The 49,489-nt window shown below is 61.3% G+C and carries 58 protein-coding genes (1 of these 58 only partly in view); 33 read left to right on the top strand and 25 right to left on the bottom strand.

The annotated features are described in order from the left end of the window. Positions 1 to 198: 198 nt before the first annotated feature. Positions 199 to 561 carry a nucleotidyl transferase AbiEii/AbiGii toxin family protein gene (locus E0E00_RS03820; RefSeq protein ID WP_130811241.1) on the top strand — a complete coding sequence of 121 codons (363 nt, stop codon included), beginning with the start codon at positions 199 to 201 and terminating at the stop codon, positions 559 to 561. Between the two features lie 354 nt (positions 562 to 915). Here E0E00_RS03820 and E0E00_RS03815 read toward each other — a convergent pair whose 3' ends face one another. Further along, the gene (locus tag E0E00_RS03815; RefSeq protein ID WP_130811240.1) at positions 916 to 1,665 is read right to left on the bottom strand and encodes a class I SAM-dependent methyltransferase; all 750 of its coding nucleotides are present in this window, start codon (positions 1,663 to 1,665) and stop codon (positions 916 to 918) included. 453 nt (positions 1,666 to 2,118) lie between these two features. Beyond that, complete coding sequence (locus E0E00_RS03810; RefSeq protein WP_130811239.1) at positions 2,119 to 2,655, bottom strand: helix-turn-helix transcriptional regulator; 537 nt, start codon at positions 2,653 to 2,655, stop codon at positions 2,119 to 2,121. A 416-nt stretch (positions 2,656 to 3,071) separates the two neighbouring features. On the opposite strand from E0E00_RS03810, the gene E0E00_RS03805 reads away from it, so the two are divergent. Together E0E00_RS03805 and E0E00_RS03800 are read left to right on the top strand one after the other, a co-directional pair. After that, positions 3,072 to 3,902, top strand: coding sequence for a hypothetical protein (locus E0E00_RS03805; RefSeq protein WP_130811238.1), 831 nt, complete (start codon positions 3,072 to 3,074; stop codon positions 3,900 to 3,902). 429 nt (positions 3,903 to 4,331) lie between these two features. After that, on the top strand, positions 4,332 to 4,895 hold the full coding sequence (locus E0E00_RS03800) for a hypothetical protein (RefSeq protein ID WP_130811237.1): 564 nt from the start codon (positions 4,332 to 4,334) through the stop codon (positions 4,893 to 4,895). Positions 4,896 to 4,937: 42 nt separating this feature from the next. On the opposite strand, the gene E0E00_RS03795 is transcribed toward E0E00_RS03800, so the two are convergent. Continuing rightward, positions 4,938 to 5,981: a hypothetical protein gene (locus E0E00_RS03795; RefSeq protein WP_165443538.1), complete on the bottom strand. Its 1,044-nt coding sequence runs from the start codon at positions 5,979 to 5,981 to the stop codon at positions 4,938 to 4,940. A gap of 512 nt (positions 5,982 to 6,493) precedes the next feature. Here E0E00_RS03795 and E0E00_RS03790 point away from each other — a divergent pair. Next, entirely contained in the window at positions 6,494 to 6,919 is a 426-nt protein-coding gene (locus tag E0E00_RS03790) for a YjdF family protein (RefSeq protein WP_130811235.1), read from the top strand. Between the two features lie 129 nt (positions 6,920 to 7,048). Here E0E00_RS03790 and E0E00_RS14645 read toward each other — a convergent pair whose 3' ends face one another. Together E0E00_RS14645 and E0E00_RS15320 are read right to left on the bottom strand one after the other, a co-directional pair. After that, a complete protein-coding gene (locus E0E00_RS14645) occupies positions 7,049 to 7,240 on the bottom strand; it encodes a hypothetical protein (protein WP_207302649.1) in 192 nt (63 codons plus the stop codon). Positions 7,241 to 7,291: 51 nt separating this feature from the next. Continuing rightward, complete coding sequence (locus E0E00_RS15320; protein WP_371683368.1) at positions 7,292 to 7,393, bottom strand: helix-turn-helix domain-containing protein; 102 nt, start codon at positions 7,391 to 7,393, stop codon at positions 7,292 to 7,294. 131 nt (positions 7,394 to 7,524) lie between these two features. Between E0E00_RS15320 and E0E00_RS03780 the strand changes: the two genes are divergently transcribed. The 6 genes from E0E00_RS03780 (at position 7,525) to E0E00_RS03755 (ending at position 12,784) form a co-directional block, all read left to right on the top strand. Then, complete coding sequence (locus tag E0E00_RS03780) at positions 7,525 to 8,817, top strand: ATP-binding protein (protein WP_130811234.1); 1,293 nt, start codon at positions 7,525 to 7,527, stop codon at positions 8,815 to 8,817. Between the two features lie 323 nt (positions 8,818 to 9,140). Beyond that, the gene (locus tag E0E00_RS03775; RefSeq protein ID WP_207302648.1) at positions 9,141 to 10,067 is read left to right on the top strand and encodes an alpha/beta fold hydrolase; all 927 of its coding nucleotides are present in this window, start codon (positions 9,141 to 9,143) and stop codon (positions 10,065 to 10,067) included. Between the two features lie 23 nt (positions 10,068 to 10,090). After that, the gene (locus E0E00_RS03770) at positions 10,091 to 10,714 is read left to right on the top strand and encodes a HEAT repeat domain-containing protein (RefSeq protein ID WP_130811233.1); all 624 of its coding nucleotides are present in this window, start codon (positions 10,091 to 10,093) and stop codon (positions 10,712 to 10,714) included. A gap of 93 nt (positions 10,715 to 10,807) precedes the next feature. Further along, positions 10,808 to 11,281, top strand: coding sequence for a GNAT family N-acetyltransferase (locus E0E00_RS03765; RefSeq protein ID WP_207302647.1), 474 nt, complete (start codon positions 10,808 to 10,810; stop codon positions 11,279 to 11,281). 199 nt (positions 11,282 to 11,480) lie between these two features. After that, a complete protein-coding gene (locus E0E00_RS03760) occupies positions 11,481 to 11,918 on the top strand; it encodes a hypothetical protein (RefSeq protein WP_242622120.1) in 438 nt (145 codons plus the stop codon). 218 nt (positions 11,919 to 12,136) lie between these two features. Further along, positions 12,137 to 12,784, top strand: a complete 648-nt coding sequence (locus tag E0E00_RS03755) for a bifunctional 2-polyprenyl-6-hydroxyphenol methylase/3-demethylubiquinol 3-O-methyltransferase UbiG (protein WP_130811232.1) — start codon at positions 12,137 to 12,139, stop codon at positions 12,782 to 12,784. 341 nt (positions 12,785 to 13,125) lie between these two features. Here E0E00_RS03755 and E0E00_RS03750 read toward each other — a convergent pair whose 3' ends face one another. After that, on the bottom strand, positions 13,126 to 13,302 hold the full coding sequence (locus E0E00_RS03750; protein ID WP_242622157.1) for a MerR family transcriptional regulator: 177 nt from the start codon (positions 13,300 to 13,302) through the stop codon (positions 13,126 to 13,128). A gap of 215 nt (positions 13,303 to 13,517) precedes the next feature. On the opposite strand from E0E00_RS03750, the gene E0E00_RS03745 reads away from it, so the two are divergent. Both E0E00_RS03745 and E0E00_RS03740 read left to right on the top strand, forming a co-directional pair. Next, the gene (locus E0E00_RS03745; protein WP_242622119.1) at positions 13,518 to 13,841 is read left to right on the top strand and encodes a helix-turn-helix domain-containing protein; all 324 of its coding nucleotides are present in this window, start codon (positions 13,518 to 13,520) and stop codon (positions 13,839 to 13,841) included. 382 nt (positions 13,842 to 14,223) lie between these two features. Continuing rightward, complete coding sequence (locus E0E00_RS03740; RefSeq protein ID WP_130811230.1) at positions 14,224 to 14,682, top strand: hypothetical protein; 459 nt, start codon at positions 14,224 to 14,226, stop codon at positions 14,680 to 14,682. Between the two features lie 311 nt (positions 14,683 to 14,993). Here E0E00_RS03740 and dgt read toward each other — a convergent pair whose 3' ends face one another. Beyond that, positions 14,994 to 16,514, bottom strand: coding sequence for a dGTP triphosphohydrolase (dgt, locus tag E0E00_RS03735; RefSeq protein WP_207302646.1), 1,521 nt, complete (start codon positions 16,512 to 16,514; stop codon positions 14,994 to 14,996). Positions 16,515 to 16,853: 339 nt separating this feature from the next. Between dgt and E0E00_RS03730 the strand changes: the two genes are divergently transcribed. Genes E0E00_RS03730 through E0E00_RS03715 form a run of 4 tightly spaced genes read left to right on the top strand, consistent with a single transcriptional unit; the run spans position 16,854 to position 20,027 of the window. Then, positions 16,854 to 17,156 carry a TIGR04197 family type VII secretion effector gene (locus E0E00_RS03730; protein WP_130811228.1) on the top strand — a complete coding sequence of 101 codons (303 nt, stop codon included), beginning with the start codon at positions 16,854 to 16,856 and terminating at the stop codon, positions 17,154 to 17,156. Then, a complete protein-coding gene (locus tag E0E00_RS03725; RefSeq protein WP_130811227.1) occupies positions 17,153 to 17,524 on the top strand; it encodes a hypothetical protein in 372 nt (123 codons plus the stop codon). Before E0E00_RS03730 ends, E0E00_RS03725 begins: the two co-directional genes overlap by 4 nt. Continuing rightward, the gene (locus tag E0E00_RS03720; protein ID WP_130811226.1) at positions 17,521 to 19,146 is read left to right on the top strand and encodes a DUF4474 domain-containing protein; all 1,626 of its coding nucleotides are present in this window, start codon (positions 17,521 to 17,523) and stop codon (positions 19,144 to 19,146) included. Before E0E00_RS03725 ends, E0E00_RS03720 begins: the two co-directional genes overlap by 4 nt. Positions 19,147 to 19,172: 26 nt before the next feature. After that, positions 19,173 to 20,027 carry a hypothetical protein gene (locus E0E00_RS03715; RefSeq protein WP_242622118.1) on the top strand — a complete coding sequence of 285 codons (855 nt, stop codon included), beginning with the start codon at positions 19,173 to 19,175 and terminating at the stop codon, positions 20,025 to 20,027. A gap of 215 nt (positions 20,028 to 20,242) precedes the next feature. On the opposite strand, the gene E0E00_RS03710 is transcribed toward E0E00_RS03715, so the two are convergent. The 3 genes from E0E00_RS03710 to E0E00_RS03700 form a co-directional block, all read right to left on the bottom strand. Beyond that, the gene (locus E0E00_RS03710; RefSeq protein ID WP_207302645.1) at positions 20,243 to 20,809 is read right to left on the bottom strand and encodes a helix-turn-helix domain-containing protein; all 567 of its coding nucleotides are present in this window, start codon (positions 20,807 to 20,809) and stop codon (positions 20,243 to 20,245) included. A gap of 113 nt (positions 20,810 to 20,922) precedes the next feature. Further along, entirely contained in the window at positions 20,923 to 21,252 is a 330-nt protein-coding gene (locus tag E0E00_RS03705) for a nuclear transport factor 2 family protein (RefSeq protein WP_130811224.1), read from the bottom strand. A 186-nt stretch (positions 21,253 to 21,438) separates the two neighbouring features. After that, the gene (locus E0E00_RS03700) at positions 21,439 to 22,806 is read right to left on the bottom strand and encodes a B12-binding domain-containing radical SAM protein (RefSeq protein WP_207302644.1); all 1,368 of its coding nucleotides are present in this window, start codon (positions 22,804 to 22,806) and stop codon (positions 21,439 to 21,441) included. Between the two features lie 228 nt (positions 22,807 to 23,034). On the opposite strand from E0E00_RS03700, the gene E0E00_RS03695 reads away from it, so the two are divergent. The 6 genes from E0E00_RS03695 (at position 23,035) to E0E00_RS15155 (ending at position 27,789) form a co-directional block, all read left to right on the top strand. After that, complete coding sequence (locus tag E0E00_RS03695; protein ID WP_130811223.1) at positions 23,035 to 23,907, top strand: MurR/RpiR family transcriptional regulator; 873 nt, start codon at positions 23,035 to 23,037, stop codon at positions 23,905 to 23,907. 275 nt (positions 23,908 to 24,182) lie between these two features. Continuing rightward, entirely contained in the window at positions 24,183 to 24,494 is a 312-nt protein-coding gene (locus tag E0E00_RS03690; RefSeq protein WP_130811222.1) for a PTS fructose transporter subunit IIB, read from the top strand. Between the two features lie 58 nt (positions 24,495 to 24,552). Beyond that, a complete protein-coding gene (locus E0E00_RS03685) occupies positions 24,553 to 25,677 on the top strand; it encodes a PTS fructose transporter subunit IIC (protein ID WP_242622117.1) in 1,125 nt (374 codons plus the stop codon). A gap of 77 nt (positions 25,678 to 25,754) precedes the next feature. Then, the gene (locus E0E00_RS03680) at positions 25,755 to 26,615 is read left to right on the top strand and encodes a class II fructose-bisphosphate aldolase (protein ID WP_130811221.1); all 861 of its coding nucleotides are present in this window, start codon (positions 25,755 to 25,757) and stop codon (positions 26,613 to 26,615) included. A 48-nt stretch (positions 26,616 to 26,663) separates the two neighbouring features. Further along, positions 26,664 to 27,566: a ketose-bisphosphate aldolase gene (locus E0E00_RS03675; RefSeq protein WP_130811667.1), complete on the top strand. Its 903-nt coding sequence runs from the start codon at positions 26,664 to 26,666 to the stop codon at positions 27,564 to 27,566. An 88-nt stretch (positions 27,567 to 27,654) separates the two neighbouring features. Further along, positions 27,655 to 27,789 (top strand): hypothetical protein, encoded by a 135-nt coding sequence (locus E0E00_RS15155; protein WP_256386399.1) that lies wholly within the window; start codon positions 27,655 to 27,657, stop codon positions 27,787 to 27,789. A 381-nt stretch (positions 27,790 to 28,170) separates the two neighbouring features. Here E0E00_RS15155 and E0E00_RS03665 read toward each other — a convergent pair whose 3' ends face one another. After that, complete coding sequence (locus E0E00_RS03665; protein WP_130811220.1) at positions 28,171 to 29,421, bottom strand: IS256 family transposase; 1,251 nt, start codon at positions 29,419 to 29,421, stop codon at positions 28,171 to 28,173. 257 nt (positions 29,422 to 29,678) lie between these two features. On the opposite strand from E0E00_RS03665, the gene E0E00_RS03660 reads away from it, so the two are divergent. Further along, complete coding sequence (locus E0E00_RS03660; protein ID WP_130811219.1) at positions 29,679 to 30,296, top strand: DUF6088 family protein; 618 nt, start codon at positions 29,679 to 29,681, stop codon at positions 30,294 to 30,296. Further along, positions 30,280 to 31,275, top strand: a complete 996-nt coding sequence (locus E0E00_RS03655; RefSeq protein WP_130811218.1) for a nucleotidyl transferase AbiEii/AbiGii toxin family protein — start codon at positions 30,280 to 30,282, stop codon at positions 31,273 to 31,275. The genes E0E00_RS03660 and E0E00_RS03655 overlap by 17 nt, the downstream gene beginning before the upstream one ends. Positions 31,276 to 31,594: 319 nt before the next feature. Here the strand turns inward: E0E00_RS03655 and E0E00_RS03645 are convergent, their stop codons facing one another. From E0E00_RS03645 to E0E00_RS03595, 10 genes are all read right to left on the bottom strand, one after another. Then, positions 31,595 to 31,843, bottom strand: coding sequence for a hypothetical protein (locus E0E00_RS03645; RefSeq protein WP_207302643.1), 249 nt, complete (start codon positions 31,841 to 31,843; stop codon positions 31,595 to 31,597). Between the two features lie 1,245 nt (positions 31,844 to 33,088). Next, positions 33,089 to 33,745 (bottom strand): PD-(D/E)XK nuclease family protein, encoded by a 657-nt coding sequence (locus E0E00_RS03635; protein ID WP_165443537.1) that lies wholly within the window; start codon positions 33,743 to 33,745, stop codon positions 33,089 to 33,091. Positions 33,746 to 33,775: 30 nt separating this feature from the next. Beyond that, complete coding sequence (locus E0E00_RS03630; protein WP_371683376.1) at positions 33,776 to 34,744, bottom strand: AbiH family protein; 969 nt, start codon at positions 34,742 to 34,744, stop codon at positions 33,776 to 33,778. A 30-nt stretch (positions 34,745 to 34,774) separates the two neighbouring features. Further along, complete coding sequence (locus tag E0E00_RS14640) at positions 34,775 to 35,269, bottom strand: hypothetical protein (RefSeq protein ID WP_207302642.1); 495 nt, start codon at positions 35,267 to 35,269, stop codon at positions 34,775 to 34,777. Then, positions 35,266 to 36,234: a hypothetical protein gene (locus E0E00_RS03620; protein WP_130811215.1), complete on the bottom strand. Its 969-nt coding sequence runs from the start codon at positions 36,232 to 36,234 to the stop codon at positions 35,266 to 35,268. The genes E0E00_RS14640 and E0E00_RS03620 overlap by 4 nt, the downstream gene beginning before the upstream one ends. Then, the gene (locus E0E00_RS03615) at positions 36,219 to 37,514 is read right to left on the bottom strand and encodes a hypothetical protein (protein ID WP_130811214.1); all 1,296 of its coding nucleotides are present in this window, start codon (positions 37,512 to 37,514) and stop codon (positions 36,219 to 36,221) included. Before E0E00_RS03615 ends, E0E00_RS03620 begins: the two co-directional genes overlap by 16 nt. A gap of 138 nt (positions 37,515 to 37,652) precedes the next feature. Then, the gene (locus tag E0E00_RS03610) at positions 37,653 to 37,991 is read right to left on the bottom strand and encodes a DUF1524 domain-containing protein (RefSeq protein WP_165443536.1); all 339 of its coding nucleotides are present in this window, start codon (positions 37,989 to 37,991) and stop codon (positions 37,653 to 37,655) included. 86 nt (positions 37,992 to 38,077) lie between these two features. Next, entirely contained in the window at positions 38,078 to 38,296 is a 219-nt protein-coding gene (locus E0E00_RS03605) for an integrase core domain-containing protein (protein ID WP_130811212.1), read from the bottom strand. Further along, a complete protein-coding gene (locus E0E00_RS15315) occupies positions 38,221 to 38,694 on the bottom strand; it encodes a transposase (RefSeq protein ID WP_130811211.1) in 474 nt (157 codons plus the stop codon). Before E0E00_RS15315 ends, E0E00_RS03605 begins: the two co-directional genes overlap by 76 nt. Positions 38,695 to 38,748: 54 nt before the next feature. After that, positions 38,749 to 39,312, bottom strand: a complete 564-nt coding sequence (locus E0E00_RS03595) for a hypothetical protein (RefSeq protein WP_130811210.1) — start codon at positions 39,310 to 39,312, stop codon at positions 38,749 to 38,751. Between the two features lie 72 nt (positions 39,313 to 39,384). Between E0E00_RS03595 and E0E00_RS03590 the strand changes: the two genes are divergently transcribed. Continuing rightward, positions 39,385 to 39,930 (top strand): GNAT family N-acetyltransferase, encoded by a 546-nt coding sequence (locus E0E00_RS03590; RefSeq protein ID WP_130811209.1) that lies wholly within the window; start codon positions 39,385 to 39,387, stop codon positions 39,928 to 39,930. A gap of 9 nt (positions 39,931 to 39,939) precedes the next feature. On the opposite strand, the gene E0E00_RS15150 is transcribed toward E0E00_RS03590, so the two are convergent. Both E0E00_RS15150 and E0E00_RS03585 read right to left on the bottom strand, forming a co-directional pair. After that, complete coding sequence (locus E0E00_RS15150) at positions 39,940 to 40,068, bottom strand: hypothetical protein (protein ID WP_256386398.1); 129 nt, start codon at positions 40,066 to 40,068, stop codon at positions 39,940 to 39,942. A gap of 3 nt (positions 40,069 to 40,071) precedes the next feature. Continuing rightward, a complete protein-coding gene (locus E0E00_RS03585) occupies positions 40,072 to 40,371 on the bottom strand; it encodes a hypothetical protein (RefSeq protein WP_242622115.1) in 300 nt (99 codons plus the stop codon). 386 nt (positions 40,372 to 40,757) lie between these two features. Here E0E00_RS03585 and E0E00_RS03580 point away from each other — a divergent pair, with 386 nt between their 5' ends. The 6 genes from E0E00_RS03580 (at position 40,758) to E0E00_RS03555 (ending at position 46,950) form a co-directional block, all read left to right on the top strand. Then, positions 40,758 to 41,699, top strand: a complete 942-nt coding sequence (locus tag E0E00_RS03580; protein WP_130811208.1) for an aldo/keto reductase family oxidoreductase — start codon at positions 40,758 to 40,760, stop codon at positions 41,697 to 41,699. Between the two features lie 108 nt (positions 41,700 to 41,807). Continuing rightward, entirely contained in the window at positions 41,808 to 42,857 is a 1,050-nt protein-coding gene (locus E0E00_RS03575; RefSeq protein ID WP_130811207.1) for a Fic family protein, read from the top strand. Between the two features lie 140 nt (positions 42,858 to 42,997). Beyond that, entirely contained in the window at positions 42,998 to 43,954 is a 957-nt protein-coding gene (locus E0E00_RS03570; protein WP_130811206.1) for a Fic family protein, read from the top strand. Positions 43,955 to 44,156: 202 nt separating this feature from the next. Continuing rightward, positions 44,157 to 44,555 (top strand): hypothetical protein, encoded by a 399-nt coding sequence (locus E0E00_RS03565; protein WP_207302641.1) that lies wholly within the window; start codon positions 44,157 to 44,159, stop codon positions 44,553 to 44,555. Positions 44,556 to 44,598: 43 nt separating this feature from the next. Next, complete coding sequence (locus tag E0E00_RS03560; RefSeq protein WP_130811205.1) at positions 44,599 to 45,381, top strand: family 1 encapsulin nanocompartment shell protein; 783 nt, start codon at positions 44,599 to 44,601, stop codon at positions 45,379 to 45,381. Between the two features lie 561 nt (positions 45,382 to 45,942). Continuing rightward, the gene (locus E0E00_RS03555) at positions 45,943 to 46,950 is read left to right on the top strand and encodes a Gfo/Idh/MocA family oxidoreductase (protein ID WP_130811204.1); all 1,008 of its coding nucleotides are present in this window, start codon (positions 45,943 to 45,945) and stop codon (positions 46,948 to 46,950) included. 80 nt (positions 46,951 to 47,030) lie between these two features. Here the strand turns inward: E0E00_RS03555 and E0E00_RS03550 are convergent, their stop codons facing one another. After that, positions 47,031 to 47,654, bottom strand: a complete 624-nt coding sequence (locus tag E0E00_RS03550) for a class I SAM-dependent methyltransferase (protein WP_130811203.1) — start codon at positions 47,652 to 47,654, stop codon at positions 47,031 to 47,033. A 205-nt stretch (positions 47,655 to 47,859) separates the two neighbouring features. On the opposite strand from E0E00_RS03550, the gene E0E00_RS03545 reads away from it, so the two are divergent. Then, positions 47,860 to 48,639, top strand: a complete 780-nt coding sequence (locus tag E0E00_RS03545) for an alpha/beta fold hydrolase (RefSeq protein WP_130811202.1) — start codon at positions 47,860 to 47,862, stop codon at positions 48,637 to 48,639. Positions 48,640 to 48,701: 62 nt separating this feature from the next. On the opposite strand, the gene E0E00_RS03540 is transcribed toward E0E00_RS03545, so the two are convergent. Continuing rightward, positions 48,702 to 49,004 carry a hypothetical protein gene (locus E0E00_RS03540; protein ID WP_130811201.1) on the bottom strand — a complete coding sequence of 101 codons (303 nt, stop codon included), beginning with the start codon at positions 49,002 to 49,004 and terminating at the stop codon, positions 48,702 to 48,704. Positions 49,005 to 49,143: 139 nt separating this feature from the next. Here E0E00_RS03540 and E0E00_RS03535 point away from each other — a divergent pair, with 139 nt between their 5' ends. Continuing rightward, on the top strand, positions 49,144 to 49,489 hold the 5' portion of the coding sequence (locus E0E00_RS03535) for an ATP-binding protein (RefSeq protein WP_130811200.1). Its footprint extends 1,187 nt past the window's final position; only the first 346 of its 1,533 coding nucleotides appear in the window; its start codon is at positions 49,144 to 49,146; its stop codon lies off the right edge, out of view.

Here is a 49,489-nt window from a genome sequence, read left to right as displayed (position 1 = left end):
CTAGGATGACCACGAACACCGACGACAGCCAGTCCTCAATCTATCAGTCTTCTTTTGTGTACGGACGGCGCCCACCCAAGCACCTCCGCGCGTAGGCTCGCCGCCAGCGTCAGATGGGTAAAAGAGACAGCGCGGATGCCGCCGCCCCTCAGGGGCGAGGCAGGGCCTCGGGGAGCCTCCGGCGGGCCCGGCGCATCCGTGAATGGGGCTGTCCGGGCCTGCCGGAGCCGCCTCTGCCACAAAAAGGGGCAATTCCCATTTGTCCAGCGTTTCCCTAGGGACTTCCACGACATATACGCGCTTCTGAGATCCCACGGCGACGGCATCGACTACGACGAGGTCGAAGCCGCGCTGAAGGCCACGGCCGCGAAGCGAGGGTCGAGCGCCGCTGTGCCGGAATACCGGAGCGTACTCGAATCCGTCCGCGGCTCAGAGCAGATGGCTTCGGTCTGGGAGTCGTATGTCAGGTCGGCACCCTACGCTGCGGGAATCTCCTTCTACGAAGTCGTCGATACAGCGGTGGGGCTCGGCGACCGCGCAATCGGTCGGGAGGCTGATTGATTTCCCGGGCGACAACCGTTGGCGGAGGCTGGGGCACGGTGCGCGCAGTGGCGCGTCATGCCATTCCGCGAAGCCGCCTGCAACGATTCCCGGCGCGGAAACGGACGGTTCCCGGGTGGTCCGAATCAATCCCTAATCAGCGACTCTTTCCGAGGGTTTGAAACACGAAACCCCAGGTGAAGCTGGAGGAGTAAATTCTCGGCGGACCGGGCCCCAAAGGGACGTCTCGGCAGGGGAAACGCGTCCCGGAGGCCGCATCCCTGATCCGCAACTATCCTGGAGGCGACTTGCAGGGGGGTCGGATTCGCCCCCCGCCCGATGGGCCCTCCGAGACGATGCCGCCCCCTCGCCGAATCAGCCCTTCACGGACCTCGTCGCGATGTACGTCGGTATATTCAGCTTGTGGAGGCGTCCTTCCCCGTTGGTGTCCTCGTAGAGGTCCATCAGCGTGAAGCCCGCCTCCAGCAGCCCGCCGATCTGCTCCTCGAGCGAATGGGAGAACCTCACGGGGCCGCCCTCGCGCTCCGCCCGTCTCATTTGCTCCTCATCCTTCAACGGGTTGAACGGGAGGCGGTTGACGACCCTCTCCTCGTCCTGGTCCACGATGTAGTTGACATAGTGGTCTACGCCCGCGAGAAGGACGCCGCCCTTCCTCAGCACACGGTGGCACTCCCTCCAGATGGGCCCGACGTCCTCGACATAGCAGTTGGAGACCGGATGGAAGACGACGTCGAAGCTCCCGTCCTCGAAGGGGAGCCGCAGCGCCATGTCCGCCCGGACCACGCGGATGTCGTACCCTTCCCTCCGTGCGACCAGCTCTTCGCTCTCAAGCTGCCTCTCCGAGTAGTCCAGGACGGTGCACCGCGCGCCGAGCGCCGCGAGGATCGGCATCTGCTGGCCCCCGCCGCTGGCGAGCCCCAGGACCTCCTTGCCGTCCAGGTTTCCAAGCCATTCGTGCGGGACCGGCTTGGTTGGGGTGAGCACGACATCCCAGTCGCCCGCCTTCGCTCGTTCAAATTCCTCGTGCGGTATTGGACGTCCCCATTCCCAGCCGCCTTCGACCCACTCGTCTATCGCCTCTGCGTTCATCTCCCGGTAGTCCATGGCGTCCTCCAGCGCGCGAACTCGAGTCCATCTGCGTTCTTCTCCCGGTCGTGGGGGTTCGGAGGCATTCGACCAGCCGCCCACGTGCCGAATCCGGCCCCCACTCGGCATACTCCTCGGGCGTGACGTCGCCCGCCCTCTCCGCGTCAGCCATGCCCTTCCACGCGCGCGGCGCCGTCCGAACGGCGGACCCATGCCCGGGCCTCTTGCCTTAGGAGCCCATTTTACCTGACTCGGGGACCCTTGCCTGGCAATTGCAATCCCCCCCCCTGCCCCGTCCAGACACGGGCGGCAGTACGGAAGCGCGGCCCACGCGCCAAGCCCCGACGCCCTCCCTCCAGCGGCCGAGACGCATATGGTCCGCATGCGGTCGCCGTGTTCACCGCAAGACCAGGATGAGCAGGAGCGCCACGACGAGCCCGACGGCTGCAGAGGCCACCGCATAGAAGGCCCTCATGACAGCAGGGTGCACGCGCGCGAAGCCTGCCTCGGACTCGTCGCAATCGACCGGCTCGCCCTTGGAGAAGGCGACGATCTCCCAATACGCGGCCAGGTCGTACTTTTTATGAGATCGACCTGGCGCGCAAGGGCGAGGCCCATGCCGCCCATGAGGGCGAAGATGATGTAGGAGGGAACCGTCCCCCAGCCGAATCGGTACAGCCCCAGGGCCAACAGGGCAACCCCTCCCAAAAGGAAAGCGATGTCGCCCGTCACCAACCTGGTCATACGCTTGTAGGGCTCCTTGCTTTCCAGCAGCTCTTCCATCTTTACGACGTCTCCCTTGATCAGTTCGTCAACGGTCGTGTCGAAGAGTCCGGAGAGCAGGAGCAGGCTGTGCACGTCCGGGTAGGTCCGGTCCCTCTCCCAGTTCGAGACCGTCTGGCGCGAGACGTATGTCGTCTGCGCCAAGTCGTCCTGGGACAGGTTCCTCTCGTTCCTGAGCCGGCGTATCTGCAATGCGAGCTCCATGCTCCTCCCTTCGACGGTCAAAGGATGCGCCTAGTGGGGCAATGCTACCATCAAATGCCTTTGGAACGTGCCGTATCGAGCGCCCCCACGCGTGCAAGAAGTCTTTTGCACGGCTTTGACCTGCCGAAACGCTTAAGCGTCTAAGCGCCCGCACGCTTTCGCTGCCGTACCCCTAGACGGTCCTTTATCTCGCGCATGCGCAGTCGGGCAAGGTATGCGTCAATCCATCACGCCTTCGCGTAACGCAGGACGCAAATGGAGGGGTGGTACGATAACCTCGTTGGTTGCTAGGCCAAGAATCGTACTCGTATACCACGTCGGCACGGACGGTTAAGAGCGCCTGCGACATACGCAGACGAGATTCCCTCTACCAATTCGGAAGGAATGCTATGTCGAAACGACCCGAAACGCTTCATGTCAAATCACATTATGCGGACATGAGTGCGCAGGAAGCCGTACGAAAGTTTCTCGCTAGGCACCGTCGCATTGGGTTCGTCATCTTCTTCGTTTTGATTGTCTGTGCGGCCTCCATCATCCAGCAGGAGCCGAGCATCGAGGCTATTGTCTCGTACCTGGTGCTGTGCGCGATCGTGTCGTTTGCCTCTCTCATTCTCAACACGCGCAACTTCCGTGGGCTTTTGGACATCCTGTCCACGGACTGCAACGCCCAAAAGATGCTCGAGGTAGCGTCGCTTTTGATGGAGAAGCGCAAAGGGCGGCGCGAGGCGCCGATTTACGAGGTGCTCTACGCCATGTGCTCGGCGCAGCTCGGCTACGACGACATCGCCTTGCAATGGGTGGACAAGGTGGAATCCACCCCAAAATTGAGCATGTCCAACAGGCTTTCGGCATGCAACGTGCGCGCAGTTGTAGCCAGGCATCGCCACGACCGAGACGAGCAGGCAAATGTTCGCGGGCGGGTTGTCGCCCTTTGCTCGGGCGGACGCGTCTCGGCTCCAGCGCGCAGGACCGCCGACCTGATCGTCGCGTGGATCGACTTCGACATTGCTTTGGGGGACGGGGAATGGCAGCGCTGCAACGAGCTTCTGGGGGCGATGAGCGCCCTCAGCCTCACCCAGCAGCAGAAGGTGAGCATGGAGCACTGCCGCGCCCAGCTCGCTGAGGCTCGCGGCGATATCGCGGCCGCGCGCGAGGGCTACACGTTTGTCGCCGAGAACGGCGGGGACTGCTATATGGCCCGACAGTCCTCGGAATGGCTGGCTGCGCAGGAAAAGGAGCCTGAGGCGGCCACCAATACGACCCTATAGAACGGCATTGTGAGCTCTCTTCGCCTGAGCACGGACCGAGCACCCAACGGAGGGTTCTCCCGCTTGTCGGCTGACAAGTACGCCTCAGGAAGCTCGACGGTCGTAGGTCTGCCCCCATCTCTCCGACGTCTGCGCTGACGCGTCAGAGCTGGACGAAGAGGGCCGCACGCAGCTTTCGCGCTTTTTGGCAGAACGCGTGAACGCCGCACGCCGCACGCGTTCCTATCGATGCTGCGCCTCGCCGGACGCATGGGCGCGGGATGCCTCAGGTCGCCTTGTGTGGGGACTCTGGTGCTGTATGGTTTACACCCTGTCCGTCCTCTTTATCGCAGGCGGCATATGGATCCTTGCCGGCTCGGCGGCAGGCGAGCTCGCGCTCGCGCCGAAAACCTTGCCGACAGTCTAGAGGCGAGCTTTGGGGAATGCGACGTGTATGTGATGGTGCGCGATGCCGCCGCGCTCCCCGATGGCGCTATGCCTGCGAACGGCTATAGCGGCAACCCGGAGGATGACAGCGCAATCGCCACGATGGACGATACGGAAGGGGAGCGTACCTGGGTCGTCCAGCATTTCATCGAGGCCGCACCGGGCATCTACGTCATGGCGTGCTCGAACACCGATTCGATCGACCTGCAGGACGGGGACGTGACGCTCGAGGAATCGCCCGTAACCGCGGAGCAACTGAAAAACGAGCTTCAGGAGAACGCGGATAATCTGCCCGAGGCGAACGACGAAAAGGGGCGTGCCATCGGCATGGACCGACCGCCCAGCGTGTCCGTGTCGGGAGCGCTCTACATCGCGCATGTTTCCGATTGGGTGCAGGGCATCACATGCGCGATGAAGGTAGACGATTCCCCGGCGGGCGTGTACCGCTGGGACCCCGACGAGTCCCTGAATTTCAAGCTCGTCAGCTTGGGCGGGCTCGTCGAACCCGACCGAACGGTAACCGCTATAGCCGAGGGCGACCGCTTCTTCGTCGGCGTAGTCAAGTAATACGCGGAGGCGCGGCGCGATCAGGGGAAGCCCGCCGGCGACCTAGGACGAGGGAGTCCCGGGGGCGTCCAAGTCATCGTCCAAGAACCCTGCGGGCACGTTGCCCTTGTACTCGGCCGACGTGACGTGGGCCTCGCCGAAGGCCATCCGCGTGCGTGAGACGGGGAACCCCCGCTCGTCGTAGGCGGTCGTGGACACGGACGAGTCCGACGGGTCGCTCGAGTCGCACACCTCCGTCTTCGAGGACACGGTGGCCGTGCCAGGGTAGTACTCGATCGTCTCGCTGTACGTGTAGGTCTCGATGGACGAGCCGTCGAGGGTCCAGGTCCCGTCATCTTGCAACGTCGAGTCCGCCGACTTGACCGGGCGCCCTTCGGAGTCGAGCCATTCCGTGAGGCAGAGGTTCGGTTGCTGCGTGTTCGCGTCGTAATAGTAGGTACGCTTGAAGTCGCCCTGGTCGTCGGTATCGTACTCGTACGTTTGGGAGCTGCTCCAGTTGACCTCGTCGTTATTGAAGTACCAGTGCGCCGTTTGGCGGCCCTGGTCGTCGTACGCGAAGGTCTCGCGGTCCTCGCGGTCGCTGGAGGAGAAGAAGGAATGCGATTCGACGATCCTCCCGGCGGCGTCGTAGCTCTTCGTCATGGACAGCGCGCCGCCATCGCGACGGAAAACGTCGAAGCTGCCGTCATCGCGATAGCTGTAAGTGGTCTCGAACGACCTTGTCGTGTTCGGTCCGCCTCCCTCGCATGAGCCGGTAACCGAAGAGAGCCTTCCCTGGCTGTCGTAGTGGTAGTTCGCAATCGACCACGTGCCTCCCTCAGGGCTGAAGCTCTCTTTCGCGACGAGTCTGCCGTCGGCATCGAACTGGTAGGTTTTCCAGAACCAAGAGGAGCTGTCGCCCGTAACGTGGATGGCACCGCCCCCTTCTGGGGCCTGTCGGTTCCAGAGGGCCGACGTGTCGCTTGAGGAGCCGAACTCGCCCATACCCGTGCTCTCGCATCCCGCAAGGCAGGTGCAGAGCAGGAGCGCGACAAGGGTGCAAACGGCAACGTGCAGGCTGATATGGATGGCTCTTGTGCGTTCCATGGCTAAAAGTGTATCACAATGGTTTTTGCGAGCCGGTTTGCGTCGAAACGGCATGTCGCGTCACGACTGGACTACCGACAAAAAGCTTACTAGAAGGTACATGTCCGCTGCGGTGCTGAGCGCTGCCAATGCCAGCCCAAAGGCAAAATATATGCGCGTACGCAACGCTCGCGTTGGGCATATGCCTATCATTCCAACGATCAGGCCCTGTTGCCGCTGTATCTGCAGAGATGCTCTGCACGGACGGCTCATGCAGCACTGCTTGCAATCGTCTACCATATCGTATGCGAGTCTGCCCCTCTTCCGGAAGACGGCCGGCCTTCCTTTGCTGTGGAGTTGCGCTCGGTGTACTGCCCTGCTTTCGAAAACGAGCCGTCAGTGGTAACGTTTGGAAGTCGGAGATGAAAACACGACCCCGTCGGGTAGTCGGGGTGCACCCGCCCGGGCGCCAGTAACCTGCCTCCTTGGTTGTCCCTTCTCCGCGTGGCATCTACATAAAGGAGGAAATCGCCATGCGGGAAGTTAGGGTATCCTCCACCCTGACCGTCTATCACGACGGCCGGTTCTGGGTGGGGATGTTCAAGCGCGTCGAGGGCGGACGGCTCAGCGCATGTCGCGTCGTGTTCGGCGCCGAACCCTCTGCAGAAGAGATTCAGCAGCTCGTGTGCGAGGGGTGGAACGATCTTCGCTTCACTGAGTCGATTGCGCACGAACGCGCGCCGAAAGCCTCGTCGAACCCCAAACGCCGTCAGCGCGAGGTCTCGCAGGCACTCAAGCAGAGAGGCCCGTCCACGAAGGCCCAGCAGGCGCTGTCGGAGGAACGCGAGGCACAGGCCCAGCAGCGCAAGGCCGGTGCCCGCGAGCAACGCGAGCAGGAGAGGCTGGAGCGCTTCGAGCGGAGACGGGAGAAGCGCAAGCGGAAGCACAGGGGCAAGTAGCGGGAACCCTCCGCCCGGCGGCCCTCGCCGTACGTCACTCGCTGACAGGGGACAAAGCCTGATTCACGAGTTCGATCTTCCGCTCGAAGATTTCGACAGGGACCAGGGCGAACCCCTCGTCCTCCTCGCTCAGCAGGACGAGCTTCTGGCCCGCGCGAAGGCGAAGTGTTCGCGTGCCTCCTCCTTCGGGATGACGATCTGACCGTGCTCGTTCACGCGTACGGTGCCCCATATGTTCTTGCCCCTCGGCGCGGGGAGCAGCATGCGGCCGTCGTCCATCTCTTCGGCCCTCAGCAGGGCGTCCACCGTGGTGCCGTACACGTGCGCAAGCCGCGCGCGCTTCTCGATGTCGGGGATGGTGGCGCTGCTCTCCTACTTGGCGTACGCCTGGCGGGAGATGCCTATCTTGCCCGCGATCTCTTCCTGCGAGAAGCCGTGGATGTCCCTCAGCATGAGCAGGTTGTCTTTAAGCATGTCTTGGCGGATATCGGTAATTTCCGTTAGCTTTGGTTGCGTCCATCTCTACATCTGGGCATTGATGTATTCCAGATTATTGACGCTTACGACATATTTATGGAATAATCAGTCCGTCGTTAGGAGGGCGCATGGAGGCTTCGCGCGATACATACATCGACAACCTGAAGCTGCGGATGGGCAACGGGATGGTGAAGGTCATCACCGGTGTTCGAAGGTGCGGCAAGACATACCTGCTGTTCACGCTATTCAGGAGATTCTTGAAGGAATCGGGGATTGACGACGCCCATATCATCGAGCTCGCTCTCGACGTGCGGGAGAATGCCCGCTACCGCGATCCCGACGAACTCGACAGATACCTTGCCAATCGCATCGGTGATGACGAAGGACCCTACTACGTCCTCTTGGACGAAGTGCAGTATGCGATAAGCGAGGAAGAGCTGCGCGGCAAGAGCAAGGCCCCGCTCGGCATCTACGATGTCTTGAACGGCCTCCTGCATCGTCGCAACGTTGACGTGTACGTCACCGGCAGCAACTCGCGCTTCCTCTCCAAAGACGTCATGACAGAGTTTCGCGGCCGCGGGGACGAGATTCACGTGATGCCGCTGTCATTCTCCGAGTTCATGCAGAACTACGATGGCGACCGCTACCAAGCTTGGGCCGAGTACATGCTATACGGGGGCATGCCGCTTTTGGCGTCGATGCCCACCGACGAGCAGAAGGCCTCCTACCTCTCCCGGCTGTTCGACGAGGTGTACCTCAACGACGTGATTGCGCGCAATCATGTTTCCAAGACCCAGGAGCTCGAGGACGTCATCGATATCCTGGCCTCGTCCGTGGGCTCGCTTACGAATCCCCACAAGATTGCCGCCACTTTCGGATCGGTGCTGCAATCGAGCATCGACGAGGTCACGGTGAAGCGCTTCGTGGGCTATCTCGAGGATGCGTTCCTCGTGACCGAGGCCGTGCGGTATGACATTAAGGGGCGCAGGTACATCGGGACGCCCAAGAAGTACTACTACGAGGATGTCGGGTTGCGCAACGCGCGCTTGGGCTTCAGGCAGGTCGAGGAGAGCCACCTCATGGAGAACGTCATCTTCAACGAGCTCCGTATGCGGGGGTACGGCGTCGACGTCGGCGTCGTAGAGCGCCGCCGAAGGATCAACGGGAAAGACGAGCGGACCCGCTACGAGGTTGACTTCGTAGCGAACAGGGGCTTTCGGCGCTATTACATCCAGTCCGCCTTCAACATGGACACCGACGAGAAGCGGGAGCAGGAGAAGCGATCCCTGCGCCTGATCGACGACAGCTTCAAGAAGATCGTCGTCGTGAAGGATGTCGTGAGGCCCTATATGGACAATGCCGGCGTGCTGACCATGGGGCTCTTCGACTTCCTCCTTGACCCGAACAGCTTGGACATGTGACGAACATGGAATCGAGGAACTCTGCGGCGAGCACGACCAAGTGGGCACAAAGAGGTGACGTCCACCGACGAGGCCTTCTTCGGCGGCAGCACGTCGTTCAAGAAGAACTTCCTTAAGCAGATACGCAAGCATCTGCTCGAGTAACGAGGCAAGGCAGCGAGGCCGAGCGCCCCGGAGGGATGACGCGGTGCGGCTCCCTTGCTGCCATCCCCCCATGGAGGCGACTGTCGCACACCGCAACCCCCACGAGGGCGGAAGCCCCTCCGACGTCGGCGGGGCCTCAGGCGCGCGGGCTTCGGGCAGGCGAGCGCCCCCTGTCCCACATGGGCATGAACCACGTGGAGGGGCCCGACAACGGCGCGCCGCTCGTGCCCGTCCCCGCCCAGGTGGGCATATGGCAGGCCTACGAGAAGGCGCTCGCCCCGCCGTCCCGGTCGTTCCGCGTGCTCGCAATCGAGGTCCGCGGCCACGGGCGGAGCAGCTGGGCGCCGGGGGGCTGCGCCTGGAGCTCGGTGGGCGGCGACGCTGCGGAGCTCGTCGAGGGCGTCGTGCGCGGGCCGGCGATCGCCTCCGGCAACTCGTCGGGCGGCATCATGGGCCTGTGGCGCGCCAGCCGCGCCGCGCGCCGGGCAAGGGCGCTGGTGCTGGGGGACGCCCCGGCCTTCTGCGTCGAGATGCCCCGCTTCGAGGGGCGCGGCAGGTTCACCTGCGAGGGCCTCGAACGCCTCGTGGGGGCCATCGGCGACGTCGGCGGCCGCGGCCTGGCCGACTACCTCGGGGGGCAGGTCATGCCGGTGTCCGATGCGCGCGCCAAGGGGGTGCCGGACCGGTTCGCGGCGTTCGTCTCCAGGGAGCCCGGGCAGACCGGGCGGCGCCGCCCCCGCAGCCCCGTGGCGCTCGGCCAGTGGCACCTCCCGGAGGTCCTGAAGCGGCAGTTCCAGTCGCTCAAGACCTCCGGCCCCGACTTCGCGCGGGCGTTCGTCGACGGGCGCGCCCGCGAGGGCTTCGGCCACGATGCCGCCCTGCGGCAGGTGGGCGTCCCCCTGCCGGTGATGCACGCGGACTGGCGCCGCTACGAGAGGTACGGCCTGGTGGGAGCCATGGACGACGACGATGCGCGGCGCATCGCGGAGCTCGTGCCGCATGCGGGCTACGTGAGGATGCCCGCCAAACGCGTCATCCACGCGTTCAGGTCGCGCGCGTTCGTGCGGGCAATCGGGGGCTTCGCCGCCGGGCACGGCCTTTGCTGACGCTGCAGGGGGAGGGAATCAGAATGAACCCCAGGATCGAAGAGCTCGCAGTCGGGCTCGCAAAGGTTGAGCATGGTTTCAAGGAGATCGAGAGGTGCGCCCTCGATGACTTCGCGTCCCACGATGCCCGGACCGTCGCCGAGCTGGCCGCCGAGGCAGGTGGGTCGAAGACCGTGCAGGTGAGGATGTACGGGGTGTTCCTGCTCGGCTACCTTGCGGCAGGAGACGGGCAAGCCCTGCATGCCCTCAGAGGCGTGGCCTCCCGCGATGGGGACTGGAGGGTTCAGGAGATATTGGTCAAGTCCTTTGACCGATACTGCCACGACGTGGGCTACGAGCGCGCCCTACCCGTGATCGACGAGTGGCTGTCATCGGACGAGCCCAACGTGAGGCGCGCAGTGACGGAGGGCCTGAGAGTCTGGACGGGAAGGGACTACTTCAAAGACCGCCCCGAGGAGGCCGTGCGCAGGCTCTCCGCGCTCAGGGAGGATGCGAGCGACTACGTCAGGAGGTCCGTTGGCAACGCCTTGAGGGATATCAGCAAGAGATACCCCGACCTGGTCGGTGCGGAGCTTGCCACATGGGACCTGGCCTCGAGGGAGGCAAGGCAGGTCCACAAGCTGGCGTTCAGGTTTCTCGTGCAATGAGCTGGTGCTGCTCGCATAGGAGAGTGGTCAAGAATCCGCTCCCCACTCCGCGAGTTACAATCGCCCGAGCAGACGATCCGGCGGAAGGCCGATATGACGTTCGAGACCGAAAGGCTCCTCCTCAGGCCATGGGACGAGGGGGATGCGGAGGACCTGTACCGGTACGCGAGCCATCCCGACGTGGGCCCCATCGCGGGCTGGCCTGTCCACACGAGCGTGGAGGACAGCCGTGAGGTCATACGCAACGTGCTTTCCGTGCCGGAGAGCTACGCCGTGGTCCTCAAGGAGGCGGGACGCCCGGTCGGCAGCATCGGGCTCATGGTTGGCGGGGCGAGCAACATCGACATCCCGGACACCGAGGGAGAGATTGGCTACTGGATCGGCGTCCCGTACTGGGGGCGGGGGCTCATCCCTGAGGCCACGCGCGAGATCATGCGCCACGGCTTCGAGGATCTTGGGCTCGAGAGGATGTGGTGCGGGTACTTCGACGGCAACGATAAGTCGAGACACGTGCAGGAGAAGTGCGGCTTCCGCTGCCACCACACGGCGGAGAACGTCCCCTGCTAGATTGAGGGTCTCCTCAGGACCGAGCACCTCACCTGCATCACGAGGAACGAGTGGGACGCCTCCCGGCCGTAGGCAGGCGCTGTTGACGGCCTTTGCGAAATTGCCAGGCCTATCTGACGAACGCTGTGCTCCAACCCTATGGCGGCTGTTGACGGGACAGTTTATTCACGCAAGCTGATGGAGACGCGATGGGCGGTGCATGGGGAGGAGCCGAGGGGAGGCCACCCAGATGTGCGTGGAGTGCTATGCGGACGAAAGCAGGGCGACCCCGCTGCTGAACCCGCAGGACTGCTTGGAGAACCACATGCAGTACATCTGCGGCACCTGCGGCAGATGCATCTGCATCGAGCACAACCCTAAGCGCGGGCTGCAGCGATGGAACTTTCCCTTCAAATCGTTGGAGATTGCGAAGCTGTACCTGCGCACCGCCGACTACAGCATGAAGAGGCCATGCGGCATCTACGAGATGAGAAGCGAGAGCGGCAGGCTCTCATACAAGATCTTCGCCGATGCCGAGGACCTGCGACTCTACCTGAGGAGGAACAGGGGCAAGGCGCGCGTCCCTGTCTCCCGCCTTCATCGTCGACGAGTACAGGGAGTATGCGGGCACGCAGGTGCGGAGGTTGACTCCCGATGAGGTTGAGAGGTACCTGCCGGAGCGCTAGGGGCGTTTCAGGGGAGAGTTCCACGTCCCCATTTCGTCCATAGATTGCTCAGCCCCCCTGATCCGGAAATGATTCTTACGGTACGGTACGAGACGAACGAGATAGTATTAGGCAGAGCAGCGTGATGGTAAACATCAACTATCTACATATCTGTCTCGTGGCAGTCATGGCCCGGCGGGATCGAGGAGGCATGGGCGGGCGAGCGCACATATCATCGAGGCGGACGGCGAGTGCCGGCTGCCGCTGGAACCACAACTCCGCGTACTACCCCGAGCTGGTCTCGGACGCCGCACTGAGGGGCGGAGTTGCCCTCGACGTGGGTTGCGGGGATGGGGCGCTCCTGGAGCTTCTGGCCGGAGTCTGCAGGCACGTCGTGGGGGTGGAGGCGGACCCCGCCGCCGCGCGGACGGCCGCCGGCAGGGTCGCAGGCAGCGGCACCGTCATCTGCGGCGATTTCATGGCTGCCCAGGATTTTGCCCCGGAGGAATTCGATACCATAACCTGCGTCGCGTGCCTGCACCACATGCCGCTCGAGACGGCGCTCGTTCGGATGGCGGAGCTGCTGCGGCCCGGCGGCAGGCTGCTCGTCGTCGGACTGTCAGCGAACAAGACCATTGCGGACTGGCTGCTCTCCGCTCTCATGGTCGTCCCCGCGAGGGTGTCCGGATGGCTCCACCGCGAGGGTACCTACCGGGGGATGAGGGTTGCCCGGCCCCGTGAGTCCCTGGACGAGATTCGCGCCGTTGCAGGCGAGCGACTCCCCGGCTCACTTGTCAGGAGGCGTCTTTACTGGCGCTACTCCCTCGAGTGGACAAAGCCCCTTGCCGTGCGACCCTAGGGCCTGCGTCCTGTTTTTTGGTTCCGTTCCGTGGTCTAGCTTTCCTCGCGGGGGTACAGCCCGAGTTCCTCGATGGTCAGCCTGGCTCACAGGAGGGAGCCGGCCGATCCCGCAGTGACGACGCGCTGGCCTGCGACGGCCGCACGCGATCACCCCGAGGGTGAGTGCCACCCATCTCGAGGACAGCGCGCTTTTCGAGGCGTTGGGAGGGTCGAGGCCTGCAGGACGTCCGACAGGAATTGGCAGATTGTGCCGACCCAGAAGGGGGCTACGGTCCTTTGCAGAAAGCTGGGCTTTGACCCGGTGGACTCTCTGCTCGACGGGTCGTCCGGTACGCCAACCTAATTTCTGAGCGCTACAGATATGGGGGCGGGTTGCAGGTGCACATTGCGAGCGTTTGCGACAGGAGCCTCGCGTCGCCAGGTCCGTACCTGCGGGTGCCCGTTCTCCGCCCGGGCGGGCTCGAGGAGCCCCATGTCCTCGTAATGGCGAAGCGTGCGTGCACTCACGCCTGCCATCTGGGCCAATTGCCCCACGCTGTAGCGCTTTCCCGTCGGTCTCGTCTCGTCCATCTCGCACCTCCGCAGACATCATGGGGCCTCACGTTGCGAGAAGGTCAAGAAGGCCTCACGCAGCAAGAGGGTCAGGGGCGTCATCGACGTCCCGCGCGAAACCCTGGTCGTCCTAGATCCCACTCATTCTCTTGCTTCCGTCCGCATGCCGCGCGCCCGATGTGAACGGAGACCAGCTCGCCTCGCTTGAGTGCCCCGTGGGGACGGTCATGACGGTTTTGGGCGGAAAGTATAAGGTGCTCATCTGCTTTAGGCTGGTGGGAAGGATGCTGCGCTACTCGGAGCTAGCGTGTCGTGTGCCAAGGGCAAGCCCAAAAATGCTCTCGCAGCAGCTCAAGGAGCTGGAGGCTGACGACATCATGCACCTCGAGATGTATCCCCAGGTACCGCCCAAGGTGAAGTACTCTCTCACCCGTACGAGGCGAGAGGCTTGCGCCGACAATTCTGGCCATGTGGAGGTGGGGCGCGGGGCTCTACGACAGTGAGGGGCTGCCGGTATGCCTACTCTTGGGCTTCTTGGCACAGGTGCTTTGACGTTTCCCCTGCCGCATCGCGAGGACATTTGACGCTTGGGGGGTGGTGGTGAGGCAGCACGGCAGCGCCGTGACGCCTAAAGTTAGTCGTATCAAATATGATTCATGATGGAGCCAAGATGAGGGTTTGCGAGTTTGGACAAGAGCATGCAAAGACCCTGTCGATGTTCCAGTGTGCGGCCGAACCGGCTTGGGTGTTCGAAGCGCCGGCAAGGGCCTTGGCCGGACACTAATATCTGCCTTGCCGCAGCGGACGGGCATGACCCTTCTGGGGACATGACCTTCATCAGTGTGGAGGACTATGCAAAGAAGGCGGTTGCTTACCTGAGGACGCATGGCGTCCGTCGCCTCGACGCCCTCTATGGGGTATCCATGGGTGGTGCTACGGCCATGTATCTTCTGCCTGGTCCTCTTCGGCACCATGAACATGGGCATGATAAGAAAGGTGAGCCCACCAAGCCAGTGGACACAGGATGGCTGGGAGCAGGAGGACTTCTACAGACGGGTCTACGACTTTGAGAAGCATCACTTTTCCGCGAGAACGAACTACAACGTCTTCTGGTCTGCAAACAACTACGAGATGCCGAATCCGATTCCGCGCCTGGATACGGAAATCGAGTACTGGTATGGAACCAGCGAAACAAAGGCGAGAAGGGCCGACATCGACTGCGTGAGGAAGACGTTTTCGCAGACACGCTTCCGGGAGCTGAAGGGGTACGCGCACGCGCAGCTGGTGGTAGTTCACCCCGAAGGATTTTGCAAGACAGCGATGCAATTTCTAGGCGAGGGATGATGCGGAGATGGGCATGACGGGTGTCGGGCGCACGGGGAGTGCACTTTTGAAATACCTAATTGAGGCATAGAGCGCGCGGTGTGTGAGGGGGTGGCGTTCACGCGCGGCAAGGGCAGCCGTTACTTGGGGATACCGGATAAAGTGCGCTTTTAAGGCATTTCGGGAGATCGCCAACTGGGCAAACGTCGCGCGAGACGACGAAAAACGCGCACTTTAGCCGGTGTCCCCAAGTAGTGACTATCGAGTGGGAATAAACTTCGGGTCAAGACGCTTCGTGACGGTCTGTTCTATAAGACAACTGCAACCTGTCGCTACAAGGTCTCCACCTTGTCGTAGGCCTGGTAGGCATCGTACAGCTCGAGTACCCGCCTGTCTGTCAGCGAGCAGAGGTAGTCGAGTACCGTGCGCAGGGTATGGTAGGCAGGTGAAAGACCATCGTCAAGGTCTGCGCCCTTCCTGGTGTTATCGAGATAGGATTTGAGCGTACACGGAATGTGCGTGCCCTCGGTCAGCCTGGCCTCACCCGTGCTATCGTCAACGCAGCTGGTAAACCGCTCAAATATGAGCCCCAGGGCATGTGTCCCCCTCTCACGCTGCCTGACGATTTCGGTGTTCTTATAGACGTTTCTTTCCATGACGTCATGCAGGACCTCTACCACGTGCCTGGATAGCTCTGAGGTCTCCAGAAGCTCGCTGCGATAGCTGCCCCCTATGATCTCGTCGAGATGGTAGCTGAACGCCTGGGCGGCACTATAGACCAGCGAGTCTCTCATCTGGAAGATCCACTGGTGAATATAGAGGAGCTTCCCGTCAAAGTCATCATCACCATACGTGCCCAGCTTGTCAGTCAACTCTTTCACGTTTTCCATGCACCCATTCAGCCGAGGTTTCCCCTCGGCTTTGTTACGCTCGTAGTCTGGTTTGAGCTGCTGCCACATGTCGGCTATGTGCTCGTCTTTGACGAGCCCCATCGCATACGCGTCTTCGAGGTCGGCCGTGAGGTAGGCGATGTCATCGGAAGCCTCTAGGAGGTAGGCCAGGGGATGGCGGCAATACTCGTGCGGTCCATCCACGCTCCGGATGAGGCCAAGCTTCGTGCCCATGTCCTCGCACGCCTCGTGCTCGCTGAGGTAATGCCCCGGCTTGTGTCTCCAGACCACCTCGCTGCCTTTGTATTCCTCAGTCCAGTCCTTGCTACTCACCGTGTATTTGGTCATCGTTGCCAACAGCGCATAGGTCGGGTTTGCGAGTGCGATGTCCATCGCCGGGTTGGGATGTATGAGAAAGCGGAGCGCCTGCGAATTGCCCTCGACGTTGCCCAGGTTCTTGATCTCATCAGGGGTGAGCAGCCCTGCGTGATCGCTACACCATTTCCTGATCCGTTCCGAGAGGCACCTTTCGCCTTCATGGCCAAAGGGCGGATTGCCCAGGTCATGCAGGAGGCCTGCGGTCTCAAGCGTTCGCTGCATGGCATCGATTCTCTTGTAGCCGTCGTTGTCACCATCGTCGATGAAGTATTGCTTGAGAAAATGGCCTTTCTTATACTTGCCCGTGTCCTGATAGTCCTTGAGAATGTTCAAGACCGCTGGGATGAGCCTCCGTGCGATGGCGTCAACCTCGATGGAGTGCGTCAGCCTCGTGCGCACCTGCGCCGAGTTGTCCATGGAGAACATCTGGGTCTTGTCCTGGAGGGCTCGCACGATGGACGAGGTGACAACATGCTGGTAGTCATTCTCTGGCTGTGACAGCTTGATCATCTCGCGCCACTTTCCCTCTGCGCCCTTGGGACGAACGTCACGTCCGTCCTCAGAGAGAAGACGGTCCCATGTCATTACGGACTCCTTGCCATGGCTCATGCTGTCATGCACCTCTTCTGTAGGTATGGCATTATCTCCAGCATGCTGTGCGCTCCATTGTAGGCTACTCAATGCCGTGCAGGCACATGCTAGATGCGAATCGGGTGCCCAGAAGAGGCATCAGATGGATCTTGAGCACCCCGCGGCCCCTCTCCGACGTCGGTCTGGCCAGCCTATGCCCTGTACGTACTCGCCATCCAGTCTTGCTGCTTGACAAGCCAGTCGACATGTGAAAAGAATGCTGTCATAAGGAAACTGCCACAGAGCTTGACCGAGCGATGTGCGTCGCGTACACCCGATACCGGGGGAGAGACCATGGCAGACGTGGGTTCGATAGTCTCGAATGTTGCACAGACCCTTGCCGACGCAACGGGCCTGGAAACCAGCGTTGGCTCGTACGGTGATGCCAAGTTCTCGAGTTGCGCGGAGGACTCCGACGGCACGCCGCCGGCGCAATGCGACAGCGCATGGCAAGGCTACGCCTCGGCGGCCGCCGCGTACGTGGCGGCCGTCAAGGCAGACGCGCAGGCCATCGGCCAGATGGGGCTCTCCTTCCAAGAGGCAGATGCGGATATCGCGAGAATGCTCGAGAGCGGCATCTCGGGAGTCTCGTCATGAGCGTATCCGATGACAGGCTTGACGAGCTTCGTCGGGGACACGAGCAAACCATGCTCAGGCTGGAGGAGCGTGAGAGCTCGCTTGGCCAGAGCGAGCGAGACGTGCAAGATGCCATGGGTGCCTTGCGCATGGCTGCGGGTGCGATAGAGGCGGCAGACGCTGCCGCATTTCCGGAGGGCAACGCGCTGGTTTTCCAGATGTCCGATGAGATTTTGCGGGGAGTCCAGCGTCTTGGCCACGCGGAGGAAGAGACGCAGGAGAGCTTGGAGCATGAGCTGCGCACGGTCAGAAGCCACATGGATGCGGAGGAGGAGGCCTACATGCGTGCCGTGCGCGAGACGGACGAGGGAAGAGGTGGCTGGCAATGAGGTCAAACGTGGGCACTCTCATGGTTGACCTGAGAAGCAACTCACTGGCGGCAAACGGCGCCTGTGACGAGGCGAGCCTTCAGATGTCGGCCCTGCAGGAGGTCATAGACGACACCTCTGCGGGCGAGTCTGCCGCTTACCAGAGCATGCGCGACTACCTGAGCCAGGTGAGGATGCCCGCCATGGCCTTGCAGAGCGACTTCCTGCTTGCCTTCGTGCAGGACATATATACTGACATGGGACAGGTGAGCGAGAAGCTCCTGCCGCTTGGCCCTGTGGTCGACACCGATGCGCTTGCGGACTCTGTGGCCCAGCGAAGGTCCTGGGCAAACACTTTGTACGGGCAGGCAGATGACCTGTCGGATGCTGTCCCGCTCCTTGCCGACGGTCTCAAGGGGTTTGCGGACATGGTCATGGGCCAGGCCGACGAGCTGCAGAGACGTCTCGACCTTGCGCTGGAGTACCTGGGTGACGGCAGCATCTATGCCGCGAGTTCCGCATACACAGGCTCCCTCCAGCGCCAGCAGGACGCCTTGGCTTCTGTGAGCCGCGACCCTGTGACGGGTGCGTTTGACATATCGGTGCTTGACTTGTCGTGGGTGCCTCAGCTCGATGAGGAATGGCAACGCCGCCATAACCGGGCGGTACTCGAGCGCTACTTCACGCTAGACGATGACGGAAACATCACGGGCGTGCGCCCTGGCATGGAGGCACGCCTCGGCGAACTTCTGGACATCGTCAGGCAGAGTCTTTTTGGGGATGGTGCACCCACGGAGATTGGGCGTCTCACCGCTGACGAGCGCTATGCCCTGCTCTACCTGGCCATAAAGGATGGTCCGCAGATGCTGTCGATGGAGAGCTCTGCCATGCAGAGCGCAATAGGTGCTTTGGCTGGACAGTTTAGCGTGCAGGACATCATCTCGCGCGTCGAGGACTTCTCAAATATGGTTGATGGCAACGACGAGAACCCGCTGACCCAATACCTTGCGTTCACGACTGATGACGGCATCTTCTACGGCAAGGACATGCGGACGAGCATCCAGCACAAGAGTGGCTACGGGGACTGGATCGAGTTCTTTGGGCCGTTTCTGGGAATGGACCTCGACACCGACATCACGACATTCATCTACGACGGCAAGGAGTATCGCATCCAGACCTGGGATGGCACATATGGCGCGGGCATTGCCTATGGCGGGGAGGTCGCCGTCTATACACGTGATGCCCCGACGTCCCCCAGTGACGAGTACCTGGTCATGACACCACAAGACATCAGGGATAACCTTGACGTGCTCAGCGCACGGCAGACCAAGAGCATCTTCACGACGTATGAGTCGGCGGAGGGGAGCGATGTGCCGAACATCCACATCACGGTGAACACTGGCGGCCGCTATTCTATCGATCGTGATGCGGGCAAGGGTAACTGGACCTTCGATTCCAAAATTGTTCCAAGGAACCCTGATGGTAGCAAGCAGAGTGGCTACACGAGGGAAGAACTGTCCGTTACTGCGACCCTAGACTTCGAGGACAAGGGTCTGCAAGAGGCAGCAAGAAACGCCCTCGCGGGGGACGGCATTAGCGTTGAGGAAGATGGCGACGGGCTCACCGCCACCTGGTCGAGGTGAGGCCGCTTATGGTAACGAGGAGAAGCTTGCTGGCCGCATCCCTGGGGCTTGTCGGGGGCGCCCTCGGCCTCGCGGGCTGCGGCTTGCTGAGGAAGGGGGAAGAGGTGCCCGACATCACGATATCGAGCGGCGGGGACGCGCTCGCCTACGCGCTCCCGGCGCTGGGGGAGCGCTACGGCGAGGCGTTCTCCCAGGCGGAGGGCACGGAGGTGACGTCCTACGTGCCCGACTACACGGACGAGCTCATCTACGAGCTCTGCGCCAGGCCCGACTCCGACCCGTCAAAGGTCTTCGGCTGCGAGGTTCCCGTCAACCTGGATACGGGGACGCTCCGGTACAATCTCTGGGACGACTACACCCAGTACCGCTTCAAGGGCCAGATGGAGGGGCCGTTCCTGGAGGTCGTGCGGGGGCTCTCCGGCCTCGCGGGCTACAGCGTGCAGATGGCGGAGCCCTACATAGGCGACCGCGACTGGCGGCCCGACGAGCTGGACGCCTACGTGAACAACGGCCTCACGCACCCGCGCGTGGACGTGACGCTCATGATGCCCGCGGACGGCACGGAGGGCGAATGGGCGGGTACGATCCACGAGTGCCTCGAGGGGATATGGGGGCTCGGCCAGCGCATGTACGTGTACGCGGGGCTGGAGGGCTACGACCCGTACTCCGCGCAACTCTACATCCTCGACTCGACGCAGAACGAGGTCCGGGGCCGCGACCCCGAGCCCCCGTCCGTCGGCCGCATCCTCGAGCTGATGTGGCCGGACGTGGTCTACAGGGACGGCTCCGAGACCTGGGACGGCACGGGGGACGCCGGGGACCCGGGCTACGTCAAGCACCCGCAGATCACCTGGTACGACGGCCACCCCGTGATGCCGTAAGCATCGCCTGAGGCGGGCCCCACGGACCCGTCGATTGTGACCACGCTCCAGCCCTTCGGATTTATAGCGCTCTGGCAGGAGAGCGCTGCTTGCTGTGTAGGCCGTCCCCCAATTTATATGAATAGGCTGGGGGAGGGGAAGGTTTGACGCGGAGCGATCGCGAGGCCGTGGCGACAGGTCGCGTCAGAGGCGTGGCTCGCCTCATGCTCCAGCCCCTATGTTCTCTCGATGGGCGCCCACAGCTCCATCTCGTAGCCATCTGCATGCATGTCTCCGGGGCCATACGCCTCGAAGTCCGGTGCACACCAGGTAGTTGATTTGTCTCCGGGCACTCCGAGCTCTCGATGGCCTCCCGCATGAGACCCGCCACCGTGAAGGCGGGCTTTCTCTGGATGCTGACCTTCATCTCTTCTCCTCCCCTGACGCTGAGCGCCAGCCGCAGTTTGGACATAACCCGAAAGGGCCTCCCGTCCCTGACCTCGGAGGGGTATGGCCATGGAACTCCTTGAATGCCGCAGCGACGAGTCCGGCGAGCCGAAGCCATGGCGTAGCGCCACGTCGATGATCCGCTCCTCGGATGAGCGCAGGTCGAACGCGGCTTCCGTCAGCCTGCGTCCGCGAATGTACTCCGACAGCGTTATCCCCGTGAAGATGGAGAAGACCCTGCTGAACATCGCGCGGGAGTATCCCGATAGGCGGCGTATCTCCCTATCATCCGCACTCTTGCCCAAGGTCGCGTCGATGTAGCCCACCGTCCGGTTGAAGTCCTCCATGACGCCCATCTCCCACCTCCTCGATTAGGACTGTACGCGCATCGGCTCCCGCCGTCCCGAGCCGTTCCGTACGAATCGCATGGGATATGGGCGACGGCGCGAGGCAGCGGATTCGATCCCCGTCACCCTAGAAGGAACTCGTGCTCGCCCCTGATCCTGCCATCCTCGAAGTCGAACACCTCGAACGATCTCGCGCCGTCGTCATCGATCAGCAGGACTGCGATTCGCTCCCCACGAGCCGATTCGTGCATCTCCTCCACGCGGAACCGCGTGTTGGAATCGCGGTAGGCATCCTGCATGACCCGCAGGTACTCCTCGATGCCTTGGATCACCCGCTCGTGCTCGGCATGCAGGTGCCAGACCACATCTGCATGCAGGAAGGTCCGGTAGGTTTCCCAGTCCCTGTCGTTCTCGGCTTGGAAGAAGCTCGCAAGCGTCTCCGCTGCTCCCATAGGCGTCTCCTTGTGAAGCGCTCAAGGCGGTTTTGGGTTTTCCATGGTGGAACTATAGGCCACGTTCCCTCACTGCATCATGATTCATCGGGACGATCGGACTGCTCCGCGTCGGTTCGGCGACCAGACGTGCGGGCTAGTCATCCGGTAGGGCGGGCAGCTCGCGGCGCATGCGAGCCCGCTCGCTCATCTGCCAGAAGAACTCGCCGAGAAACAGCACACGGTCGATGCCGCGCTCGTGCACGAGCGCGGAGAGCAGACGCCGCCACGAGTAGTACGTCTTGCTGCACTCGATGATCTCGCGCTGCAGCTGGCGCGCCGATATGTTGCGCGGCCGTGCACCACGTTGCCCACGCACTTCTCCCAGTCCGTGTGCAAAAGCTCGTCCTTGTACTGCTCGAAGGCGGGCGTTCCCGGGATGAAGTACATGGATTGCAGCAATATGCCCTGGATGCCGTTGTCCATGGCGAAGCGCGCGACTGCCTTTCCCACGCCGGGTCGGTTGCTCTGCGCTCCGAATATGAACAGCCCGCGCACGCGCAACCCGTGCGCCCGGATGTTGGAGATTGCGCGCTCTATATCGCTTTTCGAGCTGCGCTTGTGGAACTCCCGGAACGCGTCGTCGTCGATGAACTCGATGCCCAGCGCCAGCTCCACGAAGCCCGCCCGCACCAGGCGCTCCAGCATCTCGTCATCGAAGCCCACCTCGTAGCGCGCTTGGATGGTGAAGTGGTAGTCGACGTCGCTCTCGATGATGGCGTCCAGCACCGCCAGCGCCCATGGGCGGTCGGCGAAGAAGTTGTCGTCGGTGAGCCAGAGTACCGTGGCGATGCGGTGGCGCCCCTCGTCGTGAAAGGCGATGCAACGCCTGATGTCCTCCACCACGCTCTGCGGGCTGCGCGTGCGCACATGGTGCCCGTACAGACGCACGAGCGAGCAATAGTCGCAGTTGTGCGGGCATCCGCGCGAGGCGTGCACCTGCCCCCACAGCGTATTGTGGCCGGCCATCCTGTGGTAGCGCCACACCAGGTAGCGATCGGGTATCGTGTCGATGTCATGCGGCGGGGCAGGCATGCCCGTGCTATGGAATGTCCCATCGGCGTCAAGGTGCGCCACGCCGGCGAATGCGGGCTCCTTGTCTGCCTGGAGCGCGTCCAGGAACTGCAGGATGGTCTCGTCCCCCTCGCCCAGAAGGACGTAGTCGGCGTGCGCGGCGGCCTCCTCCGGGCACATGGTGGCATGAAGCCCGCCAATCACCACCACTGCATCGGATTGCTGGCGAATCTTGTCGGCAATCTCGTAGCCGCGCGGTGCGGCGAACGTGAACGCCCCGATGAACACGACGTCGGCGTCAAGGCAGTCATCCCAGCGCACCTTCGAGATGGACTCGCTGTACATGAGCGTGTCGGCGATGCGGCGGTGCACGATGGTGGCGAGCGTCATGAGACCGACGGACGGGTTGCGGATGTAGCGGTCGTACACGAACAGGTTCAGCGGCGTGCGTCGGTACGGTGGTGCCCCCGGCTCGATGAACCGCACCTTACGGACGTCCATACGCCTCAACTCCCCAACACCAGAACGCATCTGCGCAGATTGTACCGCAGCATCGCGCACGATGCCGACAGTGTCCCGTCTGCAGATTACGAGACGCCGTATCGCGCCATGGAATTTTTCCGTCCGTCTACGTTCCAATGACAAGATACTTTCTGAAACAATGTTACATTATATCCAAACTATGAGAAGAGGCACATTCCGCCCCTTCACGATGGACGGAAGTAGCCTATGAGCCCACAGGGAAGCGCCGTTAACACCATATGCGCAGCTTACGAAGTGCTGTCTGACACCGAGAGGAAGGTTGCGGACTTCATCATCCAAAACGTTGGCGAGGTCGCGAAGCTCTCGGTTCGAGACATCGCCTTGCGAAGTGAGGCGTCAAGCGCAACGGTATCCCGCTTCGTTCGGCACATCGGTTACGAGAGCTTCTCAGACCTTCGGCTGGCGATTGCCTCGGACCAGGCAGGGGCTGACGTTCCGGAGGGGAGTGAGGTGTCCGAGATCTCCCTCGATCAAATAGACGCCTCCATCAGCTACATTCTTGAGAATAAGACTCAGGAGCTCAAGGGTACTGCGGAGCAGATGAGCTCGGACAACGTCAGTAAGGCATTGGGCCTTATCATGAACTCTGACAACATCCTGTTCGCAGCTGTTGGCAACTCTATTCCCATCTGCTCTAACTTCGCGTTTCGCCTTGGCCAGATTGGAATTCGGGCAAACTGTCCGGTCAATACCGAGGTCATGATTCTTGACTCCCTGTCGCTGAGGCGCAACGACCTGCTTTTTGTGGTCTCGTCATCTGGCTATTCCCATCGTCTGGAGACCATCGTCGACAATGCGGAGGATTCTGGAACTCCCATAATATTCATCACGTCGAACCCGACCTCTGTGCTCGCGCTCCGTTCCGATGTGGTCTTCACCGCCGTCATGCGTGATCCAATGCTTGCTGGGCCGCAGTTCTCGACGCATGTCCCAGAGAATTTCATTGTTGAGACACTGTTCATGTTCCTGCTTGCGCACGGGAAGAACGTTAGGGAGCACGTCCGAATGGAGAGGAAGAGTCTCGGACGCGATAAGGAGAATACGCCCACGCTCTACTAGGACATCTGATAGGACAGCTAAGTTCTCACGACAGTCAGGCGGCCTGCCATACCCCATCTTGGCAGGCCGCCTTTTCTTTTGGCTGCCCCTCTATGTTCACGAGTCGTACGGATGCCGTTCGTCCCCAAAATCCGACCGTCGATACAAGGAGGAAGTCTGTTGGAATGTAATTCCAAAAAAATATGTAACATGAAACGCAATTACAAACATCGGTGGAGGGCGAACATAACTGCGCAAACGGATGTTACGTGGAATGACAAGGAGAGGAGAGATACATGAGAATCGTCGGAGTGTGTGCGTGCTGTAGCGGTATTGCCCATACCTACATGGCCAAGGAGGCCATCGTTAAGGCCGCCAAGGCGGCAGGTGACGAGATTCACATGGAGACCCAGGGCACCATTGGGGTCGAGGACGAGTTGACTCCGCAGCAGATAGAGGATGCCGACTGCGTGCTTCTGTGCGTTGATGTGCACATCGAAGGGGCTGACCGCTTCAAGGACAAGAAAATCATGAAGATCCCGACGGATCTGGCGATCAAGGCACCCAAGCAGATTGTGGCGAAGATTCACCAGGAGCTTGGCAAGTAGGCGTTGGAAGGACGTCGTACGTGTAGGAAAGCGTCTCTATATGGAAGGGGAATGTGCAATGGCTGAAGAGATAGAGAAGCCGAGGAAAAGGATGAGGAAGGTCGGTATCAAGGCACCAATCCTTACTGCAATTAGCTATCTTCTCCCCCTGGTCGTCGCATCCGGTCTGCTGATTGCAATCGGTAACCTCACGGGTGGTCAGAGTGTGACCACGCTCGAGGGAATCACCGTTCCCTCCGCTCTCACCACCATCGGTGTCTTTGGCATGGGTCTGCTGCCTTCGTTCATCGCAGGCTATATTGCCTATGCCATCGCCGATCGTCCCGGTCTCGCTCCTGGCTTCCTCATGGGTCAGGTTGCTTCGTTCCTTGGTGCCGGCTTCCTGGGTGGCATGATTGGCGGCATCGTTGCTGGATACATCGCCCTTTGGCTTGAGACCTACCTTACCGTTCCCAAGTGGGCGCAGGCCCTTATGCCCATGATGATTATCCCCACGCTTACCGCCATTGCCGCCGGGCTCATCATAGTCTTCGTCCTCGGTGGGCCTATTGCTGCCATCACCGCAGGCCTGACCGCGTTCATCAAGGGACTCGACTACAGTCAGAAGTTCGTTACCGGTTTCATCCTGGGCTTTATCCAGCACCTCGACTACGGTGGGGCAATCTCCAAGGTTCCTAACCTTATCTGCGATGGCATGATGGCGGACGGCATCTACGGTCCCGAGGCGGTCAAGGTTCTCGGCTCCATGGTTCCCCCCTTCGGCGTGTCGCTCGCCTTGCTGCTCTCCAGATATGTCGTGAAGAAGCCCATCTTCAAGCTATCCGAGGTCGAGAACATCAAGATGGCCTTCCCCATGGGCGTCTGCATGATTACCGAGGGCGTCATCCCCATCGCCATGAACGACCTCGTCCGTACCGTTATCAGCACCGCTCTCGGTGATGCGGTCTGCGGTGCCATTGCCTTCTCGATGGGTGTCGAGTCCATGGTCCCCTCTGGTGGAATGTTCGTCGTCCCGATGATGAAGAACCCCGGCTGGGCCCTGGTCGCCCTTCTCACCGGCTCGCTCGTCACCGCGCTGCTCCTGGTACTCCTGAAGAAGCCCCTGAAGCCCGATGAGGTCGATGACCTCAATGTCGTGAAGGAAGAGGAGGAGGTCGACCTCTCTGGTCTGAGCTTCAGCTAAGTCCCGGGGATGCGGGGCTTCGACCTTGCGCCCCAGCCAGTTCTGCCACACCACACTTCACTATTGAGAGGTCTGAAATGTATGAGTCTATGCGTGACATGCTCCAGAAGGCAAACGAGGGGGGCTACGCCGTCATGGCGATCAATGCCTTCAATCTCGAGTCCGCTGCGGGAGTTATCCATGCTGCCTGCAAGATGCACGCACCGATCATCATCGACCTGCTGCAGGAGCACATCAAGCGGTACTTCGATGGCGACATCCTGACGGGGCCCATCGTCAGGATGGCCCAGAAGGTGCCGGTTCCCGTTGCCATCAACCTCGATCATGGCAGCGACGTTGCCCACCTCAAGCGCTGCCTCCACAACGGCTTCTCTAGCGTGATGGTTGACGCCTCCGCCTATGGCTTCGATGAGAACGTGAGGATTACCAAGTCCGTCGTCGAGCTTGCACAACAGTATGACGCAAGCGTTGAGGCCGAGATTGGCAACATGGGTCTGGTTGGGGAGGGTTCTGGTTACACGGACGAGAACATGTACACTGACCCTGATGCGGCCATCAACTTCATCAAGAAGACGGGTGTGGATGCCCTTGCCGTTTCGTTTGGGTCTACGCATGGCGACTACCCGGAAGGCTACGTTCCCACGTTCCACTTCGACATCGTCGAGAAGATCAAGAAGGAGACGGGCATCCCCCTGGTGCTCCACGGTGGCTCGGGTTCTGGCTCCGAGAACATCAGGCGCTCCGTCGAGTGCGGCGTCAACAAGATCAACGTTGGAACGGACTACATGATTGCCCAGCGTACTTTCATCGACAGCGCCCTCAGGCAAGATTCCGAGTACGACTACCCCGAGCTGCTACACCACTCCTACCTTGCGGGTTCCAAGGTCCTTGAGAGATACATCGAGCTGACTGGTTCCAAGGACAAGGCGCTCTGGTAATTGTGCTAACTCAGCAATGATCCCTCATTCGAGAAAGGTTAGATGGCAATGCTTCTTAACATGAACCAGATGCTTGAGGTGGCTCAGGCCAACCACTTTGCAGTGGGTGCCTATAACGTCTCCGAGTCCAACCTGTTCCGTACGGTCGTCGAGGCCGCCGAGGAGAACGACTCTCCCGCGATCATCGCCGTGCACCCCACCGAGCTCGAGTACTGCAAGGACGAGTTCGTGAAGTACATGGTCGACCGTATCGGCAACAGCCCCGTTCCCTTTGTCCTGCACATGGACCATGGCGATTCCATCGAGTCTATCATGCGTGCCGTGCATGACGGCTTCAGCTCCGTCATGCTGGACGGCTCCCTACTTCCCTTTGAGGAGAACATCGAGAAGACCGCTGAGGTCGTGCGCTATTGCCACATGGTCGATGTGTCCGTTGAGGGCGAGCTTGGTACCATTGGCACGACTGGTGTGACCATCGAGGGTGGTATGACTGAGGTTAAGTACACCAATCCCGACGATGCCAAGGTGTTCGTCGAGAAGACTGGCGTTGACACCCTGGCTGTTGCCATCGGCACCTGCCACGGTCTGTATCCCAAGGGTGTCACCCCCAAGCTGCGCATGGACGTTCTCCAGAGCATCAAGGATGTCGTCGACATTCCGCTGGTCCTCCATGGAGGCTCGGGCAACCCTGATTCCGAGGTGGCCGAGGCCGTGGAGATCGGCATCGAGAAGGTCAACATCTCCTCCGACTACAAGAACGCGTTCTTCACGAAGGCCCGCGAGATTCTTGCGCAGCCCAACAGCGGCTGGGATCCCAACAACCTGTTCCCCGCGTGCATCGAGGCCGGCAAGCAGGTCATCACGCACAAGATGCAGCTGTTCGGCAGCGTTGGCAAGGTTGCGCTATACCGTGAGCCAGGCGTTAGGCAGTGGAGGGCAGGCCTCGAGTAGGTGGTTCCCAAGGAACGACCCCGACGGCCCAAGAGCCGCGGGGTCGTTTTCCATCCCGATGCGTTTGCTGAGTCACGAGGTGGCTGGCGTGAGCAGGATTGGTGGCATCGAGGCAGGTGGAGCCAAGATGGTTCTTGCCGTGGGTGACGGCGAGGGAGAAGCGCCTGAACGCGAGCAGATTCCCACAACCGACCCAGCGCGGTGTGATGCATGGGCTTTCTGAAATCGGACAGCGTGATGCTCGGGTAGTATGCGGACAGCAAGACGAGTTTCTTTGGATGTAGCCCTCGTTTGACGATAAGCCCGTCGACATCGCCCTGCTAGTTCCCAACAGCCAGGCTGGCACCACGCATCTTAGACTTCTTTTCAAGACTGCGGTGCTGCCTATGGATGATGGCCTCAAGAAGCCTGTCTTACAGAGACGGCATAGCAAATCAGTGGGAATGTTATACAGTCATAAATATGCGGATATGCTTATATGTCATGTAAAAAACTATACGAAAACATTTTATTATGCAGATTACAAGGTAGTGTCGGAAATGTTGGTGTTTGCGCCTGCCCGACGGGGCGGCCGAACGCCTAGAATCCATCGACCATCATACCATCACGCCACCCTCCATCCGGCGTCGGCTAGCTCTATCGCCGCCTGCACGACCTCGAGGCCCCACTCCCTCGACTCACCGGTGGGCTCCCGCTCGGCGTGGGCCGGCTCCTCCAGCCTCGCGAGCGACTCCGGCACGATCCAGTACCTGCCCGACCAGTCCTCGTCCTGCTCGGCCATCACGGCGCCCATGGGCCTGATCATGGACTCGGCGCTCGGGAAGACCTGCACCACCCGCGACCTGCGCCTTGTCTCGCGGTTCGTGCGCTCCTGGCAGTCGTTCGTCCGGATGCGGCGCCTGTGCTCGGCCGGGAAGTCGAGGTAGGCGAGCGCGCCGGCCTCGGCCTCCCCGAGCAGGCTCCCGGCCTCCTCGGACATCGCGCCCACTGCGTCGGCCGCAGCGTGGTAGGCGGCGCGGACCACGGCGGGGTCGGACTCCCGAAGCACCGCCTGCAGCGCCTTGCCCGCCATCGCGCGCTGGCGCTCGGTCTTGAGCAGCGAGCACACGTTGCGCTCCAGGTGCACGATGCAGCGCTGCCAGGCCGTTCCCGGGAAGCACTCTGCCATGGCGCGCCTGAGCCCCTCGTGCGCGTCGCCCGTGACGCACCTCACGCCCGCGACGCCGCGCCTGCGCAGGTCGCGGCAGAACCCGAGCCATCCGGCGTGGGTCTCGGTGCCGATCGCGGAGAATCCCACTGCGCGGCGCACGCCGTCGGACCCGCAGGCCATCGCCGCGGCGACGGCGGCGGACTGCACGCGGCCGTCCCGCCTGCGCCTGGTGTAGGTGGCGCCCGGGAACAGGTAGGGGAAGTCCAGGCCCTCGAAGGTGCGCGAGGCCAGCGCCGCAACCCCCTCGTCGAGGCTCCCGCATATCGCGCTCGCCTGGTCGGCCGAGAGGCGGTCGATGCCCGTCCTCTCGGCGACCCTCCGCACCTTCCTGGTGGAGACGCCGTTGGCGTACATCCCGGCCACGGCCGCCGCGACGGCTCGGCCCGCGCGGCTATAGCGGCCGACTATTCCCTCGGGGAAGCAGGTTCCCGCGCGCAGCTTGGGAATCCTCATCGCGATCGGGCCCACCGCCGTGACGAGCCCGCGCTCGCGGTAGCCGTTGCGGACGTTCGCCCCATCCTCGCAGAGCGCATCCGCCTGCGCGTCCATGACCGCGCCCGCCATGGTCCCCAGAAGCACGCGCGCCAGCTCGCGCAGGTCGGCGCTGCCGTCCGAATCGGTCGGAATCTGCTGTAGGGAATCCATTGCGGTCGTTGCCCTTCCTCGAATCCGTTTTCGTGGCTGATGCAGATTCTAAGGCGGCGGCCGTTTCCCTATCTAGGGGCGCAAACACCAACTTTCTCGACACGATTGCGATTGGAAGGCGCGGTTGCTTTCGAGCACATGCGCGCATGCTTGGGACATCGAGGGGCGCAGGCATGGTGCGAAGGAGGATCGAGGCTGTTGGGCAGTGCTTGATGAAAAAGGCATATACTTTTTTCATCATGAAAAGGAGGACCAGCATGACGGAGGCGGAGACCATCGCCGAGCGAATAGAGAGCATCGGAGCCGGCAGGGCCTTCACGGCTGCCGACTTCTCTGACATCGCCGGTCGGCGCAACGCCGCGAACGTGCTTGGGCGCATGCATGCCAAGGGCGGGCTCGCGCGCGCCGTCCACGGCGTCTACTACGTGCCCGAGAGAAGCGCGCTCATGGGCGCCGAGGTGCCGGCCAGCGCCGACGAGGTCGTCCGCGCCATCGCTCGGGCCAACAAGTGGGTCGTTGCCCCATCCGGCGATGCTGCCCTCAACGCGCTGGGCCTCGACACCCAAGTGCCTGCCAAGCTCGTCTACGTCAGCAGCGGCCCCTACAAGCGCTATGGGTATGGGCCCTATGAAATCGAGCTCCGGCACCGCGCCAACCGCGACTTGCTCGACTGCTCACAGACCACCTGCACCATCGTGCAGGCCCTCAAGGCGCTCGGGCGCGAGAACGTGGGCGACGAGGAAATCGGAATGCTCGCGCGCAGCCTCACGGAGCGGCAGGCCGAAGCGTTCCTGGAAGAGTCGGCAGGGCTCACCTCCTGGGTGGCTGACGCCGCGAAGAAGATATGGGAGGCAAAGCATGGACCGGATCGCTAAGGCCTCGGCCGACGAACGCAGGCTGGTCTTCGAGGCCGCCGCGCAGAGGATGGCGCTCGCGCCGGCCGTCGTCGAGAAAGACTTCTGGGTGTGCTATACCCTCGACCACCTCTTCCATAAAAGTGGCTTCGCCGAATCCATGGTGTTCAAAGGCGGCACGAGCCTGTCGAAGGCGTTCGGGCTCATCGAGCGCTTCTCCGAGGACATCGACCTCATACTGGACTGGCGGCTTCTGGGCTACGGCGCCGACGAGCCGTGGGAGCCGCGCAGCAACTCGGCGCAGGAGCGGTTCAAGGCCGACAGCATCGAACGCACGAACGCCTTCCTGGCCGACGTCTTCGCCCCTAAGCTTAAGGCCACGCTCTCCGAGTCCCTCGGCGCCGAGGCGTTCGTGGGGTGCGGCGACGAGGAGGAGACCGTGTACTTCGACTACCCGCGCTCGTACGAATCGGCGGGAACGCTCGACACCATCAAGCTGGAGATCGGCCCCATGGCGGCGTGGTCGCCCTCCGAGGAGGCTACGATTGCCCCGTACGCGGCCGACGTAGTGCCGTTCGTTGCAGAGCTATCAACCACAGTGCGCACCGCGAGCCCAGAGCGCACGTTCTGGGAGAAGGCAACCATCCTGCACCAGGAGGCCAACAGGCCCGAGGGAAAGGCCATGCCCAGGCGCTACTCCCGCCACTACTACGACATGTACCGCCTCGGACACTCGTTCGCACTCGACCGTGCCGTCGCACAGCCCGACCTGCTCGCGCAGGTCGTCAGGTTCAAGGAGAAGTTCTACCGCACGCCGTGGGCCAGGCTAGCTGATGCCAAGCCCGGCACGCTTAGGCTCGTCCCGCTGAAGGGCAGGCTCGCCGAGCTCGCGGCCGACTACGCCTCGATGCGGCCGATGCTGTTTGGCAGCTACCCGAGCATCGAGGAAGTCATCGCCTACATGGCCGAGCTCGAGGAAGCCATCAACGGGCACAGCTGAACAAAATCGCTCCCGTATCGGAGCGCCTGTCCGAACCGACGAGGCGGCGCGAACCGCGCGATGACTTGCCTGCCGAGGGCGAAGCGCCCCGATGTAGGCGTCCACGGACGCCTTCGAGACCAGGAGCTTCCTGCCGAGCCTGTACGAGTCGATCTCTCCCGACCAGATGAGGACATATGCCATGTCCGGGTGCGTCGGTGGCGGCCGTCTCGGACAGGCCCTCGCTCTTTACTGTGACCCCGGTGTGCCCGGCGATCTGCGCGAAGGTGAAGGCGTCGGCCTCGGGAGCCATCTGCGTGCGCATGAGCTCAGCCCCGTCCTAAACGAAGCAGTCGTTCACGCCGGCCCGCTCGACGTCCATCATGTCGGTGAACAGGCGAATGCCTCGGTCGTAGTTGAAGGTCTTGGTCTCGAACTCGTAGGTGATTGAGCATGTCTTATAGTCTACGCTGTGGGTGTAATTCCCCGGGCCGATGACGGAGATCTTCGAGATCATGATCTCCTTGGCGTTATGGCCCGTGTGGACCATGCGGCGGCCGGAGCTGGGTACGCCGGAGGATCCCGGCACGCTAGTAGACTTCGTCGATGACCGACACGTAGTTGCGTGCGAATGCGATGTTGTTAGGCATTGTTCAGCCCTTCCTCTCTGTCAGTGGCTCTTCTTGTCGTCGGAACCGTTGGCCAAGCCCCGCAATCTCGCGCCAGTGCTTGTGCGTCTTGCCCTCGTCGCGGGCGGCTCTCGCGTTGGGCAGGTCGGTCGTTCCACTGCTCCGGCGCCGCCCTCGGCGCCTCCCGTCGGCCCCAAAGAGCCAAGGCTCGGCCTCCTTGAGCTTGTCCACGTCGTTGTCGTGGTCTGCGAGCAGGGGCGCGTGTGGCCTTTATGTTGCGCACGCCCGCGAGCTGTAGCTTGAAGCCGATTCGGTCGCTCTCGGCCTGGCCCTTCACCTCGGCCATCTCGCCGCACAGCTTCCGTGGTCTTGGCGGCCTCGGCCACCTGGCCCTCCAGCTCGGCGATGCGAGCGTCGCGGTCTGCGATCTGCTTCTCCCAGCCGGTACCGGAGTTGTCGGTCACTTCTCGCTGGGCCTGCGTGCCTTCCTGTTGCTGCTCTTGCTGCGCCTGGCTCTCCGCACTCTGCGTGGTTTCCTGGCTGCCATTCTGCTTACCGTCCATGATTACCGCCTTTCGTTATCGAGGGCGGCCAACATGAAGGCAGCCCGCCAACCTGCGATGAGGTTAGTGGGCTGTCACAACTTCGTTGTTATGCCTAGTGTCGAGTGCTACGCTCGTGCGCTCTCGTCTGTCTTCGCGTCATTGAGAACACGCGGTGCGATCTTTGCCTCGAATTTCATGAGACGATTCAGCTGCTTGTCCAGTTGCTTGAAGATCTCTGCCTCGCTCATATCCTCGTTGACGTTGCAGTCTGAGGTGGCGTACGGAACGTGGTAGCTCCAGTTCACGCGCTTGGGGCGAGAGGAGGCGTGCCAGGAGGTCCGGTCCAGCGCCCTTCCGGTTCAGCGAGATCCAGCTCTTGAAGCTCTCGCTGCCGTGCACCACCTCGTAGAAGTAGTGGTTGCGCGTGCCCCACGAGCTGTTAGCCTCCTCGGTGTCGGGCAAAGCCTCGGACATCCCGGGCGTGGTGAAGCGCGTATATGACTTGTTGCACTTGTTCCTGTCGAGGACGATCATGCCCTCCGCATCGCGCTGTTCCGCCCAAGCGAATATGGTGGCAGCGAGTGAGGACGCCCTGTCCGGCCTGTGCTCGTAGATGAGGTCGAGCGCCCTGCGATGCTTCGAGTAGATTTCCGCGCATATCTATTCGAGTCTTTCGTCTCCCACGACGTCCCTCCTGATGGTCTCGATGTAGTTGTTGATGAGAAGCTCCACGTTGGGGAGCAGCCTGTTCTTGTTCCGCGTAGCCTGCACGATGCCCAACACGTCGGTGTAGCTCATTGCCACCCAATGCTCGGGATCGCTTGATTCGGCACCGCTTGGCGAGAGGTAGATGAAGGCGTGGCGGTGATGCGGGTATTGCGCCTCGATGATTTCCCGGTACCTGTTGAGCTGGTCGTCGTGCTCCCCGGTGCCGATCTTGTTCTCGATGCAGACGACGTATTTCTTGCTTGCCGACACGGCCAGGATGTCGATGTTTCGCCACTCACGCCGCACGGTGAAGTCGTGGCAGTCGAGCAGGAGTGCATCGAATACGTCGACGTTGTCGCTCCCATTGGTAGCGACGTAGTTCAAGAAGCTCCGTATTATCGCGTCGCCCAGACCGTGGTTCTCGTTTGGATCAAGCAGCCGTCCCAGCACGTTGCTGTGCCTGATCTCGGTGCGTGCCACACCCAGCACGTCGAACAGGTTGAATTTGTCTGCCCACTCGTTGAGCGGGTCGAGGCAGTCGATGTCGAGGAGGAAGCCCCACAGGGTGGCAAGGTCTTGCTCGCCGTTGCGTTGTGGTCTATCGCTCACGGCATTCCTCACAAGTCGTAGGCAGAACGGTCAGTTTAGCTGTATGCCCCTGATGATAAGACGTCCCTCAAGAAGCAGTTTGTGCATTAGGTTTTTCCCATGATCCTTGTTGTCCATGGTGGCACCGTAGTCAACGAGCAGTTTGTTGATCGAGTTAGCGAGTCTATTCCGCCATGCCTCGTTCTTCTCCTCGCCATCGTCTGTGCTGTCGTAGGGATAATAGAAAACGAGTATGGTCTTGCTCTCGTAAAGGTCAACGCCGTCGAATATCGATTGGAAGTACGAGTAGTCGGCCTTCCCGAGCGAATGCCCGTAGAATTTGATGACGTCTGTCGCGTCCCGCAAGTTTGCGCTGTTGGCGGTGCTGATGAGCTTGTCGGTGCGGGTTCCGCCACGTCGCATGAGGCGGAATGTCTTCGTGAAAGCCACAGCGTCTGGATTGTCCATACAGTCCTTGCCGTCTATTCCGAAGATGATCTCTTGGCCGAGCTTCCCGTGGATGTTAGCGAACGCGCCGTCTTCTCCGCCGTCGAAGAATCGCTCGATGAGGTCGGTGTAGTTGAAGCTGAGGACGGAAGTAGAGGAATAGTAACCGTCTCCGCTTTTCTTTCCGTCCCACTCCATCGCTTGGTAGAGCGTCTTGCACTTTTCTGCATAGCCATCGTTGGTTTCGACTTCGTTTGCCAGGTATTCGCCGAAGGCGTGTTCGAGCTTCAATAGCTCCTGTCTCAATAAGGCTATGAAGGCCTCACGGTTGTATCCGTTTGAGGCAATCTTCGGATAGAGCGCCCAGGCATAACGCGCCATGTTGCCGTACATGTGGCTCTCTTCATCCTGTTCGCTTTCCCTGTGGCCGTTCAAGAGGACGAATGCACCTTCGGTGAATGGGCAGACCTTGAAGAATTCAACCGCCTTGACGGATGGAGAATCCTTCGCTGTGTCAGGAACTCCAGCTGAAAGAACCCAACGCTCGATGGTTCCTTCGATGTCGCACCACAGTGAATCAATGTTCGCCTCGAGAATGAAGTCTCACAGCGTGAGGGCGGATTCCGCCACCAACCTACTCCATGTTTCGCGCTTGCAGTCAGGGATGCCCTTAATGGCCTCGAACCTCGGCTGGAAGAAGTCCCCGAACGAAGACTTAAGACCGCATTGCAGATCAAAGCCATTGCCGATGATTATGAGTTGCCGCCAGTCGGTGCGGTAGCCAACCATTGATGTGCTCAAATCTGGAATGCTGTATTCAGGCATTGAATAATCGAGGGCGGCTAGGCGTGGCGCATCAGGCATGTCGAACTTGAAGCCCTTGGTTGCAATATCGCCCAAGGACTTCAAAGCGCCAGAGCTTTCCAACATCGACGACATTCTCGAGCTAATGTCGCTAATCTGAGATTGTTCAACTGCCTTACGCATTGCTTCGTTAAGTGGGCTGCTGGTCGCTTGCACTGCATTCCTGAACGCGTCGGAGTCGATAGCGGAGCCCATGCCCTTGATAGGTGCCTTTGGTGTCTCGTTGTCGCTCATTTGACCTCATCGCTTCCAGCTGGAAAGGCCGGAACCTTCTTGCCCGCCTTGATGTCCTTTGTCAGCCTGTCGCTGCTCCTCTTGAGGAACTTGTGGCTTCGGTTGAGGATCTTGATCATCTTCCTCGGGCTGATCTCTTCCTTCTCGTCGGCTGCATCGTCCTCGTTGTCAGGTGCCTCATCAGGGGGCACTCCGCGCTTGATAGCCTCAATCTCCGCCTCCAACTCAACGATTCGCTGATTGAGCACGCCATGTATTTCCACGACGGAGGCGAGGTCACTGTACCGCTTGATGAGCACCTCCTCGCAGAAGGTTACGAGCTTCGCACACTCGTCGAGCACATAGCTCGCATCCGTCGCAAGTGCCATGGAGGTCATGGCAGATACTTCCAAGCCGTCGACGGCACCGAGCAGTGCGCCCCCGCCGGCGATGAGCATGGTGCCGCCGGCCATGCCCGCGCCGCCAGCAGCCAGGGCACCGCCGCCGAGGAAAGCGAGGCTCGCGCTGGTGAGCGCTGCACCGGATAGGGCCGCCGTCTCCGCGCTGAGCGCCGCAGCGAGCGCGGGCGCTATGGCCGGGGCGAAGTAGAACGCAAGGCCGCCCGACGCCGCCACGACGACGACAGTCCCGACGCCGCCGACAATTCTCTTGGTAATCGCCCCGTCGAGGGCACCGCGCGTCGAGTCGACGGCCTTGTCGAGCTTACGCAGCTCTTTGGCATCCATGACGCCGTGCCGCTTGCAGAGTACGTTCGCAAGGTAATCCGCGCCCAGCTTGAGGCCCTTGTAGCACTTGTCGTTGTCACCGTGAAGCGGGGTGTAGGGCTTGAACTTGCAGGCCTCCATCGCGACGAGCCAGACCCACGAGCCGTCTGCGCCCAAGTTCTCCATCGTCTCGTAGATCGCCCTCTCATCCAGGAAGTATCCGGCATCGGTCGCCCAGGCGAGGCTCACCGTCTCTGCCATGAGCCCGCTCCACTCCTCGAGCCATAGGCGCTTGCGTGCCTTGCGCTTGTCGTGCTTCTCCATAACGATGTCGTGGGCGACAATCTGGCGCATGATCGAGTGCAGAATGCGGGCCCTCTGGAAGTCGAGCTTGAGGCATCCGAGGTCGGAAAGGTTGCGCTTGTACGCCTCCTCTGCGCTTTCGCCCTCCTTGCCCCCATCGTCGCGCGGGCGTCCACGACGCACGCGATGACGAAGGTGGCGACGCCCACGTAGTTGACGCGCAGGAAGAACGTGACGGGGTCCTTGCTCTTGATGGCGCGCACGGCCGCGTCGGCGATGTCCACGCCGGTGAAGACGCCGCTGGAGACGGTCACCATGCGTCGCATGGCGGGCGTGCCCCAGGGAAGCACGTCCTCCGGCGCGATGCGCCCCAAATACCCGACGTTGTGTATGCCAAGGTCGTGGATCTCCCGTGCCAATCTGCGGCAGAAGTAGAAGCTGCGAACGACGCACTGGTTGATGAGCACCGGCACCGTCTGCCTGCCCATCTCGCCGAGGATGCCGATCTCGGTGCGCAGGTCGAACTTCCTAACGCTGTCCTTGATGATCTTGCCGTTCTCGTCATGGTCGGCGAGCAGCGTTCCGTTGAAGAGCTTCGTTACCCACAGGCGGAAGCCCATGTCGCCGTCCCCGGAGTCCTTGAAGAACGGCAGCGCCGAGAGCTCCTTCATGAACGACACGAGCGGGCCGGGGATGCCGGTGCCGCCCATGAGCGACCCGCTTGAGCCGGCCATGTCGCTCACCATGTGGAAGAACCAGCCGATTGTCCCGAAGGCAATCTTCTCCTGGAAGTTCTTGCCGATGCACGCGCGGTGCGACTCCGGCACGGGAACGACGTGCAGTACGCCAGCCTTGTCCGTGCCGACGACCATGCCGGTAAACTGGGTGAGGATGGAGAAGAAAAGGCCGCCGATGCTGAAGTGGTGCGAGAAGTCCCGCAGATGGTGCTGAAGCCCGCCGCCGAAGTCGTTGGTGCCGCCGTCTGCGGCAAGCGGGTGGTCCTTCTCAAGGGCCTTTATCACGTCGTTCAGGTCGTCTCCCTGATATCCCTCGATGCGGGCGACCTTCTTCACGACCTGCTCGATTTGTTCTTTGCCCCACTCGCTCGCCCGATCGAGCGAGAATGCGCTGACGTAGAACACGTCGATCAGCCCAGCAAGCACACCGCTGCTCACGGCGACGATATAGTCGAGCTTGTCGGCCTCATCAACGTGCGGCTCCCAGAGAGCGAGCTTCACGAGCTTGGCTGTTCTCGTCTCGATTTGGTTTTTTGGTCCAGCTATCCACGCTCACAAGGTCCTCGTTCAGGTTCAGCCCGTTCCGATAGCCGACGTTCGCTCCGTTGGAGTCTTTGCGGTCACGCTTCTCTATGAAGGCTATGAAGGGCATGCTGCTCGGCTTCGAATTGTAGCCGTTATGGTCAGGCTTCCCAGCGTGTGTACACGCGAGCTCTGTATCTCCTGGGCCTTGGACTTGTCGCCGCCGCCGATCATCTCCACCCAGCTTGTTGGGATGTTCTCTCCCTGCGGGAAGACGTGCTCGATCGTCCACACGTAGTTGCCGGATGGGCAGCGCTCCCAGAGGCCCTTCATCTCCTTGGTCACGCTCGGCTTGGCGAGCACGGTGAGGATGTAGCGCGTCATGTCCGGATTCACGTCGTAGATGGGACCTTCGAGCCTTTCTTTGAATGCGGAGTCACTTGCCGAGACATCCACGAGCCTGCGCTTGATGTAAACGGGCCCAGTTAATTGGACACTGAAATCAGCCCTGAAAGAGCGCCCGCCCCCTTCGACCTGGCGGCCTAAGCCGCTATCAGCCCCGAATGATGCCATTCCGAGGGCGTTTCATAGACGAGCGACTGGTGGAGCCGCTCGTCGTTGTACTGTTCGACGTAGCCTGCGATGAGCCTACTCAGCTCGGCGGGCGTTCCGTATTCGTTGATTCTCACGCGGCTGTTCTTGAGGCTCCTGAGCCACCTCTCCACGATGACGTTGTCGACCCAGCGAGCCTTGCCGTCCATGCTCTGCCGGATGCTCCGGGAAGGCCAGCGGGCCCCCGTACTCCGCGGAGGAGAAGACCGACCTCTGGTCGCTGTTGACTATGACATCGACGCTCCAAACTTGGTTCGGGAAGCGTATCGCCTGGTTCTTCATCGGATGGGAATGCTTCGCCGAGCTTGCGACGGAGGTCATCGACCTCCTCCCGGTGCTTGGCGAACTCCCCGCTCGCGCGTCCGCTCGTCCTCGGACACGTGGACACGCACGCCATCTCGGACTCGGCCTTTGCGACCCATTTCCTGACCAGGCCGGTGTTAAGGTCGTGCTCGGAGGCGATCTCGTTTATGGTCTTCTCTCCGTGCATGACCTCGACCGCGACCCTCGCCTTGAGCTCGGCGGGGCGCGGCTTTCCTTTTGGCATTCTCGAGTCTCGCTTTCCGTGCTTGCGCACAGTGTGCGGGTTCTCTTTCGAACGTCAAATTACTGTCCAGATATTGCGGGCCACATTACTCTGCCCGTGGGGGCTCATGTCCACACGCGTGTTGGTGACTGCTGGCTTGACGATGCCGGAGGTGGGGAAAGGGCAGCCCGTGTCGTAGACCGGCTCGATGCCGGCAGGCGAGATTTCGTTTCCCTCGTGGCCGAAGAACACGGTGACGATTCGGTATACTTCCTCGCCTTCGTTTGTGGGAAGGTCATTTGCGAATACGAGCGTGGACGAGAAGGACGAGTCTGCCGAGAAGCCCATGCCGTCCTTGAGGTGCATCTGCAGCTGGTTCACGGCCTTGCCCCGATAGAAGGCGCGAGTGACGAAGGCGCATTCCGTGATCCCATCCTCGTTCCAGGTAAGGGGAGTGACCACGCATGCGTCGTAGTGCCAAACGCGAATCTTCTTCTTGTCCAGATCGAGCCACAGCGCCCAGGCCACCGTGCCGAGACCGAACGCCCTCACCACGGTGGCCTGGGCAGCGTTCATGAAGTTTGTGGAAGAGAAGAACACGTTGATCCAGCCGGTAGCCCTCTGGTCCTCGCAGACCAAAGTGTCCGCCCCGTCACAACCCCGCTCGTGCCGTAGAATGACGAAAATGGAATTGCTCGCGAAAGGGTCGCTATGACACATGAGACCGTGCGCCTGATGCTGCGGCCCTGGGAGGAGGCTGACGCCGAGGATTTGTACCGCTACGCGAGCCATCCTGAAGTTGGTCCCATCGCCGGGTGGCCCATGCACACGAGCGTCGAGAACAGTCGCCAGATCATACGGGACGTGCTCTCGGCACCCGAGACCTACGCCGTCATGCTGAAGGAGACGGGCAAACCCGTTGGAAGCATCGGCCTTATGATCGGCGCCGAAAGCAACGTTGGCATCCCCGACAGCGAGGCCGAGATCGGATATTGGATGGGCGTCCCCTACTGGGGGCGGGGCCTCATCCCGGAGGCCGTACGTGAGTTAATGCGGTATGCGTTCGACGACCTTGGCATGGAGAGGCTCTGGTGCGGCTACTTCGACGGAAACGAGAAGTCGAGGCGTGTCCAGGAGAAGTGCGGCTTCCGCTATCACCACACCGCCCAGAACGTTCCCTGCCAGATCGGAGGCTTGCTCCGGACAGAGTATGCCACCTGCATCATGAGGGAAGAGTGGGAAGAGGCCTGCGCATAGGCAGAGAGTTCAGCTGACAAGGACGAGAAAGCACAGCATCAGCAGCTCCGCAGCCAGCAGCGGCAGGGCCTCGACAATGGTGAAGATGGCGAAGATGCCGAGGGGAGCGAGGATGATGAGAAGAACGACGGGAGCCATGCCCTAGCCTCGCAAGACGTCGTCCATCATTGTGTACCGCACCGCGTCTATGGAATGGTCGTTGCCATCCGGGATGTCGTCTATCCGGTTACCTTCCTTGTCCCTCTCGAACTCCTTCAAGGTGAATTCGGAGAAGGTCAATGGACACCTATCCGGGTCAATCACAATCTCGCGCAGCCCGGCCAGCCACTCATAGGACAAGCGCCTCATCCTGGCCTTTCTGGCCGCATGTACGCAGATGCCGAGCTCGCGCCTCCACGTGTTCATCTGCATCTTTGAATCCGGTGTGTCGTCACGCCTCACGCGCTCCAAACGCTCCACGTTCACCCAAGACCGCATCGTCTTCGGCTGGTTGTAGAAATAGAAGATTCAGAACCTGAGGTGTACCGTCATCGACAGACGGTGCCAGCAGTTCCTGTGGTGGTGAGGTGGGCGCACGCGATGGGGCTTATGGTGCGACCGCTTTTGTTCTCGGAATTCATGGGCGTCTTCGACGGACTTGCGGGCGAGGGCGGCGGGTGCACCTGCACCGTGGGGCTGCCAGCTGCGGCACGGTGAGCGCGTAGGAGCTTCCTGACCCCTCCTCTGTCTCTCTGGAGATTGTGGGCGACACTGGCATGGGGCGTCATCTTTGGCAAGATGGGTGCAGGCTCGCGTGTCTGTCGGATGGCGTCCATGGGAGGTTGGTCATGAAGAAGCTGAACGTTCTCGAAGGGCCCTCGGGCATTCCCGCCATCGCCCTCGGTCTGATGCACATGCCGGCGCTGGCGAAGGATGAGGCTGCGCGGGTCCTGGCCAATGCCGTCGACCTCGGCGTGAACTTCTTTGATGAAGCTACCTGCTACGCGCAGGGGGAGGCGGAGCGCAGGTTTGGCGAGGCCTTCCCGCTGTCTGGTCTCTCTCGCGACCAGATTGTCATGCAGACCAAGTGCGGTCTGGAGTTCGCACGCGGCGTCTTCGATCACTCCAAGGCCAACATCCTGAAGAGCGTGGATGAGAGCCTGGAGCGCATGGGCCTCGACTACCTGGACGTGCTGCTTCTGCACCGTCCGGACCTCCTCATGGACCCGGAGGAGGTCGCCGACGCGTTCGATGAGCTGCACGCCAGCGGCAAGGTGCTCCACTTTGGCGTGAGCAACTTCTCCCCGATGATGATAGAGCTGCTCAAGAAGCACGTGCGCGTTCCCTTGGTCTTTGATCAGATGAGCCTCTCGCTGGAGCAGTCGCAGCTCATCGATCAGGGGCTTTATGTGAACAACCTCACGACCGAGCGCTCCGTGGACCGCGACAACGAGACCTTCAACTACTGCCGCGTGAACGACATCACGATACAGACCTGGTCTTCGCTGTCCTATGGCTTCCCGGCGGGCGGCAAGCCGGGTGGCTGCTTCGTCGACTCCCCGGAGTTCCCAGAGCTGAACGCCGCCCTGCAGAAGCTTGCGAACAGGTACGGGACGACGAAGGCCGGCATCGCCATCGCGTGGATCACCTCGCACCCGGCACACATGCAGGCAATCGTCGGCACGATGAGCCCTGATCACCTGAGGGACATCGTGAGCGGCGCAGACGTCACGCTGACCCGCGAGGAGTGGTACGGCCTCTACCTTGCAAGTGGGAAGTGCCTGCCGTAGGAATCAATTGTCTCTGACGTTAGCAGTTAGGCTATCTTGCTCCCTGTTCTACTACTATCTTAGCTAAATAACTTATAATGGCTAAGATAGTAGAGGGGTGGCGAGGATATGGCGGAGCAATTCGACTATGACAGGATGCTTGCGAGTCTTCTAGTGCCAGAGGTGCTCTCTGCACTTGCGGATGTGCACGAACATAGGGGCAGGGAGCAGCTCTATGTCACCATGGCACCCGACGTTCTGGACAGCCTCGTCGAGTCGGCGCGCATTCAGAGTACGGGGGCCTCGAACAGAATCGAGAGCATATCCACCTCGGACAAACGCCTACGCGAGCTTGTGACGGCAGGCGCGAAGCCCTATACCCGTGACGAATGCGAGATTGCAGGCTATCGCTACGTGCTTGATGAGATACACGTGTTGCATGATGACATTCCCGTTACGCCCAACGTCATCCTGCAACTCCATCGCGACCTATATCGATTCACCGGGGTCGGCTTTGCCGGGCGGTGGAAGGACTCGGACAACGTCATTGCCGAGCAAGGCGAGTCCGGTGAGATGGTCATCCGGTTCAGGCCCACAAGCGCCGTCGCGACTCCCCATGCGATGGAGCGAATCTGCGACGAGTATGCAAGGCAGATTGGCACCGGCAGGCATGACCCACTGCTCGTCTCGCTGGTCTTTGCCTTCGACTTTGTGTCCATCCACCCGTTCAACGACGGCAACGGACGCATGAGTCGCCTGCTCATCCTGCTTCTCCTGTACCGCAGCGGCTACCTCGTGGGGAAGTACGTATCCATCGAGCGCGAGATGGAGCGCACGAGGCAGACCTACTACGAGGCGCTTGCGGCAAGCTCTGTGGGCTGGAAGGATGCCACGAGTGACTATGCGCCATTCGTGACCTACATGCTGGGTGTCCTCATCGCCTGCTATGGGGAGCTGGACGAGCGCGTCGCGCGCCTGTCGTCTGGTAAGAGCAATGAGGATATACTGCGTGCGTATTTCGATGGTCTTATGGGCGCCGCCACCAAGTACGAGATCATGGACGCTAACCCCTCGATGAGCCAGCGCACCATCGAGCGCATCCTCCAGAGGCTGCAGGCGGACGGCACCATCGAGCGGGTCGGTGCCGCCCGTGCCACGGCATACAGGGTGAGGCGGTAGGTGGATGCACGTGTGCCGTGGATGCGGGCTTGCTGCTATCGGCAAGCCTAGGAGGGGCGTCTGGCAGGCCTTGCAGGGGGGGTGGCCATGTATACCGCCAATGGCGGTATACTTATGGCGGTATACATGAGAGGATGCCCATGGCCTACGTCCCACCATTCGAGCGAAACGACCAGATTGATTCGCTCTGCATGGAGATTGCCGAGCTCGTCGGCAAGATACCTCCCCAGTCGAATTTTGCCGCGAGTCCTACGCTCCACCGCGAGCTGCGCATCAAGACGATACGCTCTTCGCTTCTCATTGAGGGGGACGAGCTTGACGAGAAGGCCGTGACGGCGATCCTCGATGGCAAGCACGTATTGGGTGACGCTCACGACATTCTTGAGGTGAAGAACGCCCAGCGTGCCTATGAGTTGCTTCCATGCCTCAATCCGTACTCAATCGATGACCTTCTCAGAGCGCATGGAGTGATGATGAGAGGGCTTGTCCCCGAGGCCGGCCGCTTTCGCTCGGGAAATGTTGGTGTGTTTGATGGTGGTACCCTCATCCATGCCGGGACGCCTGCCAAGTGCGTGCCTGAGGTCATGTCCGACATGTTCGCATGGCTTAAGAGCACCACCATGCATCCGCTGCTTGCCTCGTGCATCTTCCACTTTGAATTGGAGTTCGCCCACCCATTCGCCGACGGCAATGGCAGGATGGGCAGGCTCTGGCACACGCTGCTGCTCTCAAGATGGAGGCCGATCCTCGCATGGCTGCCCGTCGAGAGCACCATCCGCAGCCGACAGGCGGGATACTACGCGGCTCTTGCCGAATCGGATGCACGAGAATCGAGCGAGGCATTCGTCGAGTTCATGCTTGAGGCCATACGCGACACCATCATTCCCTTTGCCCTGCCGCAGAGCGCGCACGAGCTTGAGCTGTCGGATGCCCTGTCATTCTTCGAGGAGAACCCCAGGGGCACGGTCTCTGCCCTCGCCGAACGCCTTGGCAGCTCGAAGCGCACCGCCGAGCGTGTGGTTGCGGAGCTCAAGGTGGCCGGCAAGCTGGGGCGAGAGGGGAGCGCAAGAGCCGGCGTATGGGTTGTGCACAGGTAGGGCGTTGGTCACGAGCCCCCAGCTTCCAAGGCCTCTGGTCATCCCATTGGTTTCTCTGCCATGGCGTCTCGTGTAAGGTCAAGCACGTTGCGTCTAAATAAGTTAGACGAGGGTAGTATCTTGATACATGGCCGCTGCAAGAACCAGCAACTAGTGAGCGGCTGGCATGTGTAACGTCGTGTTCCATCGAGAGGTGATTCGCATGTTTGGAAATCCATTTTCTGCCAACGTCGAGCGAGAGATGACAAAAGGCGAGCTCATTCAAGCGGTACGCGCCGATCTCTCCGGAGAGCTCGAAGCAATATACGGCTATGACGCTCACGTCCAGGCAACCGACGACCCCGTTGCAAAGGCGGTGCTCTCTGACATCCGCGACGAGGAGAAGGCTCATATGGGTGAGCTCCTGACCTTGCTTAACTACCTTGACCCCAAGGAGGGGGAGCACTATGCGTCGGGTCGCCAGGAGGTGCTCGAGCTGCTGGATGAGATTGGCGTCGGGGCGGGAGATCTGCCCGCAGCGGCCAATGGCACCACCCCAGCGCAGAGCTCGGACGGCGAAGACGATTCATCTGCCGCGCCGACCGTAGGCAGCCTGCTCTGATTACATCTTGATTTCAAGTCTACAAGGAGGATGGGTAAAGACCATGGACTATTTGATGAGAGATGATAGCCACCTGACAAAAGGCCAGTGGCGGGAGATAGATGCAAAAGTCATAGCTGCCGCGCGCTCTGTGCTCGTGGGGCGTCACGTGCTTGGTCTCTATGGTCCTTTGGGTGCAGGTGTGCGCTCTGTGGAGCTGGAGGATGCGACTGGGGGCAAGGTGCGCCCCGTCGAAGTCCCAGTGCTCTCGACGGACTTCACGCTCGCGTGGCGTGACCTCCAGGAGGCAGAGCGTCTGAGTGTGCCCCTCTCGCTTTCGAAGGTGACGGCCGCCGCAAGCAGTGTTGCTCTGCAGGAAGACGAGCTCGTCTTCCTGGGCAACGACGAGCTGGGCGTAAGGGGCCTGGTAGGAACCCCCGGTGCCAAGACCGTAAAGATACGCGACTGGTCGCAGGGCGAGAACGCCTTTGCGGACACGAGCGAAGGGCTCGAGCACATGCTTGATGCCCACACATATGGCAGGACCGCACTTGTCGTGAGTTCGGACCTCTATGTTGCGCTCCAGAGAATCCAACCTGGTACCGGCATGTTGGAGAGCCAGAGGGTATCTGCGTTGTTGGATGGAGGCGTCCTAAGAACTCCAGTGCTTCCTAAGAGTACGGCCGTCCTGCTGAGTGCAGGTGAGCAGAACATGGACCTTGTCATCGGACAGGATCTGATTACAGGTTTCCTGGGAAGCTCGGATTTGAACCTGGACTTCCGTGTGCTTGAGACCGTCCTGCCGCGTGTCAAGAACCCTGACGCAGTCGTGGTCTTCAGGGCGTAGACGCGGGCGGGTCCGTCCTTGTCGCATGCCTGACGCTGTATCACGCTGTATCGACGGCTTCATCCCTGTCATGCTCGCTGGTTTCCTGTCAGGTGCCAAGAAGGTTGCATGCATCATGGCACAAGCACGCGAGTACGACTTCGGGAGTGATTCGATTCCAGGAGCCTCCCCCTGACATCTGCGTGGTGTTTGCGGGTGTCAGGGGCTACCTGTAGCTCACCGCGGAAGAGGGGCGACAACGGAGGGGTCACAATCACGTTCTTACGGTGCGCCTCTGCCTTCAGGTTGCGTGAGGCGTGCAGGCTCGACTGCATGTACAGGGGGGTGCGCGAGAGCCCATCTGTCGCTGGTTTCTGCGGTTCTGTTTGCCAGAGCGGCACTCGTCGCTACACTGTTCAGTGCAGCCGTCTTTCCTCGTTGGGTCTGACGCGTGATGACGGAAGGCTCTAGGGAATGGTCGCGCCCGTGTGCCGCAGGACCAGGGGTTCGGCGTACAGGAGACATGACTGAGCCAAGGATGAAGGAGGGTCATCTCATGTAGGGTCGAACACCCAACGTTGCATGCGTCGGCATGGCAAGATTGTCAACCGCTATCACATACCCTACGTGCTCGCGCGTCAGGAGAAGCTCTGCATCAAGGCCATCGAGGCTCGTCACATAGATCACACGGCATGGCCCGAGGTGCCTGGCGTGGCGTACACCACGGACCTCGAGGGCATGCTGGACGACCCCGAGGTGGACATCGTCGAGGTGACGACGCCCTCCGACCTTCACTTCGAGATGGCCAAGAAGGCCCTTGAGGTCGGCAAGCATGTGACGGTTGACAAGCCCTTCTCGGCGACCGCTGCGCCGGCGCGGGAGTTCTTCGACCTTGCCAGTGCCGAGGGCGTCACGGTCCAGTGCTACCAGAACCGCCGCTTTGACTCTGACTTCCTTATGGCACGGCAGGTGCTTGCGTCTGGCAGGCTGGGGCATGTCTTCGAGGTGGTGACGAGCTACGACTATTGGCGCCCTCGGATGCTTGCCGGCAAGCCGCTCGACGTTGTCAGCCAGGCCGCCTATGGACACGCCTCGCACTGCCTCGACCAGCTCATCAGCTGGTTTGGCATGCCCGACCATTGGCGTGGCGAATTCAGGCAGCTGCAGGGCGAGGGAATGGCCAACGACTACTTCGACTATGACCTCTACTACGACGACCTTGGACTCAAGGCAACGGCGCAGGACAACTACTCGACAGCTTTTCCACGTCCGAGCTTTGCGCTCTATGGTGACAGGGGCGCCTACATCAAGTGGGACAAGGACCAGCAGGAACGTGACCTCAAGCATTTCTACCTGCCCTCAGGGCACGATGACTTTGGCCTGGATGCGCCAGGGCAGTGGGGAACCTTGCGCTACGAGGACGCCGAGGGCCTGCACGAGGAGCGCGTTTCCTCGGTGCGCAGCAACTATTCCCAGTGGTATGACGCGCTGTACGAGACCGTCGCCCACGGTGTGCCCCAACTCGTTACGCCCGAGGAGACCATGATGCAGATGCGCATCCTCGAGGAGAGCGCGCGACAGCTGCGGTAGGGCGGCAACCAGGTTCGGCAGAGGGCGGACCGTCGATGATGTCGGCTTGTCGTGCGGGCTGGGATGGGTCGGCATCTCGCTCACGCCCGTGCCGTCACCGCGATCCATGGCCTTGACTCGTGGTGGTGGCAGGTTACGGTCGTGAATCCCGCGCCCCGCAGCGCGTCACCGATCTGCTCTGTGGTGTAGCAGCGCATGCCATCGATGATCCGCTGGAACCTGAGCGACGCCGCATCCGTCCCATCCGACTCGTTGACTATGCAGAAGTGGCCACCGGCGCGCAGGATTCGATGCACGTGTGCGAAGCACTCCTTAAGGCTGGGCCAAAAGTAGATGGTCTCGAACGCCGTGGCCAGATCAAATGAGCCATCGGGAAGGTCGAGCTTCGAGACGTCCCCCTGCAGTACCCTGCATCTTCCCTCGTCTACCTGAGCCCTGTTGTATGACGTGGCCTTCTTGACGGAGAGGGGGGCGTAGTCGAGGGCGCACATGCGCGCATGCGGGTAGCGTCTCATGAGCGTTGCCGCGTTCCTGCCACCGCCGCAGCCCAGGTCGATGATGTCTGCGGGGGCCATCGGTGGGAACTTGTCCATGCCCCAATCAGCCAGGGCCGCGTGCCCAGAGTTCATCCCGCTGACCATGAGCGAGCCCAGGATCCCTTCGGGCTTGCGGGTGTTGTTGACGAAGCGTGCGAACAGTCCCATGCGCTGTCCTTTCATCATGTCGCCTGCGTGTTCGTCTCATCACACTAAAGTGGCCCCGAGGGTTGTCTCCGCCCATTCGAGAGTATATCGCAACAGTTAGTTTTGGCTAATTTATAGTACGATACTTCATGGGATGTTGGACCATGCGAAAGCCTTGTCCGGGTTCGTGTGGGCACATGTCGGATATGCGAGGGGACAGACGCACATGAGGTTTGACGTGGTGGGAGATCCGGGGAACCCCATGGTACTGATGCTGCCAGGCTCGTTCTGCACGGGCGCCACGCTGCGCCCTGTGGCCGACAGGTTGAGCGAAGGCTACTGCGTCGTGCTCGTCACGTTGGACGGACACGTTCGCGGCGGAAGTGACTACCTCTCCAAGGAGGATGCCACGGACAAGGTCGTCGGTTGGCTGCGTGACCGGGGCGTCGGACACCTTGCGATGACGCATGGCACTTCGATGGGCGCCATCAATGCGCTCGACATCGCACGGGAGGGTTCCATCGCCTCTGACGTCTGGTTCTTCGACTTCCCCAAGCCGGTCGAGCTCGCCGTGCGAGCCGTCCTCCGCCGCATGGTCCGCGTTGCCAGGCGCGATGGTGCTGCTGGCGCAACCGGTGATGCGCTCGACGCCATGCTCGAGAGGGGCATGCTCGGGCGCTTTCTCGGTGACGGGGCGCCCGTCTACAGGGAGGTGGCGCGCGACTGCATGGAGGTGTGCTCGTTCGTCCCCGACGCGTCGGTGGCCCATGAGTCCGCGACCTTCTGCGAGTGCAGGCTGCCGGGCCTGCCGCCGGACGTGGTCCGGCGCCGCGTCTTCCTGTGGGGGAGCGGGGAGTCGGCCCGCACGTCGCGCGGGCGCGTGCTCAGGAGGTACCCGGGGGCGGAGTTCATGGATGCGCCTGGCCACAAACACTGCGGCTACCAGTGCGCCCGTCCCGACGAGTACGCTGCGCTGCTGGACGAGAAGATCCGGGGGAGCCGCTGACGCGCGGGGTGGGGGAGTAGGTGCCTAAGTGCGATGAGATGTGGACCCCATCCAACGGACGGTCAATTCCAGTAGGCAGCCAGCTTCTTTAGCTTTCTTGCATAGGTGGTTGGTGTAACGTTGCCAAGACGCTTCTGACACCTCTCGTCGTTATAGCAGTCCATGCAATCTGCGGTTCTTTCCTCGTTCTCTGCAAGAGTCATCTTATCGGTCTTCCCAATCTCGAATTTCTGAGTCGCAGAACAGCAGTTCAGGTGGTGGGAAGAAGAAGCACCGAAATGACCGAGAATTGGAAAGAACTCACCCAGGCCGAGGGCATGGCCTATTTCCGTGCCGATATCTGTCTCGTTACTGCTAATCGTCATATAATACTGGAGAAGTTTTTAGTTCTACTTAGGAAGTTACTGTGGAAGTCTATCTTCCACAGTTCCACACTATGTTCCCAAGTCGAGTATGTGCCGTGGTTGCGTGGATTAGCTCATCGGTGCAGGGGCGGAGGTTGACATGCCTGCGATAGTTGATGACAAAGAGCTCTCTGCAGCAATCGAGCGCATGCGCCTCGCTGGTACGGACCTCGCCGAGTACGAACTGAAGGATGCGTCGGGCGGGTTTCCCAAGACCACCGCAGAGACGGTGTCAGCGTTCGCCAACACTGCGGGCGGGACGATTATCTTTGGCATTCGGGAGGGGCGCAGGTTCCACCCTGTGAAGGATTTCGACGCCAAGGCGACCCAAGCAGGCTGCGCCCAGACGGCGCGAGAAGGCGTGATTCCAGCGCTCGCCCCGGATATCCACGTGCTCGCCTTCGAGGGAGCGCCCGTCGTGGTGGCGAACATCCCCGAGGCGCCAG

It is taken from the genome of Olsenella sp. Marseille-P4559, assembly GCF_900605015.1.
Classification (GTDB): domain Bacteria; phylum Actinomycetota; class Coriobacteriia; order Coriobacteriales; family Atopobiaceae; genus Tractidigestivibacter.
Note: the sequence above shows the minus strand (reverse complement) of the source record. Positions and strands in the feature narration are given on the sequence as shown.

Excerpts from the sequence above, each read along its gene's own strand:
- E0E00_RS03815 (WP_130811240.1), bottom strand. The coding sequence starts at position 1,665 with ATGGACTACCGGGAGATGAACGCAGAGGCGATAGACGAGTGGGTCGAA.
- E0E00_RS03805 (WP_130811238.1), top strand. The coding sequence starts at position 3,072 with ATGAGTGCGCAGGAAGCCGTACGAAAGTTTCTCGCTAGGCACCGTCGC.
- E0E00_RS03795 (WP_165443538.1), bottom strand. The coding sequence starts at position 5,981 with ATGGAACGCACAAGAGCCATCCATATCAGCCTGCACGTTGCCGTTTGC.
- E0E00_RS03790 (WP_130811235.1), top strand. The coding sequence starts at position 6,494 with ATGCGGGAAGTTAGGGTATCCTCCACCCTGACCGTCTATCACGACGGC.
- E0E00_RS15320 (WP_371683368.1), bottom strand. The coding sequence starts at position 7,393 with ATGCTTAAAGACAACCTGCTCATGCTGAGGGACATCCACGGCTTCTCG.
- E0E00_RS03780 (WP_130811234.1), top strand. The coding sequence starts at position 7,525 with ATGGAGGCTTCGCGCGATACATACATCGACAACCTGAAGCTGCGGATG.
- E0E00_RS03775 (WP_207302648.1), top strand. The coding sequence starts at position 9,141 with ATGGGCATGAACCACGTGGAGGGGCCCGACAACGGCGCGCCGCTCGTG.
- E0E00_RS03770 (WP_130811233.1), top strand. The coding sequence starts at position 10,091 with ATGAACCCCAGGATCGAAGAGCTCGCAGTCGGGCTCGCAAAGGTTGAG.
- E0E00_RS03765 (WP_207302647.1), top strand. The coding sequence starts at position 10,808 with ATGACGTTCGAGACCGAAAGGCTCCTCCTCAGGCCATGGGACGAGGGG.
- E0E00_RS03760 (WP_242622120.1), top strand. The coding sequence starts at position 11,481 with ATGGGGAGGAGCCGAGGGGAGGCCACCCAGATGTGCGTGGAGTGCTAT.
- E0E00_RS03755 (WP_130811232.1), top strand. The coding sequence starts at position 12,137 with ATGGGCGGGCGAGCGCACATATCATCGAGGCGGACGGCGAGTGCCGGC.
- E0E00_RS03750 (WP_242622157.1), bottom strand. The coding sequence starts at position 13,302 with ATGGCAGGCGTGAGTGCACGCACGCTTCGCCATTACGAGGACATGGGG.
- E0E00_RS03740 (WP_130811230.1), top strand. The coding sequence starts at position 14,224 with ATGGCGTCCGTCGCCTCGACGCCCTCTATGGGGTATCCATGGGTGGTG.
- dgt (WP_207302646.1), bottom strand. The coding sequence starts at position 16,514 with ATGACATGGGACCGTCTTCTCTCTGAGGACGGACGTGACGTTCGTCCC.
- E0E00_RS03730 (WP_130811228.1), top strand. The coding sequence starts at position 16,854 with ATGGCAGACGTGGGTTCGATAGTCTCGAATGTTGCACAGACCCTTGCC.
- E0E00_RS03725 (WP_130811227.1), top strand. The coding sequence starts at position 17,153 with ATGAGCGTATCCGATGACAGGCTTGACGAGCTTCGTCGGGGACACGAG.
- E0E00_RS03720 (WP_130811226.1), top strand. The coding sequence starts at position 17,521 with ATGAGGTCAAACGTGGGCACTCTCATGGTTGACCTGAGAAGCAACTCA.
- E0E00_RS03710 (WP_207302645.1), bottom strand. The coding sequence starts at position 20,809 with ATGGGCGTCATGGAGGACTTCAACCGGACGGTGGGCTACATCGACGCG.
- E0E00_RS03705 (WP_130811224.1), bottom strand. The coding sequence starts at position 21,252 with ATGGGAGCAGCGGAGACGCTTGCGAGCTTCTTCCAAGCCGAGAACGAC.
- E0E00_RS03700 (WP_207302644.1), bottom strand. The coding sequence starts at position 22,806 with ATGGACGTCCGTAAGGTGCGGTTCATCGAGCCGGGGGCACCACCGTAC.
- E0E00_RS03695 (WP_130811223.1), top strand. The coding sequence starts at position 23,035 with ATGAGCCCACAGGGAAGCGCCGTTAACACCATATGCGCAGCTTACGAA.
- E0E00_RS03690 (WP_130811222.1), top strand. The coding sequence starts at position 24,183 with ATGAGAATCGTCGGAGTGTGTGCGTGCTGTAGCGGTATTGCCCATACC.
- E0E00_RS03685 (WP_242622117.1), top strand. The coding sequence starts at position 24,553 with ATGGCTGAAGAGATAGAGAAGCCGAGGAAAAGGATGAGGAAGGTCGGT.
- E0E00_RS03680 (WP_130811221.1), top strand. The coding sequence starts at position 25,755 with ATGTATGAGTCTATGCGTGACATGCTCCAGAAGGCAAACGAGGGGGGC.
- E0E00_RS03675 (WP_130811667.1), top strand. The coding sequence starts at position 26,664 with ATGCTTCTTAACATGAACCAGATGCTTGAGGTGGCTCAGGCCAACCAC.
- E0E00_RS03665 (WP_130811220.1), bottom strand. The coding sequence starts at position 29,421 with ATGGATTCCCTACAGCAGATTCCGACCGATTCGGACGGCAGCGCCGAC.
- E0E00_RS03660 (WP_130811219.1), top strand. The coding sequence starts at position 29,679 with ATGACGGAGGCGGAGACCATCGCCGAGCGAATAGAGAGCATCGGAGCC.
- E0E00_RS03655 (WP_130811218.1), top strand. The coding sequence starts at position 30,280 with ATGGACCGGATCGCTAAGGCCTCGGCCGACGAACGCAGGCTGGTCTTC.
- E0E00_RS14640 (WP_207302642.1), bottom strand. The coding sequence starts at position 35,269 with ATGAGCGACAACGAGACACCAAAGGCACCTATCAAGGGCATGGGCTCC.
- E0E00_RS03620 (WP_130811215.1), bottom strand. The coding sequence starts at position 36,234 with ATGGCAGAGACGGTGAGCCTCGCCTGGGCGACCGATGCCGGATACTTC.
- E0E00_RS03605 (WP_130811212.1), bottom strand. The coding sequence starts at position 38,296 with ATGGACGGCAAGGCTCGCTGGGTCGACAACGTCATCGTGGAGAGGTGG.
- E0E00_RS15315 (WP_130811211.1), bottom strand. The coding sequence starts at position 38,694 with ATGCCAAAAGGAAAGCCGCGCCCCGCCGAGCTCAAGGCGAGGGTCGCG.
- E0E00_RS03590 (WP_130811209.1), top strand. The coding sequence starts at position 39,385 with ATGACACATGAGACCGTGCGCCTGATGCTGCGGCCCTGGGAGGAGGCT.
- E0E00_RS15150 (WP_256386398.1), bottom strand. The coding sequence starts at position 40,068 with ATGGCTCCCGTCGTTCTTCTCATCATCCTCGCTCCCCTCGGCATCTTC.
- E0E00_RS03580 (WP_130811208.1), top strand. The coding sequence starts at position 40,758 with ATGAAGAAGCTGAACGTTCTCGAAGGGCCCTCGGGCATTCCCGCCATC.
- E0E00_RS03575 (WP_130811207.1), top strand. The coding sequence starts at position 41,808 with ATGGCGGAGCAATTCGACTATGACAGGATGCTTGCGAGTCTTCTAGTG.
- E0E00_RS03570 (WP_130811206.1), top strand. The coding sequence starts at position 42,998 with ATGGCCTACGTCCCACCATTCGAGCGAAACGACCAGATTGATTCGCTC.
- E0E00_RS03565 (WP_207302641.1), top strand. The coding sequence starts at position 44,157 with ATGTTTGGAAATCCATTTTCTGCCAACGTCGAGCGAGAGATGACAAAA.
- E0E00_RS03560 (WP_130811205.1), top strand. The coding sequence starts at position 44,599 with ATGGACTATTTGATGAGAGATGATAGCCACCTGACAAAAGGCCAGTGG.
- E0E00_RS03555 (WP_130811204.1), top strand. The coding sequence starts at position 45,943 with ATGCGTCGGCATGGCAAGATTGTCAACCGCTATCACATACCCTACGTG.
- E0E00_RS03550 (WP_130811203.1), bottom strand. The coding sequence starts at position 47,654 with ATGGGACTGTTCGCACGCTTCGTCAACAACACCCGCAAGCCCGAAGGG.
- E0E00_RS03545 (WP_130811202.1), top strand. The coding sequence starts at position 47,860 with ATGAGGTTTGACGTGGTGGGAGATCCGGGGAACCCCATGGTACTGATG.
- E0E00_RS03540 (WP_130811201.1), bottom strand. The coding sequence starts at position 49,004 with ATGACGATTAGCAGTAACGAGACAGATATCGGCACGGAAATAGGCCAT.